Annotated in this window: 19 protein-coding genes (2 of these 19 running past the window's edge); 5 read left to right on the forward strand and 14 right to left on the reverse strand. The window is 72.9% G+C overall.

Features of this window, described 5'->3' with window-relative positions:
* From OG570_RS43895 to OG570_RS43915, 5 genes are all read right to left on the reverse strand, one after another.
* Positions 1-22,139 carry the 5' portion of a type I polyketide synthase gene (locus tag OG570_RS43895; protein WP_326954599.1) on the reverse strand. 25,156 nt of this gene lie to the left of the window's left edge, so 22,139 of the gene's 47,295 nt are visible here — the first part of the coding sequence; the start codon lies at positions 22,137-22,139; its stop codon lies off the left edge, out of view.
* 43 nt (positions 22,140-22,182) lie between these two features.
* Complete coding sequence (locus OG570_RS43900; RefSeq protein ID WP_326954600.1) at positions 22,183-31,164, reverse strand: type I polyketide synthase; 8,982 nt, start codon at positions 31,162-31,164, stop codon at positions 22,183-22,185.
* Positions 31,165-31,201: 37 nt separating this feature from the next.
* Complete coding sequence (locus tag OG570_RS43905; RefSeq protein WP_442788356.1) at positions 31,202-39,289, reverse strand: type I polyketide synthase; 8,088 nt, start codon at positions 39,287-39,289, stop codon at positions 31,202-31,204.
* Positions 39,290-39,573: 284 nt separating this feature from the next.
* The gene (locus OG570_RS43910; protein WP_323331878.1) at positions 39,574-40,230 is read right to left on the reverse strand and encodes a response regulator transcription factor; all 657 of its coding nucleotides are present in this window, start codon (positions 40,228-40,230) and stop codon (positions 39,574-39,576) included.
* Positions 40,194-41,531 carry a sensor histidine kinase gene (locus OG570_RS43915; protein WP_326954602.1) on the reverse strand — a complete coding sequence of 446 codons (1,338 nt, stop codon included), beginning with the start codon at positions 41,529-41,531 and terminating at the stop codon, positions 40,194-40,196. Before OG570_RS43915 ends, OG570_RS43910 begins: the two co-directional genes overlap by 37 nt.
* A 185-nt stretch (positions 41,532-41,716) precedes the next feature.
* Between OG570_RS43915 and OG570_RS43920 the strand changes: the two genes are divergently transcribed.
* Together OG570_RS43920 and OG570_RS43925 are read left to right on the forward strand one after the other, a co-directional pair.
* On the forward strand, positions 41,717-42,388 hold the full coding sequence (locus tag OG570_RS43920) for a VC0807 family protein (RefSeq protein ID WP_326954603.1): 672 nt from the start codon (positions 41,717-41,719) through the stop codon (positions 42,386-42,388).
* A gap of 57 nt (positions 42,389-42,445) precedes the next feature.
* Entirely contained in the window at positions 42,446-43,651 is a 1,206-nt protein-coding gene (locus OG570_RS43925) for a macrolide family glycosyltransferase (RefSeq protein WP_326954604.1), read from the forward strand.
* Between the two features lie 86 nt (positions 43,652-43,737).
* Here the strand turns inward: OG570_RS43925 and OG570_RS43930 are convergent, their stop codons facing one another.
* Both OG570_RS43930 and OG570_RS43935 read right to left on the reverse strand, forming a co-directional pair.
* On the reverse strand, positions 43,738-46,476 hold the full coding sequence (locus OG570_RS43930) for a helix-turn-helix transcriptional regulator (RefSeq protein WP_326954605.1): 2,739 nt from the start codon (positions 46,474-46,476) through the stop codon (positions 43,738-43,740).
* Positions 46,473-46,772: a hypothetical protein gene (locus tag OG570_RS43935; RefSeq protein ID WP_247049330.1), complete on the reverse strand. Its 300-nt coding sequence runs from the start codon at positions 46,770-46,772 to the stop codon at positions 46,473-46,475. Before OG570_RS43935 ends, OG570_RS43930 begins: the two co-directional genes overlap by 4 nt.
* A 352-nt stretch (positions 46,773-47,124) precedes the next feature.
* On the opposite strand from OG570_RS43935, the gene OG570_RS43940 reads away from it, so the two are divergent.
* Positions 47,125-48,102 carry a LuxR C-terminal-related transcriptional regulator gene (locus tag OG570_RS43940; protein ID WP_326947980.1) on the forward strand — a complete coding sequence of 326 codons (978 nt, stop codon included), beginning with the start codon at positions 47,125-47,127 and terminating at the stop codon, positions 48,100-48,102.
* Positions 48,103-48,202: 100 nt separating this feature from the next.
* Positions 48,203-49,006 carry an enoyl-CoA hydratase-related protein gene (locus OG570_RS43945; RefSeq protein ID WP_326954606.1) on the forward strand — a complete coding sequence of 268 codons (804 nt, stop codon included), beginning with the start codon at positions 48,203-48,205 and terminating at the stop codon, positions 49,004-49,006.
* A gap of 22 nt (positions 49,007-49,028) precedes the next feature.
* Here OG570_RS43945 and OG570_RS43950 read toward each other — a convergent pair whose 3' ends face one another.
* Complete coding sequence (locus OG570_RS43950; RefSeq protein ID WP_326954607.1) at positions 49,029-49,976, reverse strand: hypothetical protein; 948 nt, start codon at positions 49,974-49,976, stop codon at positions 49,029-49,031.
* A 462-nt stretch (positions 49,977-50,438) separates the two neighbouring features.
* Complete coding sequence (locus OG570_RS43955; RefSeq protein WP_326954608.1) at positions 50,439-53,120, reverse strand: lectin; 2,682 nt, start codon at positions 53,118-53,120, stop codon at positions 50,439-50,441.
* 264 nt (positions 53,121-53,384) lie between these two features.
* On the opposite strand from OG570_RS43955, the gene OG570_RS43960 reads away from it, so the two are divergent.
* Positions 53,385-53,906: a dihydrofolate reductase family protein gene (locus tag OG570_RS43960; protein WP_326954609.1), complete on the forward strand. Its 522-nt coding sequence runs from the start codon at positions 53,385-53,387 to the stop codon at positions 53,904-53,906.
* A 73-nt stretch (positions 53,907-53,979) separates the two neighbouring features.
* On the opposite strand, the gene OG570_RS43965 is transcribed toward OG570_RS43960, so the two are convergent.
* The 5 genes from OG570_RS43965 to OG570_RS43985 all read right to left on the reverse strand — a co-directional run.
* Positions 53,980-55,527 carry an acyl-CoA carboxylase subunit beta gene (locus tag OG570_RS43965; protein ID WP_326954610.1) on the reverse strand — a complete coding sequence of 516 codons (1,548 nt, stop codon included), beginning with the start codon at positions 55,525-55,527 and terminating at the stop codon, positions 53,980-53,982.
* On the reverse strand, positions 55,524-56,294 hold the full coding sequence (locus OG570_RS43970; protein WP_326954611.1) for an SDR family oxidoreductase: 771 nt from the start codon (positions 56,292-56,294) through the stop codon (positions 55,524-55,526). The genes OG570_RS43965 and OG570_RS43970 overlap by 4 nt, the downstream gene beginning before the upstream one ends.
* Complete coding sequence (locus OG570_RS43975; protein WP_326947974.1) at positions 56,291-57,043, reverse strand: SDR family oxidoreductase; 753 nt, start codon at positions 57,041-57,043, stop codon at positions 56,291-56,293. The genes OG570_RS43970 and OG570_RS43975 overlap by 4 nt, the downstream gene beginning before the upstream one ends.
* Before the next feature lie 110 nt (positions 57,044-57,153).
* Positions 57,154-57,453 (reverse strand): EthD family reductase, encoded by a 300-nt coding sequence (locus OG570_RS43980; protein WP_326947973.1) that lies wholly within the window; start codon positions 57,451-57,453, stop codon positions 57,154-57,156.
* A 138-nt stretch (positions 57,454-57,591) separates the two neighbouring features.
* Positions 57,592-57,671, reverse strand: partial view of a GNAT family N-acetyltransferase gene (locus tag OG570_RS43985; RefSeq protein ID WP_326954612.1) — the 3' portion only. Its footprint extends 511 nt past the window's final position; 80 of the gene's 591 nt are visible here — the last part of the coding sequence; its start codon lies beyond the right edge, outside the window; it ends in the stop codon at positions 57,592-57,594.

The following is a 57,671-nucleotide window of genomic DNA, read 5'->3' on the forward strand; positions in this document are numbered from 1 at the left end:
GCGACCGGCGCGATGACGAAGCCGTCGGCCTCTGATGTCCGCGTGAGGTCTTCCGGCCAGCCGTCCGAGACGACCGTTTCGGGCCTGGGGACGGTGGTCCAGTCGATCTGGAACAGCGAGCTTCGGGCGATCCCGCCGGTGAGCTGACCAGCGGAAACCGGGCGCAGCACCAGGGAGTCGGCCGAGAACACGGGTGCCCCGGCCGGGTCGGCGACGTGCACCGACACCGTCTCGGCGCCGGTCGCGGCGAGGTGGACGCGCAGCGCCCGGGCGCCGGACGCGTGCAGCGAGACGCCGGACCAGACGAACGGCAGGCGCGCGCCGCCCTCGGCCGGGAGCGCGCCGAGGCCGATGCCGTGCAGGGCCGCGTCGAGCAGCGCCGGGTGCAGGCCGAACCCGGACAGTTCGGCGTCCTCGGGCAGGCTGACCTCGGCGAACACCTCCGTGCCGCGGCGCCAGGCCGCGGTCAGGCCCTGGAACAGCGGGCCGTAAGCCAGGCCGGCCGACTGCAGGCCGTCGTACAGCTCGGTGACGTCGACGGCCTCGGCGCCGGCGGGCGGCCACTCAGCCGGGGTTACCGGAATCGGCGCACCGGTCGCGGCGAGCACGCCGCCGGCGTGGCGGACCCACGGCTCGCCGTCCGGTCGCGAGTGGACGGACAGGGTCCGGCGCCCGGACGTGTCGGCCGCGCCGACGGTGATCTGGACGGCGACACCGCCCTGGGCCGGGATGACCAGCGGCGCTTCGAGCGTCAGCTCTTCGAGGCGGTCGCAGCCGACCTCGTCACCCGCGCGGATCGCGAGCTCGACGAAGGCCGTCCCCGGCAGCACGGTGACGCCGTGCACCGCGTGCTCGGCCAGCCACGGGTGCGTCTGCGCGGAGAGCCGTCCGGTGAAGACCAGGCCATCCCCTTCGGCCAGCTCGACCGACGCGCCCAGCAGCGGGTGGTCGGCCTTGCCGAGCCCGAGGCCGGAGGCGTCCGCGGCGGACGCGGCGCTGTGCAGCCAGTAGCGGCGACGGCGGAAGGCGTAGGTCGGGAGGTCGATCGTGCGTGCCCCCGAGCCGGCCCACAGCCGCGTCCAGTCGACGTCGGCGCCGCGGACGTCGGCCTCGGCGAGCGCCGTGAGCAGAGTGTCCGGTTCGGACCGTCCCTTGCGCAGGGCCGGGACGAACGTCGCGGTCGCGGCGATCTCCTGGCCGAGCGCGGACAGCACGCCGTCCGGACCCAGTTCGACGAACGTCGTGACACCACGACTTTCCAGCGTGCGCACCGCGTCGAGGAACCGGACCGCGCCGCGGACCTGGTCCACCCAATAGCTCGGCGCCGTCACGTCGCCATCCACAGTGGACACGATCGGGATGCGCGGCTCGGCGAACGTCAACGTCTCCGCGACCGCGCGGAACTCCTCGAGCATCGGGTCCATCAGCGGCGAGTGGAACGCGTGGCTCACCGCGAGCCGCTTGGTCTTGCGGTCCGCGAACTGCGCCGCGACCGCCAGCACGGCGGTTTCGTCACCGGAGATCACCGTCGACATCGGACCGTTCAGCGCCGCGACGCTCACCAGGTCCGACAGGTGTGGCGTGATCTCGTCCTCGGTCGCCTGGATCGCGACCATCGCACCACCGGTCGGCAGCGCCTGCATGAGACGTCCCCGCGCCGACACCAGCTTGACCGCGTCGGCCAGCGAGAAGACGCCGGCGACGTGTGCCGCGGCCAGCTCGCCGATCGAGTGCCCGGCCAGGAAGCTCGGCCGGACGCCGAAGTGCTCGCAGAGGCGGAACAGCGCCACTTCCAGGGCGAACAGCGCGGCCTGGGTGTGCTGAGTTTGGTGCAGCTCGTCGGTGTCGAGGGCCACGTCGAAGTCGAACGCGGCGCGGATCTCGTCGAACGCGGCCGCGAACACCGGGAACTTTTCGTACAGCTCACGGCCCATGCCGAGCCGCTGGCTGCCCTGTCCGGTGAAGAGGAACGCCACCGAACCCGGCGACACCGCACCCGTCACGACACCACCGGATTCACCGGCGGCCAGCGCGGCCAGGCCGCGCAGCAGCTCGTCACGGTCCACACCGGACACCACCGCACGCAGCGGCATCCGGCTGCGCGTGGTCACCAGGGAGTGGGCGACGTCGAGCGCGTCCTGCTCCGCGGCGACGGCGTGCAGACGCGACGCCTGCTCGCGCAGGGCGTCCGCGTCGCGGGCCGACAGCACGAACGGCGTGGCGATCGCAGGCTTCTCCCCCACGATCGGCTCGGCGAAGTCCGGTGCCTGCTCGATGATCGTGTGCGCGTTGGTGCCGCTGATGCCGAAGGACGACACCGCGGCGCGCCGCGGCCGTCCGGTCTCCGGCCACGGCGTCCGCTCGGTGAGCAGCTCGACCGCGCCCGCTTCCCAGTCGACGTGCCGCGAGGGCTCGTCGACGTGCAGGGTGGCCGGCAGCTCGCCGTGTCGCATGGCCATGACCATCTTGATGATCCCGGCGACCCCCGCGGCGGCCTGGCTGTGGCCGATGTTGGACTTGATCGAGCCGAGGTACAGCGGGTCGCCGGTGCGGCCGGCGCCGTAGGTGGCCAGCAGGGCCTGGGCCTCGATCGGGTCACCCAAGGTGGTGCCGGTACCGTGCGCCTCGATGGCGTCGACGTCCGAAGTGGACAGTCCGGCGGAGGCGAGGGCCTGGCGGATCACGCGTTGCTGCGACGGTCCGTTCGGCGCGGTCAAGCCGTTGGACGCACCGTCCTGGTTGATCGCGCTGCCGCGCACCACCGCGAGGACCTGGTGGCCGTTGCGGCGGGCGTCGGAAAGCCTTTCCAGCAGCAGGAGACCGGCGCCCTCGGACCAGCCGGTGCCGTCCGCCGCCTCGGCGAACGACTTGCACCGGCCGTCCGCGGCGAGGCCGCGCTGGCGGGAGAAGTCGACGAACGTTGTCGGCGTCGACATCACCGTGACACCGCCGGCCAGCGCCATTTCGCACTCGCCGTTGCGCAGGGCCTGCGCGGCGAGGTGCAGCGCCACCAGTGAGGACGAGCACGCGGTGTCGACCGTGACGGCCGGGCCTTCGAGCCCGAAGGTGTAGGCCAGTCGTCCGGAAAGGACACTGCCTGCGTTGCCGGTGCCGAGGTAACCCTCGACCTCTTCCGGGATCTCCGGCAGCCGCGCGGCGTAGTCGTGGTACATCAGGCCGGCGAAGACGCCGGTCCGGCTGCCCCGCACCGCTTCCGGCGCGATGCCGGCGCGTTCGAAGACCTCCCACGACGTCTCCAGCAGCAGGCGCTGCTGCGGGTCCATGGCGAGGGCCTCACGCGGGGAGATGCCGAAGAACTCGGCGTCGAACTCGTCTGCCTCGTGCAGGAACCCGCCCTCGCGGGCGTAGCTCGTGCCGCTGTGGCCGGGCTCGGGGTGGAACAGTTTCTCCAGGTCCCAGCCGCGGTTGACCGGGAACGGCGAGATCGCGTCGGCGCCGGTCGACACCAGCCGCCACAGGTCTTCCGGCCCACGGATGCCGCCGGGGTACCGGCAGCTCATCGCCACGATGGCGATCGGCTCGTCGACGTCGACCGCGCGGACCGGTGCCACCGCGACCGGCTCGGCCGAGCCGAGCAGCTCGGTGCGCAGGTGCGCGGCGAGGGTTGTCGCGTTCGGGTAGTCGAACACCAGGGTGGCCGGCAGTCGCAGACCGGTGGCGGTGTTAAGGCGGTTGCGCAGGTCGACCGAGGTCAGCGAGTCGAACCCGAGCTCCTTGAACGCCTTCCCCGCGTCCACCGCGTCGGCCGAATCGTAGCCGAGCGCGGCCGCGACGGTCTGGCGGACGACGCCGAGCAGGGTGCGCTCGCGCTCCGCCTCATCCATAGTGGACAGTCGGTCGGCCAACGCCGAACCGCTCGCTACGGTGTCGGCCGTCACCACGCGGCGGGTGGTGGTCCGGACCAGACCGCGCAGCACGGCCGGCACCGCGGTGCCCGGGTCGCGCAGGGCGGCGGCGTCCATCCGCATCGGGACCAGCGCGGCCTCGCCGGACGCGAGCGCGGCGTCGAACAGCGCGACGCCCTCGTCCGCGGTCAGCGCGGCGACGCCGGCGCGGTTCATCCGCCGCCGGTCCGCCTCGCCAAGCCCGCCGGCCATACTGCCGCCGTCGGCCCACAGGCCCCAGCCCAGCGACGTCGCCGGCTGCCCGGCGGCGCGACGGCGCGCGGCCAGGGAGTCGAGGAACACGTTGGCGGCCGCGTAGTTCGCCTGGCCGGCGGCGCCGAACACGCCGGAGGCCGAGGAGAACAGCACGAACGCGGACAGGTCCGTGGTGAGTTCGTGCAGGTTGAGCGCCGCGTCGACCTTCGGCCGCAGCACGGTGTCGATCCGCTCGGGAGTGAGCGTGCCGACGACGCCGTCGTCCAGCACCCCGGCGGTGTGCACAACGGCGGTCAGCGGGTGCTCGGCCGGGATCGCCGCGAGGACCGCGGCGAGGGCGTCGCGGTCCGCGGCGTCACAGGCCGCGAATCGGACTTCGGCGCCCAGTTCGGCGAGTTCCGCCGCGAGGGCGTCCGCGCCTTCGGCGGCGCCGCCGCGACGGCTGAGCAGCAGCAGGTGCCGCGCGCCGTGGCGGGTGACGAGGTGGCGGGTGAACAGCGCGCCGAGCGCGCCGGTACCGCCGGTGACCAGCACCGTGCCGTTGACGTCCACAGTGGACTCTTCAGTCACCGGGAGCGCGGCCCGCGCCAGGCGCGGGACGTAGGTCTCCCCCGCGCGCAGAGCGAGCTGCGGTTCGCCGGTCGCCAGGGCGGCGGCGACGGCCTGCTCGTCATCGGTGTCGGTGTCCAGCAGGACCAGGCGATCCGGGTTCTCGGACTGCGCCGACCGGACCAGGCCCCAGACGGTGGCGGCGGCCAGGCCGGGGACGTCGTCCTCCGGCCGGACGGCGACCGCGCCGCGGGTGACCAGCACGAGCTTTGCCTCGTCGGACCCGTCGATCCACTCCTGGACCAGCGCCAACGCCCGGTGCGCGGCTTCGTGCGCTCCGGCCGCCGAGTCCTCGGCGTCCACAGTGGCCAGTACGAACTCGGGCCGGGTGTCGCCGAGCCGGTCGAGGTGGCCGATCTCGGCCGTTCCCGATGGCTGGACCGGCGTCCATTCCAGGCGGAACATCGACTCGGTCCGGGCGGTGTCGAGCGCGTCGGCCGAGACCGGGCGCAGCACGAGGGAGCCGACCGTCGCGACCGGCTGCCCGGCGGCGTCGAACAGTTCCAGCGAGACGCCGCTGCCGGCCGGGGACAGCTTGGCCCGCAGTGCCGACGCGCCCGAGGCGTGCAGCGTGACGTCGGTCCAGGCGAACGGAATCCCCGTGCCCTCACCGGTGAGCCGGCCGCTCAGGCCGATCGCGTGCAGCACCGAGTCGAACAGCCCCGGGTGCAGTCCGAACGTGTCGTCCACTTCGGACTCAAGGGTGACTTCGGCATAGACGTCGTCATCGAGCTGCCACGCGGAACGCAGGCCGCGGAACGCCGGGCCGTAGCCGAAACCGGCTCCGGCGAGGTCGTCGTAGAGCCGCGACGTCTCCAGCGCCGTGGCGCCGGCGGGCGGCCATTCGGCTAGCTCGGCGGGCGGTGTCGCGGCGACGGTGCCGAGCAGACCGGTGGCGTGGGTCGTCCACGGGTGGCCGAACGTGGTGCCTTCCGGTCGCGAGTGGACGGTCACCTCTCGGCGGCCGTCTCCGTCCGGTTCGCCCACGGTGACCTGCAGCTGGACGCCGCCGTCGGCGGGCAGCACCAGCGGTGCCTGCAAGGTGAGTTCTTCGAGGTGGTCACAACCCACCTGGTCCCCGGCGCGGACGGCCAGTTCGACCAGGCCGGTGCCGGGTACGAGCACGGTGCCGTGCACGGCGTGGTCGGCCAGCCACGGGTGGGTCAGCGTCGACAGCCTGCTGGTGAACAGCACGCCGTCGCCGCCGGCCAGCGAGACGGCCGCGCCGAGCATCGGGTGCCCGGCCGCGTCCAGGCCCAGCCCGGCGGCGGCGCCCCGGCTCGACGCGGTGGGCGTCGGCCAGAAGCGGCTCCGCTGGAAGGCGTAGGTGGGCAGGGTGATCCGGCGCGCGCCAGGGGTCAGCGCGGCCCAGTCGACGTCCGCACCGTGGGTGTAAGCCGTGGCGAGGGCGGTGAGCAGGGTCCGGCGTTCCGGCCGGTCGCCGCGCAGGACGGCGGTGAACCCGGCGGGCTCGTCCAGGCAGTCCTGGCCGAGTGCGGACAGCACGCCGTCCGGGCCCAGCTCGACGAACCTGGTCACACCCTGAGCGGAGAGGGTCCGCATGCCGTCGACGAACCGGACGGCCTCACGCACATGCCGCACCCAGTAGTCCGCGTCGAACTCGGTCACCAGCTCACCGGTGACGTTGGAGACGATCGGTATAACCGTCTTACCGTAAGACAGAGACGCCGCTATACCGCGGAACTCCGCCAGCATCGGATCCATCAGCGGCGAGTGGAACGCATGGCTGACGACCAGCCGCTTGGTCTTGCGGCCCAGCTCGGCGAACTGCGCGGCAACTGCCAACACGGCGTCCTCGTCGCCGGAGATCACGGTCGAGGTCGGGCCGTTCAACGCCGCAATGGTCACACGGTCAGACAGATATACCGAAACCTCCGCCTCGGTCGCCTGCACAGCCACCATCGCGCCGCCAGTAGGCAGCGCCTGCATCAGGCGACCCCGGGCAGCGACCAGCGTGACCGCGTCCGTCAGCGAGAGGGCACCGGCGACGTGCGCCGCCGCCAGCTCGCCGATCGAGTGGCCGAGCAGGAAGTCCGGCCGGACGCCCAGGCTCTCCAGCAGCCGGAACAGCGCCACCTCGACCGCGAACAGCGCGGCCTGGGTGTAGGCGGTCTGGTCGAGCAGGGCGGAGTCCTCGAAGACGACCGTCCGGAGTGGACGGTCCAGGTGCGTGTCGAACTCGGCGCACACCGCGTCCAGGGCGTCCGCGAACACCGGGAACGCCGCGTACAGCTCGCGGCCCATCCCGGCCCGCTGGCTGCCCTGGCCGGTGAACAGGAACGCGGTCGAGCCGTCGGCGACGACGTCCCGCACCAGCTGCGCGGCAGGTTCACCACGGCCGAGCGCGCCGAGGGCGGCGAGCAGTTCGGCCCGGTCCCCGGTCAGCACCGCGCGGTGCTCGTGCCGGGCGCGGGACGTGGCGAGCGAGAAGGCGACGTCGGCCGGCTCCCAGTCCACGCCGTCGAGCTGCGCGTGGAGGCGGATCGCCTGGTCACGCAGGGCGTCGGCGTCGCGGGCGGAGAGCACCCACGGTGCCGGTTCCCCAGCGGGCACCCGCTCGGGCTCGACGGCCTCGGGCGCCTGCTCGAGAACGACGTGGGCGTTCGTGCCGCTCATGCCGAACGACGACACCGCGGCGCGTCGCGGCCGGTCCACCGCCGGCCATGCGCGCGAATCGGTCAGCAGCTCGACCGCTCCCGACGCCCAGTCCACCTTGGACGACGGCTCGTCGACGTGCAGCGTCTGCGGCAGCAACCCGTGCAGCATCGCCTGGACCATCTTGATGATCCCGCCAACGCCCGCCGCAGCCTGGGTGTGTCCGATGTTGGACTTGAGCGAGCCCAAAAGCAACGGCGTCTCGCGGTCCTGGCCGTAGGTGGCCAGCAACGCCTGTGCCTCGATCGGGTCGCCCAGTGTTGTGCCGGTGCCGTGGCCTTCGACTGCGTCGACGTCCGAAGTGGACAGACCGGCACTGGTCAACGCCTGACGGATCACGCGCTGCTGCGCGGGCCCGTTCGGCGCGGTGAGGCCGTTGGACGCACCGTCCTGGTTGATCGCGCTGCCGCGCACGATCGCCAGGACCGGGTGACCGTTGCGCTGGGCGTCGGACAGCCGCTCCAGCAGGAGCATGCCGACGCCTTCACCCCAGCCGGTGCCGTCGGCGGCCTCGGCGAACGGCTTGCACCGGCCGTCCTCGGCCAGCCCGCGCTGGCGGGAGAACTCGATGAACGCGTTCGGTGTCGACATGACGACCACGCCGCCCGCCAGGGCGAGCGAGCACTCGCCCGCCCGCAGGGCCTGCGCCGCGAGGTGCAGCGCGACCAGCGACGACGAGCACGCCGTGTCGACGGTGACCGCCGGGCCTTCGAGCCCGAAGGTGTAGGACAGCCGGCCGGACACGACCGCGGCGGCGTTGCCGGTGGCCAGGTGCCCTTCGAGTCCGGGCTGCCCGGTCAGCAGCGTGCCGTAGTCCTGCAGGTTCGTCCCGGCGAAGACGCCGGTCCGGCTGCCGCGGACCGCGTGCGGGTCGATGCCGGCCCGTTCGAAGGCCTCCCAGGTCGTCTCGAGCAGCAGCCGCTGCTGCGGGTCCATGGCGAGCGCTTCACGCGGGCTGATCCCGAAGAACGCCGCGTCGAAGCGGTCGACGCCGTCGAGGAAGCCACCGGTGCGGGCGTAGCTGGTGCCGGTGTTGTCCGGGTCCGGGTCGAACAGCGCGCCCAGGTCCCAGCCGCGGTCGGCCGGGAAGTCCGCGATCGCGTCGACGCCGTCGGCGACGAGGCGCCACAGCTCCTCCGGCGACCGGACGCCGCCGGGATAACGGCAGCTCATGGCCACGATGACGATCGGGTCGTCGGCCACAGTGCGCTTATCGGACACGACGTCCGCGCCGGCGGTTTCCCGGCCACCGGTGAGTTCGGTGCGCAAGTGGCCGGCCAGGACGGTCGCGTTCGGGTAGTCGAACACCAGCGTCGCGGGCAGCCGGATGCCGGTCGCCGCGGTGAGCCGGTTGCGCAGCTCGACGGCGGTCAGCGAGTCGAACCCGAGTTCCTTGAACGCGCGGCCGGGCACGACCGCGTCGGTGCCGGTGTGGCCGAGCACCGCGGCGGCTTCGATCCGGACCAGGTCGACGAGCAGGCGGTCCTGCTCGGCCTCGCCGAGTCCGGCCAGCCGGCCGGCCAGCTCGGAGACGTCGGCGGACGCCGTGTCCACAGTGGATTCCGCGAGCACACGGCGCACCTCGGGCACGCCGTCCAGCAGCGGCCGCGGCCGGGCCGCGGTGAACGCCGGGGCGAACTTCGCCCAGTCGACATCGGCGACCACGACCGCGGTCTCGTCCGCACCAACCGCACGGCCGAGGGCGGCGATCGCCGCGGCCGGCGCGAGGGGCTCGAGGCCGCGGCGGCGCAGCTGGTCGATCGCGTCACCACGGGCGGCCATGCCGCCCCCGGCCCACGGGCCCCACGCCACGGCGGTGGCGGCGAGCCCGCGTGCCTGCCGGGCCTCGGCGAGGGCGTCGAGGTAGGCGTTCGCCGCCGCGTAGGCGGCCTGCCCACCCGAGCCCCAGATGCCCGAGATCGACGAGAAGAGCACAAAAGCGTCCAGTTCGGACGTTCCGAGCACGGCGTCCAGGTTGGCGGCGCCGGTCACCTTGGCGGACAGCACCTCGGCGAACCCGGCGACGTCCACAGTGTCCAGTGGTGTCGCCCATTCGACGCCGGCCGCGTGCACGACGGCGTCGACCGGGTACTCGGCGACGAGCGCGGTCAGGGCGTCACGATCGGTGACGTCCAGCGCGGCGACCACGACGTCCACACCGGACTCGGCGAGTTCGTCGCGCAGTGCCTCGGCACCGGGTGCGGCGAGTCCGGCGCGGCTGGTCAGCACCAGCCGTTCCGCACCACCCGCAGCCGCCCAGCGGGCGACCTCGGCACCCAGCGCGCCGGTTCCTCCGGTGATCAGCACGGTGCCGCGCGGAGTCCACGACGTGACGCCGGCCGGCAGCGGCGCGGGCACGAGCCGGCGCACGTAGACGCCGGAGCCGCGGACCGCGACCTGGTCTTCGGTGCCGGCCAGCGCGCCGGCGACCCGGGCGAGCGCCCGGTCGTCCAGTTCGGCGGGCAGGTCGAGCAGGCCGCCCCAGCGGTGCGGCAGCTCCAGGCCGGCGACCTGGCCGATGCCCCAGACCAGCGCCTGGGACGCCGAGCCGAGGACGTCGGCGCGACCGGTCGAGACCGCGCCGCATGTCACCATCCACAAGGGAGCGTCGATCCCGGCCTCGCCGAGCGCGCGGACCAGCGTCAGGTTCGCGGCGGCGCCGATCGTGACGCCGGGGTGTTCGGGGTGCGGCTCGTCGTTGGTGCCGAGCAGCGAGACAACACCGTCGAAAGCGGTTTCCTCGGGGATCTCGCCGTCGGTGACGACGACGTCGGCCCCGGCGCGGGTGAGCGCGCCGCACAGCGGGTGTTCGGCGTCGCCGACGACCAGCCAGGTGCCGCGCAGTACGGGCGCCGCGAGGTCGGTCACCGGCTGCCAAGTGACGCGGTAGCGCCAGCCGTCCACAACGGACTCGACGCGCTGTTGCCGGTGCCACGCGGAGAGCGCGGGCAGGACGGCGCTGAGCGGCTGGTCACCGTCGAGAGCGAGAGTGCCGGTGACGGTGGCGAAGTCGGCGTTCTCGACCGCCGTCCAGAACTCGGCCTCGGCCGGGCTCGCCGACGTCGTCGTGACGACGGCGGCCGGCTGCTCCGGCCAGTAGCGCCGTCGCTGGAAGGCATACGTCGGCAGCGCGACGCGCCGTGTCGGGACGCCAGCGAACACCGATGCCCAGTCGACGTCGGCGCCGTGGATGTGGACCTCGGTCAGCGCGGTCAGCACCGACGCGGTCTCGGCGCGGCCGCCGCGCAGCGCGGCAGTGAAGTCGCCGGTCACGCAGTCCTGGCCCGCTGCGGTCAGCACGCCCTCGGGGCCGAGTTCCAGGAACGTCGTCACGCCGCGGGTGGCGAGCGTGCGCATCGCGTCGAGGAACCGGACCGTGCCGCGGACCTGGTCCACCCAGTAACCCGGGTCGGTCAGGCCGGTCGCCAGCTCACCGGACACAGTGGACACAACGGGAATGCGCGGCGAATGGAAAGTCAGAGTTTCCGCCACCGCGCGGAAGTCGTCGAGCATGGCGTCCATACGCGACGAATGGAACGCGTGGCTCACCGTGAGCCGCTTGGTCTTGCGGCCTTCGAACCGCGCCACGAGGGCCAGGACGGCGTCCTCGTCACCGGAAACGACCGTCGACTCGGGACCGTTCAGGGCCGCGATGCTGACCGCGTCCGACAGGAACGGCGTGACCTCGTCCTCGCTCGCCTGGATCGCGACCATGGCCCCGCCGGTCGGCAGCGCCTGCATGAGACGGCCGCGAGCCGAGACCAGCTTGACCGCGTCGGCCAGCGAGAGCACGCCCGCGACGTGCGCGGCGGCCAGCTCGCCGATCGAGTGCCCGGCGAGGAAGTCCGGCCGCACGCCCCAGGACTCGAAGAGCCGGAACAACGCCACTTCCAGCGTGAACAGGTTCGCCTGGGCGTACTGCGTCTGGTCGAGGTCGCCGCCGTCGAGGTCGAAGTCGAACGCGGTGCGGATCTCGTCGAACGCCGCCGCGAACACCGGGTAGGTCTCGTGCAGCTCCCGGCCCATGCCGAGTCGCTGGCTGCCCTGTCCGGTGAACAGGAACGCGAGGCCACCGCCGGTCGCGGTGCCGTGGGCGCCCTCGCCCCGGGCGACGGCGGCGAGCCCGGCCAGCAGGTCCTCCCGGCTCGTCGCCAGGAATCCGGCGCGGTGCTCCAGCGCGGAACGGGTGACGGCGAGCGCGGCGGCGGCTTCGGCCGGCTCGAATTCGTCGAGGTATGCGGCCAAACGACGCGCTTGGGCGCGAAGACCGTCTTCGTCCGCACCGGACACCACCACCGGCACGAGCGCGGGCAGCGTTTCCGGCGTGACGATGGCTTCCGAAGGCGGCGCCTGCTCGATGATCGTGTGCGCGTTGGTGCCGCTGAACCCGAACGACGAGACCCCGGCACGGCGCGGGCGGCCGGTCTCCGGCCAGGCCGTGGCCTCGGTGAGCAGCCGGACGGTGCCGGCCGACCAGTCGACGTGTGGCGTCGGCTCGTCGACGTGCAAGGTCGCGGGCAGGACGCCGTGGCGCATCGCCTCGACCATCTTGATGATCCCGCCGACACCGGCGGCCGCCTGCGTGTGGCCGATGTTCGACTTGACCGAGCCGAGCCACAGCGGCGTCTCGCGGTCGGTGCCGTAGGTGGCGATCAACGCCTGGGCTTCGATCGGGTCGCCCAGGGTCGTGCCGGTGCCGTGCGCCTCGACGGCGTCGACGTCCGAAGTGGACAGTCCGGCGTTGGCGAGGGCCTGGCGGATGACACGCTGCTGGGCCGGACCGCTGGGGGCGGTGATGCCGTTGGACGCGCCGTCCTGGTTGATCGCGCTGCCGCGCACCACGGCCAGTACCTGGTGACCATGGCGCTGGGCGTCGGAAAGCCTTTCCAGCAGGAGCATGCCGGCGCCTTCGCCCCAGCCCGTGCCGTCGGCCGCGGCGGCGAACGCCTTGACCCGGCCGTCCTCGGCGAGGCCGCGCTGACGCGAGAACTCGACGAACGTGGTGGGCGTCGACATCACCGCGACACCACCGGCGAGCGCCAGCGAGCACTCGCCCGAACGCAGCGACTGCGCGGCGAGGTGCAGTGCCACCAGCGAAGACGAGCACGCGGTGTCCACAGTGACCGCCGGGCCGGTGAAGCCGAAGGTGTAGGACAGCCGGCCGGAGACCACGCTGCCCGCGTTGCCGGTGGCCAGATAGCCCTCGACGTCCTCGCCGGAGCTTTGCAGCAGCGTGGCGTAGTCCTGGCTGTTGGTCCCGGCGAACACGCCGATTTCCTGGCCGCGCACCGACTTCGGGTCGATGCCGGCGCGCTCGAAGGCCTCCCACGACGTCTCCAGCAGCAGCCGCTGCTGCGGGTCCATGCCCAGCGCCTCGCGCGGCGAGATGCCGAAGAACCCGGCGTCGAAGTCGGCGACGTCGTAGAGGAACGCGCCGTGCCGCGCGGCGGACGCGCCCAGGCCGTCGCCGAACAGCGCGTCGAAATCCCAGCCGCGGTCGCCGGGCAGTTCCGAAACGGCGTCGCGGCCGTCGACGATCATCCGCCACAGGTCCTCGGGCGAGTGGATGCCGCCGGGGTACCGGCAGCTCATCGCGACGATGGCGATCGGGTCGTCGTCCTCGGCCGCGTGCGCCCGGACGAGCGCCCCGGCGGTCTCGCCGGCCAGCTCGGCACACAGGTGCTCGGCCAGCGCGGCGGGGGTCGGGTGGTCGTAGACGAGGGTCGAGGGCAGGGTCAGGCCGGTGGCCGCGGTGAGGCGGTTGCGCAGCTCGACCGCGGTGAGCGAGTCGAAACCGAGCTCGGTGAACGCCTTGTTCTCCGGCACGTCGGCGATCCCGGCGTGGCCGAGCACCGCCGCGACGCCGCCGCGGACGAAGTCGACGACCAGCAGCCGCCGCTCGGTTTCGGGCAGCCCGGCGATCCGCTCGGTGAGCGACTCGGGCCGAGTGTCGTCCATTGTGGACTTGAGCGCGCGGACCTCCGGGAGGTCGCCGATGAGCGGGCTCGGCCGGGCGGCGGTGAAGCCGGGCACGAACTTCGCCCAGTCGACGTCGACGACGCAGACCGTCGCCGCGTCCGAGGTGACCGCACGGTCCAAAGCGGACAGTGCCAGCTCCGGATCCATCTGTGGCACACCGGTGCGCCGCAGGCGTTCGGCGACGCCGTCGTCGGTGGCCATGCCACTGCCCGCCCAGGCACCCCAGGCGATGGACGTCGCGGGCAGGCCGTCGGCGCGGCGGCGTTCGGCGAGGGCGTCGAGCCCGGCGTTGGCCGCGGCGTAGTTGCCCTGGCCGGGCGCGCCGAACACGCCTGCGGTCGAGGAGAACAGCACGAACGCGGTGACGGGCAGGTCGCGGGTGAGCGCGTCGAGGTGCCCGGCGGCGGTGACCTTGGCGCGCGCGACCGTGGCGAACCGATCGGCGTCGAGCGAGTCGACGACGCCGTCGTCGAGCACGCCGGCGGTGTGGACCACGGTGGTGAGCGGGTGCTCGGCCGGGATGGCGGCGACGACCTCGGCGAGGGCGTCGCGGTCGGCCGCGTCGCAGGCGCCGATGGTGACGGAGACGCCGAGCGCGGTCAGTTCGTCGCGCAGGCCGGCGGCGCCGGGCGCGTCGAGGCCGCGACGGCTGGTCAAGACGAGGTGGTCGATGCCGCGGCCGGCCAGGTGGCGGGCCACGCGGGCGCCGAGCGCGCCGGTGCCGCCGGTGATCAGCGCGGTGCCGGTGGGCTGCCAGTCTGCGGCCGGTGCGCCGGACGCGCGGACGATCCGGTGGCCGAAGACGCCGTGTTCGCGGACCGCGAGCTGGTCTTCGTCGTGCCCGCCGGCGAGTACTGCGGCCAGCCGGGTGCCGGTCCGCACGTCGAGCCGTTCGGGCAGGTCGAGCAGGCCGGCCCAGCGCTGCGGCTGTTCCAGCGCGGCGACCCGGCCGAGGCCCCAGACCTGGGCCTGATCGGCGCTGCGCAGGGCTTCGCCGCAGGTGACGGCCCCGGACGTGACGGTCCAGAGCCGCAGGTCGGTGCCCGCCTCGGCGAGGGCCCGGAGCGCGACAACCGTGTCCGGCAGACCGGCGTCGCCCAGGGGCAGCAGGGAAAGCACGCCCGCGGCCGGTGCTTCGGCGAGCGCGACGCGGATCTGTGTGGCCAGGGTGTCGCGGTCGGTCACCACGATCTTACGCACGGACGCGCCGTTCGTGGTCAGCGCGGTCGAGACGTCGTCGACCAGGTCGAGCGCGGTTTCGGGGGTGAGCAGCAGCCAGTCGCCGGTGAGGTGGCCGTCGAGGTTCAGCGGGGCCCAGTCGGTGCCGTACCGCCAGTTGTCCACTGTGGACGCGGCGAGGCGGCGGCGGCGCCAGCCGGCCAGCGACGGGACGAGGTCGGTCAGGGCGTCGGCAGGCAGGTCCAGGGTGTCCGAGACGGTGTCGAGGTCGCCCGATTCGATGGCGGCCCAGAAGCCGGCCTCGATCGGGTCGACGGCCGGTTCGACCGCGCGCTCGCGCGGCCAGAAGCGCCGGTGCTGGAACGGGTAAGTGGGCAGCTCGACGCGGGTGCCGGCGCCGCCGAGGACAGCGTCCCAGCTCACCGGTACGCCGCGGACGTACGCCCGGGCCAGCGCCGCGACGGCGGCCTGCGGCTCGGGGCGTCCCCGGCGGGTGGCCGCGGCGAAGACGCCGCCGGTCACGCAGTCCTGGGCCATCGCCGACAGCACGCCGTCCGGGCCCAGCTCGATGTAGGTCGTGACCCCGGCGGCTTCGAGGGTCCGCATCCCGTCGAGGAAGCGGACCGCGCCGCGGACGTGGGTGACCCAGTACTCGGCGTCGAACGCCGTGATCGGCTCACCGGTGACGTTCGAGACGATCGGTATGACCGGCTGACTGTATGACAGAGACTCCGCTATACCGCGGAACTCCGCCAGCATCGGGTCCATCAGCGGCGAGTGGAACGCGTGACTGACGGTGAGCTGCTTCGTCTTGCGGCCCAGCTCGGCGAAGTGCGCCGCGACGGCCAGGACGGCGGCCTCGTCGCCCGAGATGACCGTCGAGTTCGGGCCGTTCAACGCCGCAACGGTCACACGGCCAGACAGATATACCGAAACCTCCGCTTCGGTGGCCTGGATGGCGACCATCGCGCCGCCGGTCGGCAGCGCCTGCATGAGGCGGCCGCGCGCCGCGACCAGCTTGACGGCGTCGGCGAGCGACAGCACCTCCGCGACGTGCGCGGCCGCCAGCTCGCCGATGGAGTGACCGACCAGGTGATCGGGCGTCACGCCCCAGTGCTCGAAGAGCCGGTACAGCGCGACTTCCAGCGCGAACAGCGCGGCCTGGGTGTAGCTCGTCTGGTCAAGCAGGGCCGCATCGGGCGAACCGGCGTCGGCGAACATGACCATCCGCAGTGGGCGGTCCAGGTGCGCCTCGAACCCGGCGCAGATCTCGTCCAAGGCGTCGGCGAACACGCCGAACGCGTCGTACAGCTCACGTCCCATCCCGGCGCGCTGGCTGCCCTGTCCGCTGAACAGGAACGCCGACCCGCCGGTCGCGGCCGTGCCCGACACTCCGGATCCGGCGGCGAGCGCGGCCAGGCCTTCCAGGAGTTCGTCCCGGTTGGCACCGGCTACGACACCGCGGTGGTCGAACCGCGCCCGTGTGGTCAGGGACGCGGCGACGTCCGCCGGTGCGACGTCCGGGTGTTCGGTCAGGTGCGTGTGCAGGCGTCCGGCCAGCGCGTGCAGCGCGTCCTCGGTCTTGGCCGAGAGCGTGAGCGGCACGATCGTCGGCGCCGTGGCGTCCTCGGCGGGCTTCGGTTCGTCGGCCTGCTCGAGGATGACGTGCGCGTTCGTCCCGCTGATGCCGAACGACGACACACCCGCGCGGCGCGGCCGGCCGGTGTCCGGCCACGGCGTGGCCTCGGTGAGCAGCGCGACCGTGCCGTCGCTCCAGTCGATGTGCGGTGACGGCTCGTCGGCGTGCAGGGTCTGCGGGAGCAGGCCGTGACGCATCGCCAGGACCATCTTGATCACGCCGGCGACGCCCGCGGCGGCCTGCGTGTGCCCGATGTTGGACTTGATCGAGCCGAGCCACAGCGGGTCGCCCGCGCGGTCGGCACCGTAGGTCGCGATCAGCGCCTGCGCCTCGATCGGGTCGCCGAGCGAGGTGCCCGTGCCGTGCGCCTCGACGGCGTCGACGTCCGAAGTGGACAGTCCGGCCGAGGTCAGCGCCTGGCGGATGACCCGCTGCTGCGAGGGGCCGTTGGGAGCGGTGAGGCCGTTCGACGCGCCGTCCTGGTTGACCGCGCTGCCGCGGACCACGGCGAGCACCGGGTGACCGTGGCGGCGGGCGTCCGACAGCCGCTCCAGCACGAGCATGCCGATGCCCTCGCCGGAACCGAACCCGTCGGCGGCCGCGCCGAACGCCTTGCAGCGGCCGTCGGCGGCCAGGCCGCGCTGCCGGCTGAACTCGACCAGCATCTCCGGCGTCGACATCACCACGACGCCGCCGGTGAGCGCCATTTCGCACTCGCCGTTGCGCAGCGCCTGAGCGGCGAGGTGCAGGGCGACCAAAGAGGACGAACAGGCCGTGTCCACAGTGACCGCGGGGCCTTCGAGCCCCAGTGTGTAAGAGATCCGGCCCGACGCGACGCTCGCGGTGTTGCCGGTGCCGAAGTAACCCTCGACGTCCTCATCGGACGCGTGCAGCCGGGTGCCGTAGTCGTGGTAGGTCAGGCCGACGAACACGCCGGACCGGCTGCCCCGCAGCGTCGCGGGGTCGATGCCCGCGCGTTCGACCGCTTCCCAGGACGTCTCCAGCAGCAGCCGCTGCTGGGGGTCCATCGCCATGGCCTCACGCGGGCTGATCCCGAAGAACGCGGGGTCGAAGTCGGCGGCGCCGTCGAGGAAACCGCCTTCGCGGACGTAGCTGGTGCCGGCCGCGTCCGGGTCGGCGTCGTACAGGGCAGCCAGGTCCCAGCCGCGGTCGGTGGGGAACGGCCCGATGGCGTCGCCGCCACCGGAGACCAGGTTCCACAGGTCGTCGGGATTCCGGACGCCGCCGGGGAACCGGCAGCTCATCGCCACGATGGCGATCGGATCGTCTGTCGTGGTGGCCACGGCCACTTCGGTCGTCGGCGCGGGTGCGGTCCCGGCTAGTTCGCCGCGGATGTGACGGGCCAGCACGTCGGCCGTCGGGTAGTCGAACACCAGCGTGGCGGGCAGCTTCAGCCCGGTGGCCGCGGTCATCCGGTTGCGGAAGTCGACCGCGGTCAGCGAGTCGAACCCGAGGTCGCGGAAGGCCAGCCCGGCGTCGATCGCGTCGGCGGACGCGTGCCCGAGCACCCCGGCCGCCTGGCCGAGCACGATTTCGAGCACGGCCGCGTACTGGTCCTTTTCGGACAGTCCGGCGATGCGCGCGGCCAGTCCGGTCGGCGCTTCGGCCGCGACGACCGGCTTCGCGGCCATGATCGCGGCCGCTTCCGGGATCTCGCTGATCAGTGGGCGAGCGCGGCCGGCGCTGAACGCGGGCACGAACTTGTCCCAGTCGATGTTCGCGATCGCCAGGAACGTGTCGTCGTGGTCCAGCGCCTGCTGGACCGCGCCGATCGCGACGTCCGGCGCCATGTCGGCGCTGCCGCGGCGGCGTAGTACCTCTTCGACGACGCCTTCGGCCATGCCGCCGCCGGACCAGTGGCCCCAGGCCAGCGACGTCGCGGGCAGCCCGAGTGCGCGCCGCCGTTCGGCGAGCGCGTCGAGGAAAGCGTTTCCCGGCGCGTAGTTGCCCTGCCCGGCCAGGCCGAACGTGCCGGCGAAGGAGGAGAACAGGACGAACGCGGACAGGTCGAGGTCGCGGGTCAGCTCGTCGAGGTTGACCGCGGCGGTGACCTTGACGCGCAGGGTGCGCTCGTACTGCTCGACGGTCAGCTCGTCGAGGATGTTGTCGTCGAGCACGGCCGCGGTGTGCACGATCGCGGAGAGGTCTGGCACGGATCCGATCAGTGCGGCCAGCGCGTCGCGGTCGGCGACGTCGCAGGCTGCGGTGGTGACGCGGGCGCCGAGCGCGACGAGCTCGGCCTGCAGCTCGGGTGCGCCCGGGGCGTCGATGCCCCGGCGGCTGGTCAGCAGGATGTGCTCGGCACCGGCCCGGGCGAGCCAGCGGGCGACGTGCCCGCCGAGCGCCCCGGTCCCGCCGGTGACCAGCACCGTTCCTTCGGGACGCCACTGCCGCGCGGCCGGCGGCCGGGCGTGGCTCGGGTCGCGGACGAGCCGGCGCGCGAACGCTCCGGCCGCGCGCAACGCGACCTGGTCCTCGCCGTCGCTCGCGGCGAGCACCCCGGCGAGGCCGCGCAGGTCGGTGGCGCCGGCCAGATCGGCGAGGCCACCCCAGCGCTGGGGGTGCTCTTGGGCGACCACCCGGCCGAGGCCCCACAGCAGCGCCTGGTGCGGGTGCGTCAGCGTGTCCGCCGGGTCGACCGAGACCGCGCCGCTCGTGGTGATCCACAGTGGAGCGTCGATCCCGGCGTCGCCGAGGGCCTGGACGAGGGTCAGCGTGCCGGCCACGAACGCGGGCACGGCGGGGTACTCGGGGTGCGGCCGGTCGTCGGCCGCGAGGAAGGAGACGACACCGGACGGCACGGCGTCCGGGCAGGCGTCGCGCAGCAGGTCGGCCAGCGTGGCGCGGTCGATCGTGGCGGCGTCGACGACGACCGGCACGACCGTGACGCCTTCGAGCGCGGGGGTTCCGCCGGTGGCCGGGACGACGGCGATCCAGATCCCGTCCGGCGTGATTCTGCTTTCCGGCAACGGCTTCCAGGTGACACGGTAGCGCCACGAGTCCAGTTCGGACCGCTCCTGCTCCTGGCGCCGCCAGGACGACAGTGCGGGCAGCAGCGCGCCGAGCGACTCGGCGGCACCCGCGTCCACGGCGAGGGTTCGCGCGAGCCCGTCGATGTCACCGGAGTCCACTGCGGACCAGAACCGGGCCTCCGGTTCGGAAACGGTGACCGACGCGACGGCGTCCGGGTCCTCCTCCAGCCAGAACCGCTCACGCTGGAACGGGTAGGTGGGCAAGTCGTGTTCCGGCGCGGGCACCACGCCGAACGTCTGCGCCCAGTCGGGCGTTGCGCCGTGCATGTGCGCTTGGGTCAGCGCGCCGAGGAACTGGTCCGCGCCGCCTTCGTTGCGGCGCAATGTGCCAACGGCCGTCGCGTCCGCGCCGGAGTCGTCCACAGTGTCCTGGACGCCGACGGTGAGCACCGGGTGCGGGCTGCACTCGACGAACACGGAGTGGCCGCGCGCGAGGAGTTCGCGGGTGACCGGTTCGAACCGGACGGTGTTGCGGAGGTTCTCGTACCAGTACCGGGCGTCGAGGCGGGTGGTGTCGATCGGCTCGCCGGTCACCGTCGAGTAGAACGGCACGTCGGCCTGGCGCGGCCGGATCGGCGCGAGCAGGTCGAGGAGTTCGGTCTCCAGGGACTCGACGTGCGCGGAGTGTGACGCGTAGTCGACCGGAATCTTCTTGGCCCGGATGTCCTGCTCCGCGCAGTGCGCGACCAGTTCGTCCACCGCGTCGGCGTCGCCGGAGACGACGGTGGAGCGCGGGCCGTTGACTGCGGCCACCGACAGGCGCCCGTCCCAGGCCGCGACCAGCTCGACGACGGCGTCGTGGCCGAGCGGCACCGACACCATGCCGCCGCGGCCGGCCAGCGCGAGGATCGCCTTGCTGCGCAACGCGACGACCAGCGCACCGTCCTCAAGCGACAGTCCACCCGAGACGACCGCGGCCGCGATCTCGCCCTGCGAGTGCCCGACCACGGCGGACGGCTCGACGCCGTGCGCGCGCCAGAGCGCGGCCAGCGACACCATCACCGCCCACAACACCGGCTGGACGACGTCCACCCGGTCGAACCCCGGCGCGCCCTCGGCGCCGCGCAGGACGTCGAGCAGCGACCAGTCCACATGGGACGCCAGTGCCGCCGCGCACTCCTCGATCCGTGCCGCGAACGCCGGCGACGCGGCGATCAGCTCGACGGCCATGCCGACCCACTGCGAACCCTGGCCGGGGAAGACGAAGACGGACTTGACGTCACCGCGCGCGGTCCCGGTACTCAGTTCGCCGCGAGCCAGCGCGTCGAGGGCGGTAAGCGCTTCCTGGTGATCGGCCGCCAGGAACGCGGACCGGTGTTCCAGAGCGGCCCGCGAGACGGCGAGCGCCCGGCCCACCGACGTCAGGTCGGCGTCCGGGTAGCGGGTCAGGTAGGTGCGCAGCTGCGCGGCCTGCTCGGCCAGCGCGGCGGGCGTGCGGCCGGACAGCACCAGCGGCACGACGCCGCCGACCAGGCCCGGCTCACCCGGCACCGACTCGGCGTCCGGCGCCTGCTCCAGGATGATGTGCGCGTTCGTGCCGCTGACACCGAACGCGGAGACGGCGCCGCGCCGGGCCCGCCCGGTCTCCGGCCACGGCGTCCGCTCGGTGAGCAGCGACACCGCGCCCGCGTTCCAGTCCACATGGGACGACGGCCGGTCGACGTGCAGCGTCTGCGGGAGCACGCCGTGTTCGAGGGCCTTGACCATCTTGATCACGCCGGCCACGCCGGCGGCGGCCTGGGTGTGGCCGATGTTCGACTTCACCGAGCCGAGCCACAGCGGGTCGCCCGGCCGGTCCTGGCCGTAGGTGGCCAGCAGCGCCTGCGCTTCGATCGGGTCGCCGAGCACTGTGCCGGTGCCGTGCGCCTCGACCGTGTCCACATCGGACGGACGGAGCTTCGCGTTGCCCAGCGCCTGGCGGATCACGCGCTGCTGCGACGGGCCGTTGGGCGCGGTCAAGCCGTTGGAAGCGCCGTCCTGGTTGATCGCACTGCCGCGGATCACCGCGAGCACGGGGTGACCGAGCCGCTGGGCGTCGGAAAGCCGCTCGACGAGCAGCATGCCGACACCCTCGCCCCAGCCGGTACCGTCGGCGCCCTCGGCGAACGCCTTGCAGCGGCCGTCCGGGGAAAGGCCGCGCTGGCGGGAGAACTCGACGAACGCCCGCGGCGTCGACATCACCGTGACACCACCGGCCAGCGCCAGCGAGCACTCACCGGTGCGCAGCGCCTGGACCGCGAGGTGCAGCGCCACCAGCGACGCCGAGCACGCGGTGTCGATCGTCATCGCCGGGCCCTCGAGCCCGAAGCTGTAGGCGAGCCGGCCGGAAACCACCGCGGCCGAGTTGCCGGTGGCCAGGTACCCCTCGATCTCGTCGGCGACGCTGTCCACGACGCCCGCGTAGTCCTGGCCATTGGTGCCCACGAAGACCCCGGCCCGGCTGCCGCGCACGCTGTCCGGATCGACGCCGGCGCGCTCGAACGCTTCCCACGAAAGCTCGAGCAGCAGCCGTTGCTGCGGGTCCATCGCGACCGCTTCCCGCGGCGACACCCCGAAGAACCCGGCGTCGAAGCGGTCCGCGCCGGAGATGAACCCGCCCTCGCGGACGTAGCAGGTGCCCGCGTGGTCGGGGTCCGGGTGGTAGAGCCCAGGCAGGTCCCAGCCGCGGTCGGCCGGGAAGCCGCCGATCGCGTCGCCGCCGGCGGCCAGCAGCTCCCACAGGTCCTCGGGGCTGCGGACGCCGCCGGGGAACCGGCAGCTCATCCCGACGATCGCGATCGGCTCCCTGGCCTTCTCGTCGGCCTGCCGCAAGCGGTCCTGCGCCTCTTGCAGGTCACGGGTGACCCGCTTGAGGTATTCGCGCAGCTTCTGCTCGTTCGCCATGTTCAGTCCTGTCGCAGTTCGTGGGTACGCCGGGCCGCCTCGGTCACGAGGTGCCGAACTTCTTGTCGATCAGCGCGAAGATCTCGTCGTCGGTCGCGTCGTCCAGCTCGTCGCCGATGGCGGCGGGGACGTCCGCGGCCTGGTGCCAGGCCGTGCCCAGGTCCTTGAGCCGGGTGCCGATCCGGGCCCGGGCCTCGTCGTCGGGGGCCAGGTCGGTCAGCTCGTCCGGGCCGAGCGCGGCGAGCGCCGCCTCCAGCCGGTCCAGTTCGTCCAAAAGGGACACCGGGCCGGGGCCCTGTGCCGGCATCAGCTCGGCCCGCAGGTGCGCGGCCAGGGCCCGCGGGGTCGGGTGGTCGAACACGAGCGTCGCGGGCAGGGACAGCCCGGTCGCCGCGTCGAGCCGGTTGCGCAGCTCCACTGCGGACAGTGAGGTGAAGCCGAGTTCCTTGAAGGGCCGGGCGGGCTCGATCGCACCGGTGTGCCCGAGCACCAGCCCGGCGGTCTCGCGGACGAGGTCCTCCAGCAGCCGGGTGCGTTCGGCGTCCGGCACGGCGGCCAGCCGCTCGGCGAACCCGCGTTCGTCCACTGTGGATACTTCCGGTTGCGGTGCGAGGTCGGCCAGCAGCGGGCTGGGCCGCGACGCGGTGAACCCGGGCGCGAAGACCGGCCAGTCGACGTCCGCGACGGCGACGAACGCGGACGGCTCGGCGACCCCCAGCGCGGTGACGGCGACCCGGGGATCCATGGCGGCGAACCCGGCGCGGCCGAGCCGGTCGCCGACCGCGCCGGCGGCCATGCCGTCACCGGCCCACGCACCCCAGGCGATCGACGTAGCGGGCAGGCCGTCCGCGCGACGCTGCTCGGCGAGCGCGTCGAGGTAAGCGTTTGCCGCGGCGTAGGACGCCTGGCCGGCGTTGCCGACCGTCCCGGCGAACGCGCTGAACAGCACGAACGCGCTCAGGTCGCCGGTCAGCTCGTGCAGGTTCGCGGCCGCGGTCGCCTTCGCCGCCAGGACGTCGGTGAAGCGGTCGGCGGTCAGGGCGTCGAGGACGCCGTCGTCGAGGACCCCGGCGGTGTGCACCACGGCGCCGACGGGGTGGTCGGCGAGGAACGCGGCCAGCTGCGCGCGGTCTCCGGCGTCGCACGCGGCGATGGTGACGTCGGCGCCGAGTGCGGTCAGCTCGGTTTCGAGGGCGGCCGCGCCGGGGGCGGCGGGGCCGCGGCGGCTGATCAGCAGGAGGCGTTCGGCACCCCGGCCGGCCAGGTAGCGGGCGACGGCCGAGCCGAGCGCGCCGGTGCCGCCGGTGACCAGCACCGGGCCGGCGGCGGCCCAGTCGACGTCGCCGCGTCCCGGGCGGGCCGGGGTCAGGCGGCGGGCGAACAGGCCGTTGGTGCGGAGTGCGAGCTGGTCTTCGCCGGTGCTGCCGGTCAGGACGCCGGTGAGCCGGGCGGCTGCTCGGTCGTCGAAGTGTGCGGGCAGGTCGATCAGGCCGCCCCAGCGGCGTGGGTGTTCGAGGGCGGCGGTGCGGCCGAGGCCCCAGAGCATGGCCTGGTCGGGCTGGTCCACGCGGTCGGCCGGGTGGGTGGCGACCGCGCCGCGGGTGGCGACCCAGAGCGGGGCGTCGATACCCGCGTCGCCGAGTGACTGCAGGAGGGTCGTGGTCACCTGCGGGCCGAGGCCGCCCAGGGCGAGCACGCCGTCGACGTCGTCGAGCGAGGCCAGGCGGATGGTCAGGGTTTCGCGGTCGGTGTCGTCGGTTTCGAGGATGGTGACCGCTGCGGCCTTGGTGAGTGCGTCGATGGCCGGGTCGTTCGCTTCTCCCGGCGGGACTACGACGAGCCATGAGGCGAGGTTGCCTGGGGCCGGGTCGTCCGTTGGCCGCCAGGTGATGGCGTAGCGCCAAGTGTCCACTGTGGACGGCTTGGCGGGCTGTCGTGCGGTGGTTTCGAGCCAGAACCGCTCGCCTTGGAACGGGTAGGTGGGCAGGTCTCGTAGCGCGCGTTTTCCTCCGAAGACCGCGGCCCAGTCCGGCTTGACCCCCGCGACGAACAGCGTTGCCAGGGCGGTCCGCAGTGCGAACGGTTCTTCGCGGTCACGGCGTTGTGCGGCGACGAACACCGCGGGTTCGGCCAGGCAGTCCTGGGCCATGCCGGTGAGCACGCCGTCCGGGCCCAGCTCGACGTAGGTGTCCACGCCGGAGGCTTCCAGCGCGCGGACGCCGTCGAGGAACCTCACTGCCTCGCCGACGTGCCGCACCCAGTAGTCCGCGTTGAACTCGGTGATCGGCTCGCCGGTGACGTTTGAGACTATCGGTATAGCCGTCTTACCGTATGACAGAGACTCCGCTATATCACGGAACTCTTCCAGCATCGGGTCCATGAGGGGCGAATGGAACGCGTGGCTCACGGTGAGCTGCTTGGTCTTGCGGTCCGCGAAGTGCTCCGCCACGGCTTTTACCGCAGCCTCGTCGCCGGAGATGACCGTCGAGTCCGGGCCGTTCAGCGCGGCGATGGTCACACGGTCTGACAGATATACCGAAACCTCGGCTTCGGTGGCCTGGATCGCCACCATCGCACCGCCGGTGGGGAGCGCCTGCATGAGACGACCGCGCGCGGCCACCAGCGTTGCGGCGTCGGCCAGCGTCAGGACGCCCGCGACGTGGGCCGCGGCCAGCTCGCCGATCGAGTGGCCGAGCAGCTGGTGTGGGGTGATGCCCCAGTGTTCGAGCAGGCGGAACTGGGCCACCTCTAGGGCGAACAGTGCGGCTTGGGTGTAGGCGGTCTGGTCGAGCAGCGCGGCGGCCTCGGAGCCAGCCTCGATGCTGGCAGTGATCTCGGTGCCGGGTTCGGCGAACATGACCTCCTTCAGCGGGCGGTCCAGGTGGGCGTCCAGGTGGGCGCAGACCTTGTCCAGGGCGTCGGCGAATACCGGGAACTCTCGGTACAGCTCGCGGCCCATTCCTGGACGTTGGCTGCCCTGGCCGGTGAACAAGAACGCGATCCGCCGCCCTTCGGAGGCCTCGCCGGTGGGTACAGAAGCCGCTCCCTCGGCTAGAGCGGTCAGGCCCACCAGTAGCTCGGTTCGGTCGGCCGCGACCAGTGCGGCGCGGTGGCGGTGTGCGGTCCGGGTGGTGCTCAGGGCGTGACCCAGCTCGGCCGGGGTCAGGTCCGGCGATGCGGTGACGTGTGCGGCCAGGCGGGCGGACAGAGCCCGTAGGGCCGGCGCTGAACGGGCGGACAGGACGAGGGGGCCGTTCTCCAGGGGCTCGTCGACGGACTCGTCAGAAGGGGCCGCTTCCAGGACTACGTGGGCGTTCGTGCCGCCGATGCCGAATGATGAGACTCCGGCTCGGCGGGGGCGGTCGGTGTCGGGCCACGGGGTTGCCTCGGTCAGGAGCGCTACCGTGCCCGCGCTCCAGTCGACCTCGGGGGTCGGCTCGTCGATGTGCAAAGACTTCGGTAGGAGTCCGTGGTGCATGGCCAGGATCATTTTGATGACGCCGGCCACGCCCGCCGCGGATTGTGTGTGGCCTAGGTTGGACTTCACCGAGCCCAGCCACAGTGGCGCGTCGGCGCGGTCTCGGCCGTATGTTGCGATCAAGGCCTGCGCTTCGATCGGGTCGCCCAGTGAAGTGCCGGTGCCGTGCGCTTCGACGGCGTCCACATCGGACGGTGTCAGGCCCGCGTCGGCCAGGGCTTGGCGGATTACCCGTTGCTGTGACGGGCCGTTCGGGGCGGTGAGGCCGTTCGACGCGCCGTCGGAGTTCACCGCGCTGCCGCGCAGCAGGGCGAGGACGCGGTGGCCGTTGCGTCGGGCGTCGGACAGTCGTTCCAGCAGGATCAGGCCGACGCCCTCGCCCCAGCCGGTACCGTCCGCGCCGGCGGCGAAGGCCTTGCAACGACCGTCGGCGGACAGGCCGCGCTGGCGGGAGAACTCGACGAACGCGCCCGGCTTGGACATCACCGTCGCGCCGCCGGCCAAGGCCAGCGAGCACTCGCCGTTGCGCAGCGCCCGCGTCGCGAGGTGCAGGGCCACCAGCGACGCCGAACAGGCCGTGTCCACCGTGACCGCGGGGCCCTCGAGCCCGAAGGTGTAGGCGACGCGGCCGCAGACGACCGAGGCCGCGTTGCCGGTGAGCAGGTAGCCCTCGACGCCTTCCGGCGACTCGTGCAGGCCCGGTGCGTAGTCCTGGCCGTTGGTGCCGATGTACACGCCGGTTTCGCTGCCCCGCAAAGAATCCGGGTCGATGCCGGCGCGCTCGAACAGCTCCCACGACGTCTCCAGCAGCAGCCGTTGCTGCGGGTCCATCGCCAGCGCTTCGCGGGGCGAGATGCCGAAGAAACCGGCGTCGAACTTGTCGGCGTCGTAGAGGAACCCGCCTTCGCGGGCGTAGCAGGTGCCCTTGTGGTCGGGGTCCGGGTCGTAGAGCGCGTCGAGGTCCCAGCCGCGGTTCGCCGGGAACGGCGCCATCGCGTCACGGCCCGCGGCCAGCAGCTCCCACAGGTCCTCGGGACTGCCGACGCCGCCGGGGTAGCGGCAGGTCATCGCGACGACGGCGATCGGGTCGTCGGCCACGGCGTCAACGACCGCGCCGACCGGGGCGACGTCGCGCTCCCCCGCCTCGCCGCCGAGCAGCGTGGCCAGGTCCAGCGGCGTGGGGTGGTCGAACGCGACGGTCGCGGGCAGCTTCAGCCCGGTCGCGGCGCTGAGCCGGTTGCGCAGCTCGACCGAGGTCAGCGAGTCGAAACCCAGCTCGCGGAACGCGCGGCGCGGTTCGATCGCGCTCGGGGAGCCGTGCCCGAGCACGCCCGCGACGTGGGCCCGCACCAGGTCGAGCAGGAACCGGTCACGGTCGGTGCCGGTCAGCGCGGCCAGTTGCCCAGCGAACCCGGCGGGGGCCGGAGTGTCCGCTGTGGACGGTGTGAAGCCGCCGAGCAGCGGGCTCGGCCGGGACGCGGTGAACACCGGCACGAACCGGTCCCAGTCGACGTCCGCGACGACCGAGACGGTGTCGCCCTGTTCGATCGCCCGTGCGATGCCGGTGACGGCGAGCGCGGGGTCCATCGCGACCAGGCCGTCGCGGCGGAGGCGGTCGCCGCGCAGGGTGTCGTCGGCCAGGCCGCCGCCCGCCCAGTGACCCCAGCCGATGGCGGTGGCCGGGAGCCCGTCGGCCGCGCGCTGCTCGGCCAAGGCCTCCAGGAACGCGTTGGCGGCGGCGTAGTTGGCCTGGCCCGCGTGGCCGACCGTGCCCGCGAAGGAGGAGAACAGCACGAACGCGTCGAGGTCGCCGGTCAGCTCGTGCAGTGCGAGGGCCGCGTCGAGCTTGGGGCGCAGGACGTCGTCGAAGCGGTCGTCGGTCAGGGCGGAGATGACGCCGTCGTCGAGGACGCCGGCGGTGTGCACGACGGCCGTCAGGTCGAGACCGTCGAGCAACGCCGCGAGGGCGTCGCGGTCGGCGACGTCGCACGCGGCGATCGTCACCTCGACCCCGAGCGCGGTCAGCTTCGCGCGCAGCTCTTCGGCGCCTGGTGCGGTCGCACCGCTGCGGCTGGTGAGGACGAGGTGCTCGGCGCCGTTCGCGGCGAGCCACTCGGCGACCTGGCCGCCGAGCGCGCCGGTGCCGCCGGTGACCAGCACGGTTCCGCGCGGCTGCCAGCCGTCGGCGGCCGGACGCGGCTGGGCCCGGACGAGCCGGCGGGCGAACACGCCGGAGTCGCGCACGGCGACCTGGTCTTCTCCGGTCCCGGCCAGGACCGCGGCGAGCCGGGCCGCGGCCCGGTCGTCGAGGGTCTCCGGCAGGTCGAGCAGGCCGCCCCAGCGGTCCGGCTGCTCCAGCGCGGCGACCCGGCCGAACCCCCAGGCCAGGGCCTGATCGGGGTGCCGGACGCGATCGCCGCGGCCGGTGGTGACCGCGCCGGAGGTGATCGTCCACACGGGAGCGTCCAGTTCGGACTGCAGCAGCTTCGTCGTGGCGGTGAGCGCTTCCCGGCCGTCGCCGACCAGGGAGACGATCCCGGCCAGGGGTTCGTCCGTCGGCTCGCGGCGGACGTCGGCGCCGTGCGCGGCCAGGGCGTCGGCGACGCCGAGGTCGTCCTCCCCCAGCACCAGCCAGACGCCGGACAGCTTCACGCGCTCGACGTCGACCGGCTCCCAGGTGACGCGGTACCGCCAGCCGTCCACAGTGGATGAGTCCAGGTGACGCCGTCGCCACGCGGCGAGCGCGGGCAGCACGTCGCGGAGGGTGTCCTCGGGCAGGCCGAGGTCGAGGTCCGCGCGGTCGACGGCGGCCCAGAACCCGCCGTCCGAGCCGCCGGCGGCGGGCGCGGGGGCGTCGAGCCAGTACCGGTCGCGCTTGAACGCGTAGGTGGGCAGGTCGACGACGCGGCCGCCGCCGAACACCTTCGCCCAGTCCGGCGAGACGCCGTGGACGTGGGCGTCGGCCAGCGCGGTCAGGAACCGGAGGAGGCCGCCTTCGTCCCGGCGGAGGGTGCCCAGCGCGACGCCGAAATCGTCCACAGTGTCCTGCAGGCCGATCGTCAGCACCGGGTGCGGGCTGCATTCGACGAACACCGAGTGGCCGCGGGCGAGCAGCGCGCGGGTGGCGTCCTCGAAGCGGACGGTGTTGCGGAGGTTGTCGTACCAGTAGCGGGCGCCGACGATCGTGGTGTCGATCGGCTCGCCGGTGACCGTGGAGTAGAACGGGATCTCGGACGTGCGGGGCCGGATCGGGCCGAGCACGTCGAGGAGTTCGGCTTCCAGGGACTCGACGTGCGCCGAGTGCGACGCGTAGTCCACCGGGACCCTCTTGGCACGGATCTCGCTTTCCGCGCAGCGGTCCATCAGCTCGTCGAGGGCGCCCGCGTCACCGGAGACGACGGTCGAGCGCGGGCCGTTGACCGCCGCGACCGAGATCCGGTCGTCGATCAGCTCGGTGACTTCGGTGTGCGGTAGCGGGATCGAGACCATGCCGCCACGTCCGGCCAGCGCCAGGATGGCCTTGCTGCGGAGGGCGACCACGCGGGCACCGTCCTCGAGGGACAGCGCACCGGCGACGACCGCGGCCGCGATCTCGCCCTGCGAGTGGCCGACCACGGCCGACGGCTCGACGCCGTACGACCGCCACAGCGTCGCCAGCGAAACCATCACCGCCCACAGCACCGGCTGCACGACGTCGACCCGGTCGAACCCGGGTGCGCCTTCGCCGCCCCGCAGGACGTCCGTCAGCGACCAGTCCACAAAGGACGACAGCGCCGTTTCACATGAGGCCATCCGAGTCGCGAAGACCGGAGACTCGTCGAGCAGCCCGACGGCCATGCCGGCCCACTGGGAGCCCTGGCCGGGGAAGACGAAAACGGACTTCGCGCCGCCACGGGCCGAGCCGCGCACCGCGGCCGGGACGACGTCGCCGCGCCCCAAGCCGGACAGGACGTCGAAGGCCTCTTCGCGAGAGGCGGCCGCGAACGCGACCCGCTCCGGCAGCGCCGCGCGCGTCGTCGCCAGCGACCAGGCGAAATCGGGCAGTCCGAGGTCCGGGTCGACCAGCCGTTCGGCGAGCCGGGCGGCCTGTTCGATAAGCGCTTCCGCGGATCGGGCCGACAGGACGACCGGAACCACACCGGACACAGCAGACGGCAACGTCTCAACAGCGGGCGCCTGCTCCAGCACCGCGTGCGCATTCGTCCCGCTGACGCCGAAGGACGACACCGCCGCGCGGCGCGGCCGGTCGGCCTCGGGCCACGGCTGAGCCTCGGTGAGCAGTTCGACGGCCCCGGTGGACCAGTCGACGTGCGGGGTCGGCGCGTCGACGTGCAGGGTCCGCGGCAGTGCGCCGTGGCGCATCGCCATGACCATCTTGATCACGCCGCCGACCCCCGCGGCGGCCTGGCTGTGCCCGATGTTGGACTTCAGCGACCCGAGCCACAGCGGCGTCTCGCGGTCGCGGCCGTAGGTGGCGATCAGGGCCTGCGCCTCGATCGGGTCGCCCAGGGTCGTGCCGGTGCCGTGCGCCTCGACGGCGTCCACTTCGGACGGTGTGAGCCGCGCGTTGGCCAGCGCCTGCCGGATCACCCGCTGCTGCGCGGGGCCGCTCGGCGCGGTCAGGCCGTTGGACGCGCCGTCCGAGTTCACCGCGCTGCCGCGGACGACGGCGAGCACGCGGTGCCCGTTGCGCTGTGCGTCGGACAGCTTTTCCAGGACGAGCATGCCGGCGCCCTCGGCCCAGCCGGTGCCGTCCGCGGCGGCGGCGAACGGCTTGCAGCGGCCGTCGGCGGAGAGCCCGCGCTGGCGCGAGAACTCGATGAACGTCGCGGTCGTCGACATCACGGCGACGCCGCCGGCGAGCGCGAGCGTGCACTCGCCGGACCGCAGCGCCTGCCCGGCGAGGTGCAGCGCGACCAGCGACGACGAACACGCCGTGTCGACGCTGACGGCGGGCCCTTCGAGGCCGAGGGTGAAGGCGACCCGGCCGGAGGCGACGCTGCCCGCGCTGCCGTTGCCCAGGTAGGCCTCGACGTCGGCGGGTGCGTGCGGCAGCCGGGAGCCGTAGTCGTGGTACATCACGCCGGCGAACACGCCGGCGCGGGTGCCGCGCACCGACTCCGGCCGGATGCCCGCGCGTTCCAGGGCCTCCCAAGAGATCTCCAGCAGCAGGCGCTGCTGCGGGTCCATCGCCAGCGCCTCGCGCGGCGAGATGCCGAAGAACTCGGCGTCGAACTCGTCGGCGTCGTGCAGGAAACCGCCTTCACGGGCGTAGAACGTGCCCGCGTGGTCGGGGTCCGGGTGGTAGAGCGCGCCGAGGTCCCAGCCGCGGCGCTCGGGGAACCCGGCGACCGCGTCCCGGCCCTCGTCGACCAGCTCCCAGAGGTCCTCGGGCGAGCGGACGCCGCCGGGATAGCGGCAGCTCATCCCGACGATGGCGATCGGTTCGGCGTCGCGCTCCCGCTCCTCGCGCAGCTCCCGCCGGACCTGCCGCAGGTCCGTGGTCACCCGCTTGAGATAGTCCCGCAGCTTGTCCTCAGTGGACATTCAGCTCACCCCAGCCCGTCGGCATGTCGCCCATCCCTCACACAGTCCCGAGTTCGCTGTCGATCAGCGCGAACATCGCATCGTCGTCGGCGGTGTCGATCTCGACGTCGTCCGCCGGGTGCTCGTCGTCGGTCCATTCGGCCAGCAGGGCCCGCAGCCGCGCGGTGATCCGCACGCGGTCCGGGTCGCCGGAGTCCACTGTGGACAGTGCGCCGCGCAGGTGGTCCAGCTGCGCCAGCACTGGCAGGTCCGACACCGCCGGTGCGGCCGGCGCCAGCTCGGTCAGCACGTAACCGGCCAGCGCGCGCGGTGTCGGGTGGTCGAAGATCAGCGTCACCGGCAGGCGCAGGCCGAGGGCCGCGGTGAGCCGGTTGCGGAGTTCGACCGCGGTCAGCGAGTCGAAGCCGATCTCCTTGAACGCCTGGTCGCCGTCGATCGTCGCGGCCGAGGCGAAGCCGAGCACGGTCGCGGTCTCGGCCAGCACGGCGTCCAGCGCCAGCTGCGGCCGGTCCGTGTCCGGGGCCGCCGCCAAGCGGCCGGCCAGGGAGGCGGTGCTCGCCGGCTCGTCGGCCCGGCGGGAGCGGGTCCGGATCAGCTCCCGCAGCAGCGGCGGGACGTCTCCACCGGCGCGCGCCCGGAGCGTGGCCAGGTCCAGCCGGGCCGGGACGAGCGTGGCGTCGGCCTGGCGCAGTGCGACGTCGAACAGTGCGAGCCCTTCGACGCTGGGCAGCGCGCCCACGCCGGACCGGGTCATGCGGCTCAGGTCGGCGGCGGCGAGGTGCCCGGTCATGCCGCTGCGTTCGGCCCAGAACCCCCAGGCCAGTGCGGTGCCGGGCCGTCCTTGGGCGCGGCGCCGCGCGGCGAGCGCGTCCAGGAACGCGTTGGCCGCGGCGTAGTTGCCCTGCCCGGCGGTGCCGAGCGTCGCGGCCACCGAGGAGAACAGCACGAACGCCGTGAGCGGCCGGTCCGCGGTCAGCTCGTCCAGGTGGACGGCCGCGTCGACCTTCGGCCGCAGGACGGCGGCCAGCCGCTCGGGGGTCAGCGAGGCGAGGACGCCGTCGTCGAGCACCCCGGCCGCGTGGACCACGCCGGTGAGGTCGGGCAGCCCGTCGAGCAGACCGGCCAGAGCCGTGCGGTCGGCGGCGTCGCAAGCGGCGATCGTGACCTCGGCGCCGAGTCCGCGCAGCCGCTCGGCCAGCTCCGGCGCGCCCGGCGCGTCCGGGCCCTTCCGGCTGGTCAGGACCAGGTCGCGGACGCCGTGCCCGGTGATCAGGTGCTCGGCGAGCAGGGCGCCGAGGGTGCCGGTGCCGCCGGTGACGAGGACCGTGCCGTCGAACACCGGCAGGTCGCCATCGGCCGGCTTGACCCGGCGCAGCCGCGGCACGTACGTCGTACCGGCCTGCACCGCGAGCTGCGGCTCCCCCGACGCGAGCGCCCGCGGCAGGAGGTCTTCCTCGCCCGGGGCGACGTCGGCGAGGACGAACCGGCCGGGGTGCTCGGACTGGGCCGCGCGGATCAGGCCCCAGACCGCCGCCCCCGCCGGGTCGTCCGCCCGGGCGCCCGAGGTCAGCAGGACCAGCTTGGCCGCCGCGAAGCGCTCGTCGGACGTCCACCGCCGGGCCAGGTCCAGCGCGCGGGCGGCGGCCGCGTGGGCCCGTTCGGCCAGGTCCGCCGCCTCGGGCGCGACCCGGACGACGATGAAACCTTCCGGTGCCGCCAGCTCGTCGAGGTCGTCACACCGAAGGACAGTGGAGTCTGCTTCGGACGGTTCGAGTTCGGTCCAGTCCACCCGGAACAGTGAGTCGGGTGCGGCGCCGGTCAGGGTCCTGGTCAACGGCCGCAGCAACAGGGAGTCCACTGTGGCCACCGGGGCTCCGGTCTCGTCGGCCACGGCGAGCGCGAGTTCACCCTCCCCCACGGTCAGCCGGACGCGCACCGCGGTCGCGCCGGTGCGGTGCAGCGTGACGCCGCGCCAGGAGAACGGGATGCTGCTCGTGCTGTCGGCGCCGATCAGGACGTCGCGGCCGGCGGCGTGGAGTGCGGCGTCGAGCAGGGCCGGGTGCAGCCCGAACCGGGCGGCGTCCTCGGTCGGCAGGACCACCTCGGCGTAGACGTCCCGGCCGGAGCGCCAGGCCGCGCGCAAGCCCTGGAACACCGGGCCGTAGCCGAACCCGGCGTCCGCGAGGTCCTGGTAGAGCGCGTCGACGTCGATCGGCTCGGCCGCCGGCGGCCACGCGGTCAGCGCGGTCCCGGCCGCCGACGACGTGCCGAGCGCCCCGGTCGCGTGCCGGGTCCAGTCGCCCTGGTCGTCCTGGCGGGAGTGGAAGGTGATCGCGCTGCGGCCGTCGTCGTCGGCCGGCGCGACCGCGACCTGGACGGTGACCGCGCCGCGTTCCGGCAGGAGCAGCGGGCCTTCCAGGGTCAGCTCTTCGAGCGTGTCGCAGCCGGTGTCCTCGGCCGCGCGCAGTGCCAGCTCGACGAACGCGGTCCCGGGCAGCAGCACGGTGTCGAACACCGCGTGGTCGGTCAGCCAGGGGTGGGTCCGCCGGGCCAGCCGTCCGGTGTAGAGCAGGCCGCCGGTGCCGGCGAGCCGGACGGCGGCGCCGAGCAGCGGGTGCCCGGCCGCGCCGAGGCCGGCCGAGGACAGTTCGCCCGCGCCGGCCGCGGCTTCGAGCCAGAACCGCTGCCGCTGGAAGGGATACGTCGGCAGGTCTTCGATGACGCGGCCGCCGGACAGGACCGTGCGCCAGTCCGGGGTGGCGCCGCAGACGTGGGCCTGCGCCAGCGCGTTGAGGAACCGGGCCGGGCCGCCGTCGTCGCGTCGCAGGGTGCCGACGGCGACGGCGTCCGCGCCCAGTTCGTCCACGGTGTCCTGGACGCCGATGGTGAGGACGGGGTGCGGGCTGCACTCGACGAACACCGAGTGGCCGCGCTCGGCGAGCAGGCGCACGACCGCTTCGAACCGGACCGTGTTGCGGAGGTTCTCGTACCAGTACCGGGCGTCCATCACCGTCGTGTCGAGCGGCTCGCCGGTGACCGTCGAGTAGAACGGCACGTCCGCGGCGCGCGGCCGGATCGGGGCCAGGACGTCCAGGAGTTCAGCTTCCAGGGAGGCCACGTGCGCCGAGTGGGACGCGTAGTCCACCGGGATCCGCTTGGCGCGGATTTCCCGGGCCTCGCAGCGGTTCACCAGCTCGTCGAGCGCGTCGGCGTCCCCCGAGACCACGGTGGATCGCGGGCCGTTGACCGCCGCGACCGAGATCCGGTCGTCGATCAGCGCGGCCACTTCGTCGTGCGGCAGGGGGATCGAGACCATCCCGCCGCGTCCGGCCAGTGCAAGGATCGCCTTGCTGCGCAACGCGACGACCAGCGCGCCGTCCTCAAGGGACAGTGCGCCCGCGACGACCGCCGCCGCGATCTCCCCCTGCGAGTGCCCGACGACGGCCGACGGCTCGACGCCGTGCGCGCGCCACAACGCGGCCAGCGACACCATCACCGCCCACAACACCGGCTGGACGACGTCGACGCGGTCGAACCCCGGCGCGCCCTCGACGCCGCGCAGGACGTCGAGCAGCGACCAGTCCACATGGGACGCCAGCGCGTCCGCGCACTCGTCGAGTCGCGCCGCGAACGCGGGCGAGGACCCGGCCAGCTCGACCGCCATCCCGGCCCACTGCGAGCCCTGGCCCGGGAAGACGAACGCCGTCCTCCCGGAACCGCGCACCGAACCCGTGACGACGTCCGGCGAGCTGCCGCCGTCGGCCAGGGTGCGCAGCTGGTCCCGGAGATCGGTGCCGAGCAGTACGGCGCGCTGCGGGAACCGTGCCCGCGTCGACGTCAGCGTGTGCGCGACGTCCACTTCGGACACCGCCGTGTCCGCCAGGTAGTCCAGGAGGTTCTTTGCCTGGTCCCGCAGTTCGCCCTCGGTTCGCGCGGACAGCACGACCGGCACCGGGCCGGAAGCGCTCTCCGGCGCGTCGGTCGCGGGGGCCTGTTCGAGGACGGCGTGGGCGTTGGTGCCGCTGACGCCGAAGGACGAGACCGCGGCCCGGCGTGGCCGGTCGGTCTCCGGCCACGGCCGCGTCTCGGTGAGCAGGGCGACGGTTCCGGCGGACCAGTCGACGTGCGGGGTCGGTTCGTCCACGTGCAGCGTGCGCGGGAGGACGCCGTGGCGCAGGGCCTGGACCATCTTGATCACGCCGCCGATGCCCGCGGCCGCCTGTGTGTGCCCGATGTTGGACTTCAGCGACCCCAGCCACAGCGGCGTCTCGCGGTCCCGGCCGTAGGTCGCGATCAGCGCGTCGGCCTCGATCGGGTCACCCAGGGTCGTCCCGGTTCCGTGCGCTTCGACGGCGTCGACGTCCGAAGCAGCCAGTCCGGCGGTGGCGAGCGCGCGGCGGATGACGCGTTGCTGCGACGGGCCGTTGGGTGCGGTGAGACCGTTGGACGCGCCGTCGGAGTTGACCGCCGAGCCGCGCAGCACGGCCAGGACCTGGTGGCCGTGGCGCTGGGCGTCGGAAAGCCGTTCCAGCACCAGGACTCCGGCGCCCTCGGCCCAGCCGGTGCCGTCCGCCGAGGCGGAGAACGCCTTGCAGCGGCCGTCGGCGGACAATCCGCGCTGGCGGGAGAACTCGATGAACATGCCCGGCTGCGACATCACGGCGACGCCGGCGGCCAGGGCCAGCGAGCACTCGCCGCCGCGCAGGGCCTGCGCCGCCCAGTGCAGGGCGACCAGCGACGACGAACAGGCCGTGTCGACGGTGACCGCGGGTCCTTCGAGGCCGAACGTGTACGCCAGCCGGCCGGAGACGACACTGCCGGTGGTGCCGGTGAGCAGGTAGCCGTCGGCGCCGCCGGCCGCTTCGTGCAGGCGCGGGCCGTAGTCGGTCGCCATGGCGCCGACGAAGACCCCGGTCGACGTGCCGCGCAGCCCGGCCGGGTCGAGACCGCCGCGTTCGAGCGCCTCCCAGGTCAGTTCCAGCAGGACGCGCTGCTGCGGGTCCATCGCGACGGCTTCCCGCGGCGAAATGCCGAAGAACGCGGGATCGAAGTCCGCGACGCCGTCGAGGAACCCGCCACCGCGGGCGTAGGTCGTGCCGGCGTGTTCCGGGTCCGGGTCGTAGAGCCCGTCGAGGTCCCAGCCGCGGTCGGCCGGGAAGCCGCCGATCGCGTCGACGCCCTCGGCGACCAGGTGCCACAGGTCTTCGGGGGTCCGGACGCCGCCGGGGTAACGGCAGCTCATCGCCACGATGGCGATCGGCTCGTCGCTGACGGCCACGGTCTCCGCGGTGGCCTGCGGAGCGTCGGACAGCTCGGTTTCCAGGTGCCGGGCGAGCGCCGCCGGCGTCGGGTGGTCGAACAGCACGCCGCTGCCGAGCCGCAGGCCGGTCACCTGGCCGAGGTGGTCCCGCAGCTCGACCGCGGTGAGCGAGTCGATGCCCAGCTCTTTGAACGTCCGCTCCGGGTCGACGTCGGTCGCGCCGGCGTAGTCGAGCACCACCGCGACACCCGCGCGGACGACGTCGCCGAGGCGGCGGTCGCGCTCGGCGGCGGGCAGGTCCGCGACCCGCTGCGCCCACGACCGCTCGACGGCCGGGGCCGGCGGGCGCGCGGGGCCGTCGAACCAGTGACGGCTGCGCTGGAACGGGTAGGTCGGCAGGTCGACGCGGTTGCCGCGGTCGCCGTAGACCGCGGCCCAGTCGACGTCGGCGCCGTGGACGTGCAGCTGTGCCAGGGCGGTGTGAAAGGTGGCCGTCTCGTTGCGGTCCCGGCGCAGGACGGCGGCGAAGGTGCCGGAGACGCACTCGCGGGCCATCGCGCACAGCACGCCGTCCGGGCCCAGCTCGACGAACACGGCGTCGCCGACTGCGCTTACGGCGTCAGCGAAACGGACCGATTCACGCACGTGCCGCGTCCAGTAGCCCGGGTCGGCGAGTTCCTCGGCGGTGGCGAGACGGCCGGTGAGGGTGGAGACGATCGGGATCCGCGGCGGCGCGAAGGTCAGCCGCGCGGCGACCGCGTGGAAGTCGTCGAGCATCGTGTCCATGTGCGGCGAGTGGAACGCGTGGCTGACCGTCAGCCGCTTGGTCTTGCGCCCCAGCGCGGTGAAATGGTCCGCCAGCGCGGTGACGGCGTCCGCGTCTCCGGACAGCACGACCGCCTGCGGCCCGTTGACCGCGGCGATCGACACCGCGGGAGTCAGTGCGGAAAGCGCTTCCGCCTCGGTGGCCTCGACGGCGAGCATCGCGCCGCCGCCCGGCAGCGCGTCCATCAGCCGGCCGCGGGCGGCCACCAGCTCGGCCGCAGCGTCGAGCGAAAGCACGCCGGAGACGTGGGCCGCGGCCAGCTCGCCAATCGAGTGTCCCAGGAGGACGGACGGGCGTGCACCGCGGCTTTCCAGCAGCCGGAACAGGGCCACTTCGAGGGCGAACAACGCGGGTTGCGTGTACCGCGTCCGGTCGAGGAGTTCCGTGGACTCGAACAGGACGTCGCGCAGCGGGACGTCGAGGTGGCGGTCGAAGCGGGCGCAGACGTCGTCGAGCGCGGCCGCGAAGACCGGCTGGGTCACGTAAAGCCTTTGTCCCGCGCCGGTTCGCTGGCTGCCCTGACCGGAGAACAGGAAGGCGACCGGGCGCGCGTCGCGCGTGGTCCCGCGGACCACCGACCGCGACGAACCGCCGGCGGCGAGGACGTCGAGTGCCCCCGCGAGATCGCCGTCCGGCACGACCACGGCGCGGTGGTCGAGGGACGCGCGCGTCGTCGCCAGGGAGTACCCGACGTCGACCGGGTCGTGCGCGGCCAGCCGGTCCCACAGCGATTTCGCTTGCACGGCCAGCGCTTCCGGCGACCGGGCGGACAGCACGAGCGGCAGCGGGTCGCCGCCGCTCGTCCGATGTACCGGAGCCGGGGCCGCGGCGAGCACGACGTGGCAGTTGGTACCGCCCATGCCGAACGAGCTGACGCCGGCCAGCCGGTTCGGCCCGGTCCACGGTGTGGCCTCGGTCGTCACGCGCAGGTTCAGCGTGTCGAGGGGGATGTCCGGGTTCGGCGCGGTGAAGTTGAGGCTCGGCGCGATCTCGCCGTGCCACAGGCACAGCACCGCCTTCAGCAGCCCGGTGATGCCGGCGGCGCCTTCCAGGTGGCCGACGTTGGTCTTGGCCGACCCGACGAGCAGCGGGGCGCCGTCCGCGCGGGCCGTGCCGATCACCGCGCCGAGCGCGGCGGCCTCGATCGGGTCACCGACGCGTGTGCCGGTGCCGTGCAGCTCGACGTACTCGACGTCGCCCGGCTCGGTGCCGGCCCGCTCGTGCGCCAGCCGCAGCACCTCGCGCTGGGCGGTTTCACTCGGTGTGGTCAGGGTTTCCGCGGTTCCGCCGTTGTTCACGGCCGTGCCGCGGATGACGCCGTAGACGCGGTCGCCGTCGGCGAGGGCGTCGGCGAGCGGGCGCAGCACGACCAGGCCGCCGCCTTCGCCGCGCACGTAACCGTTGGCGCGGGCGTCGAAGGTGAAGCAGCGGCCGTCCGGCGACAGCCCGCCGAAGCGGGACGCGCCGACCGCGCTGGCGGCGATCAGGTTCAGGTTGACCCCGCCCGCGAGTGCCACCGCGGATTCGCCGCGACGCAGGCTTTCGCAGGCCAGGTGCACCGCGACCAGCGACGACGACTGTCCACAGTCGACGACCAGGCTCGGCCCGCGCAGCCCGAGGGTGTAGGAGACGCGGTTGGCGATGACGCCGCGGTGCCCGCCGGTCAGCGAGTGCTGGGTGCTGACGCCGTGTTCGGTGAGCAGGTGCGCGTAGTCGTCCCAGATGGCCCCGAAGAACACGCCCGCGTTGTCGCCGTCGAGGCGGGCCGGCGGCAGGCCGGCGTCCTCCAGGGCCTCCCAGCTCAGCTCCAGCATCAGCCGCTGCTGCGGGTCCATCACCGCGGCTTCGCGCGGGGAGACACCGAAGAAGGCGGCGTCGAAGCCCGCTACGTCGTCGAGGAAGGCGCCGTACCCGGTCCCGGGCGCGTCATCCGGTCCGGTCCAGCGTTCGGGCGGGGTTTCGGTGATCGCGTGCCGGCCACGGCGCAGCAGGTCCCAGTACGCCCCCGGCCCCGGCGCGGCGGGCAGCCGGCAGGCCATGCCGACGATCGCGATGCCGAACTCAAGCTTGGACAAGGCGAGTCCTCCACAGATCGCGGACGGGCAGGAGCAGCCGCGACGAAGCCCGTCACGCGGCGCGCGAACGCCCGACGTTCGTCGTGAGCAGGCAAAACGCTACTGAGCCCGGAGCGGGCCAGAAACCCCTAACGGGGCCCCTAGGCACCCTGCACGTCACCCGGCGGGACAAGGGAAAACGCCCTGAAGGTGCCCCTCAGGGACTTCCGGTCCCTGAGGGTGCCCTTCAGGGCGTTGAAGCCCGAGGGTCAGACGGCCTTGCCGCGGTTGAGGTAGGTCAGCACCGCGAGCACCCGCCGGTTGTCGTCATTGGACGGTGGCAGGTTCAGCTTGGTGAAGATGTTCGAGATGTGCTTGCCGACCGTGCCGTCGCTGAAGTTGAGGCTCTGCGCGATGCCGGCGTTCGACCGGCCCTCGGCCATCATCTCCAGCACTTCGCGCTCGCGCGGGCTGAGCGTCTCGAAGGGCTCGTTGCGTGCTTGGCGCGCCAGCAGCTTCGCGATCACCGTCGCGTCCATCGCGGTGCCGCCGGCCGCGACCCGCCGCACCGCCTCGACGAACTCCTCGGCGTCGCCGACGCGGTCCTTCAGCAGGTAGCCGACGCCGCCGGCGCCGTCCTGCAGGAGTTCGTTGGCGTACAACTGTTCCACGTGCTGGGACAACACGAGCACGGGCAGCCCGGGCACCTGCTTGCGCGCGGCCAGCGCGGCCTGCAGGCCTTCGTCGGTGAAGCTCGGCGGCAGCCGGACGTCGACCACGGCGACGTCGGGGCGGTGCTCCAGCAGCGCCTTCAGCAGTTCGGGCCCGGTTTCCACCGCGGCGACGATGTCGAAACCGTGCGACTGCAGCAGCAGTGTCAAGCCGTCCCTCAGGAGAGCGAGGTCTTCGGCGAGCACAACGCGCACGGGATCTCCAAACTCACGCGGGTCGGTCCGCCGGGCCGGCTGACGACGCCCAGACTACCGTCGAACGCTTCCAGCCTTTGGGCGATCCCGCGCAACCCGGACCCGGCGGCGAGATCGGCCCCGCCGCGGCCTTCGTCCACCACCGCGCCGGCCAGCAGCCCGTCGTCGAACCGCAGCCGCACGGTGACGTCCCGGGTCTGCGCGTGCTTGACGACGTTGGCCAGCGCTTCGCACACGCTGAAGTAGACCGCCGCCTCCACCGCCGGCTCGAACCGGCCGGGCAGCTCGATGTCGACGTTCGCGTCCAGCGGCAGGTCGAGCACGAACGCCCGCAGCGCGTCCCGCAGCCCGCGCTCGGCGAGCACCGGCGGGTGGATGCCGTGCACCAGGTCCCGCAGTTCCTGCAGGGCCTTGCTCGAGGAGTCCCGCAGCTCGAGCACCAGCTCCTTGGCCCGGTCCGGGTCGCGGTCGATGAACTGCGACAGCGCGGCCAGCTTCATCCGCATCGCGACCAGCCGCGCCTGGGCGCCGTCGTGCAGGTCGCGCTCGATCCGGCGCAGCTCGGCGGCCTGCGTGGCCAGCGCGTCCGCGCGGGTGCGGGTCAGCTGCCGGACGCGGTCGTTGAGCTTCCCCCGCCGTCCCGGCTTCAGCAGCAGCGACGTCCATTCGCCGTGCAGCCGCAGCAGCGGGCCGGCGAACGCGGCCCCGGCCGCGACGCACGCGAGCCCGACGGCGATCTGCAGCGGCACCTCCGTGCCGCCCAGCCACGAAAGCTCGCCGACGACCCCGGCCGCCTGTCCCACCGCCAGCAGCACGCCGGTCAGCCCGGTCAGCACCAGCAGCACCGGGAACGCCGCGAGCGCGCCGCCGACCACCGGGTCGGCCAGCAGCCAGGCCAGGTCGCGCCAGGTCGCGGGGTCGCCCCAGATCCAGCGGACCCGCAGCGACACCGCCGCGAACCAGCGGCGCTTGTGGTAGTCCTTCCCGCTCCAGTACCAGCCGTGCTCGGTGCGTTCGAGCCGCGGCCGCGGCCGGTACGGCACCGCCACCGGCACCCCGGACCACTTCCCGGCCAGCTCGCGCGCGGTGTTCGCGATCCGCCGGATCACCACCGTGATCAGCAGGAACAGCGGGAACATCCCGAGCCCGAACCACAGCACCAGCGACAGCAGGGTGCCGACCGCGAGCGCCGCTTCGCCCAGGCTGAGCAGGCCGAGCGCGGCGCCGCGCGCGAGGTCACGCGGCGCGCGCCGCAGCCGGGTGGCCACGGGTGCGCCGACGGCGACCGCCGTGTCACTCATGTCGGTTCCTCCTCCGGGCGAGCCCACCCGGTCAGTCTGACTCACGGAGCGTGGCCGGGCGGAGACGGATACCACCCCTGCCCGCATAAAGAAAACTCCACCCCGGTCGGGGTAGAAGAGGGGTTCTGACGAGATCCACTCCCTTCTACGTTGGAAACACACCACCGACGACCTGGGAGAACCCGATGACCACCACCGCTCCGAAGACCAGCGCAGTCGGCGCGATCGTGACCAACCTGGTCGTCGACCTCGTCGCCCCGATCGCCCTCTACTACGGCCTCCGCGCCGCCGGCGTCGACCAGCTGCTCGCCCTGCTCGCCGGCGGGGCCGCGCCCCTGGTCCACGTGATCTGGCAGGTCGTGCGGACCCGCAAGGTCGGCGGCCTGGCGCTGTTCACCCTGACCATCCTGCTGCTGAGCGTCGCCGCGTCCTTCCTCACCGGCAGCGAGCGGTTCCTGCTGGCCAAGGACGGCTGGCTGACCGCCGTCGCCGGCCTGTGGCTGCTCGGCACGCTCCGCACGAACCGCCCGTTCATCTACGAGGCCGCGCGGCCGATCGCCGACGCCAAGGCGAAGACGCCGGAGGACACCTGGACGCACCGGTTCGCCACGTCCGAGAGCTTCCGCCACGGCATGCGCGTGGTCACCGCCGCCTGGGGCATCGCGCTCGTGCTCGACGCCGTCGTCCGCGGGGTCATGGCCTACACCCTGCCGGTCGACCTGGTCCCGGGCCTCGGTGGCGCGCAGTACGCCGTGCTCTTCATCGGCCTGCAGATCTTCGGCCAGGTCTACGGCCAGCGCACCGGACTGATCGGCGACAAGAAGAAGAGCGCCACCGCCGGCGCCGTCACCGCCTGAACCACCTCGCCCCGCCCGCCGGTGATCCGGACGAAACCTCCGAAAAGGAAGCAGACCATGTCCCGCCATTTCGCGTTCGTCACCATCCCCGCCCACGGGCACGTCAACCCCACCATCGCGGTCGTGGCCGAGCTCGTCGGCCGCGGCCACCGGGTCACCTACGCCGCCACCGCCGAGTTCGCCCCCGCGCTGCGGGCCGCCGGCGCGGACGTCCTCGTCGTCGACACCACGCTCGCCTCGGCCCACCCCGGCAAGGAGGTCACCGCCGACGACGTCGCCTGGCTGCCGCTGATCCTGCTGCGGGAGAGCGCGCAGCTGGCCCCGGCGCTGCTGGCGCACTTCGACGGCGACCTGCCGGACGTCATCGCCTACGACGTCACGATGTACCCGCTCGCCCGGATGCTCGGGCGCCGCTGGGACCGGCCGACGCTGGAGCTGTTCCCGACCTTCGCCGCGAACACCGAGTACTCCGTGGCCGAGGAGGCCGAGCGCATCGCCGGCGTCGCCGCCGAGCACCCGGCCACCGCCGCGTTCCACGCCGAGTTCACCGAGTTCCTGTCCCGCAACGGGTTCGCGGACGTCACCCCCGAGGACATCACGCGCGGCGAGCCGGACGAGCCGCGGCTGGTCTTCCTGACCCGCGAGTTCCAGTACGCCGGCGACACCTTCGACGAGCGCTTCGGCTTCGTCGGGCCGTGCCTGTCCGAACGCGGGTTCCAGGGTGACTGGACACCGCCGGTGACCGGCCTGCCGGTCGTCTACGTCTCGCTCGGCACGGCGCACAACCTGCGCCCCGAGTTCTTCCGCGCCTGCGTGGCCGCCTTCGCCGGCCGGCCGGTGCACGTCGTGATGGCCATCGGGGACCGCGTGCCGGTCTCGGCGCTCGGCGAGCTGCCGCCGAACGTCGAGGTGCACGCCCGGGTCCCGCAGCTTTCCGTGCTGCGCCACGCGTCCGCGTTCGTCTGCCACGCCGGGATGGGCAGCACGATGGAGTCGCTCTACTTCGGCACGCCGCTGGTCGCGGTGCCGCAGATGCCCGAGCAGGACGTCGTCGCCCGGCGGATCGCCGAGCTGGGCCTCGGCCGGGCCCTGGACCGCGACGAGGTCAGCCCGGAGAGCCTGCGCGAGGCCGTCGAAGCCGTGCTCGCCGACGACGCGCTGCGGGCCCGCCTCCGTGCGGAGAGCCGCCGCGTCCGCGAAGCCGGCGGCACCCGGACCGCCGCGGACAAGCTGGAGAACTACGCCGAGACGGCGGCTCGCTGACCCGGGCGCGGAACGCCGGAATGCCCGGTCACGCTGGGGAGTCGTGACCGGGCATCGGGGCGACCGTGGCCGGGAGGGGGCCACGGTCAAGCCGTACCGGCGACGGTCGGCTCGAGCCCGGCGGGCAGGTCGGCGCGGTTGCCGACCTTGAGTTTCCGGTAGGTGCGGGTCAGGTGCTGCTCCACGGTGGACACCGTGATGAACAGCTTCCGGGCGATCTCGCGGTTGGTGTAGCCGTGCCGCGCCAGCGCGGCGGTGCGGTACTCGGCCGAGGTGAGCAGCGCGAGCCGGTCCGTTTCGCCGGGTACGCCCGCCGGCTTGAGGTCCTCGGCGGACATGTGCGGCTGCAGCTCCCGGCACACCGCGTCGGCCCGGCAGTCCTGCGCCACGTGCCAGGCCCGGCGGACCACCATCCGGGCGCGGCTGGTCTCGTTCAGCTCGTGGTGCGTGCGCCCCAGGTCCGCCAGCACCTTCGCCAGCTCCAGCCGGTCCCCGCCGGCCTGGATCTCGTCGACGGCCTTCTTGAGCATCGGCGGCCGGTCGGCCAGCTCGTGCGTGTTCGCCAGCACCCGCAACGTCGCCCCGAGCGCGGCGGAGTTGCTCTCGCTGACCAGGTTGAGCTGGGCGTCCACCAGTTCGGCCGCCTTGGCCCGGTCGCCGATCCGCTGGTAGGCCTCGGCGCAGCCGGCCCGCCACGGCACCAGTGCCGGCAGGTCGATCCCCCACGCCGTCATCAGCTCGCCCGCCGCCATGAAGTCCCGCAGCGCCGCGTACACCTGGTCCGTGGCCAGGTGGTGCCGGCCGCGGGCGTAGAGGTAGGGCAGCGCGTGCACGGTCCGCATCATCGCGGCCGGCACCGGCTGGGCGATCAGCGCTTCGGCCTCCTCGTGCGCCCCCATCTCGGTGCGCGCCCGGATCATGCTCGCCAACGGTGACCCGATCGCCACGCCCCAGCTCGACGCCGAGATCAGGGCGAGGGCCTTCGCGCCGTGCTCCAGCGCGGCCGGGAGACCGCCCTGCCGCACGGCGATCTCCGCCCGCAGCGCGCTGAACACCGCCTGCCAGGCCGGGGCCCGGCGCTTGGCCGACTCTTCCAGCAGCCGTTCGCACCAGGGCAGGGCCCGGTCGGTGCTGCCCGCGTACATCAACGCGCGCAACGCGAAGGTCAGCGGCTGGACCGTGGCGTCGGCCAGCCGGGTGCTCTGCAGGATCTGCTCGACGGCGACGACGACGTTGTCCCCGTAACGGCCCCGCAGGACCGCCTTGAGGATCCGGGCGGCGCGCCACTGCGTGTCGACGACCGTGCCGCTGGGCACCGGCCGGGTGCCCGCGGCCCGGGCCGGGACCGGCAGCCGGGCGGCGAGTGCCGGGTGGGTGCACGCCACGGCCAGGCACAGGGCCTCGGCGTCGAGCGACATCCCGGTGTTCTCGATCTGTTTGCCGAACCCCTCGACCGCTTCCTCGGCTTCGCCGTGCCACAACAGGTGGCGCAGCGGCCCGGGGCCGTTCGCGACGCCGCCGATGTCGGCGGCCAGCGCGCGGATCCGCCGTTCGGCCGCGACCGGGGAGACCCGCCATTCGGCGTCGGCGAGCAGGGTGGTGACGGCGACCCGCTGGGCGTCGTCACCCAGCCGGCTCATCGGTTCGAGGTAGCGGACGACCTTTTCGACGTCGTCCTCGGCCAGCGCGAGCTCCGCGGCGCTGCGGAGCACGGTGGCGACCCAGGGCTCGTCGAGGTCTTCGGAGGCGACCAGCATTTCCGCGACGCTGCGGCTCTCGGCGCCCGCTTCGTACAGCAGCCGGGCGGCCCGGCGACGCAGCCGGGCCCGCCGGCCCGGTTCGATGGCCTCCAGCACCGCGGCCGCGCCGGCCGGGTGCCGGAAGCGGCCGCCGGCCAGGATCCCGGCGGCTTCGAGGTCCCCGAGCACCCGGACCGCTTCGTCCGCGCCGGCTCCGGCCAGGTCGGCCGCCCGGTCGGCGTCGGCCGCGCCGGCCAGCACGGCGACCGCCGCGGCGAGGTCCAGCGCGAGCGGGCCGCTGCTGCGCAGGCAGCTCAGGACCGCGTTGCGGAAGGCGAACCCCGGCGACGGCTCGGCCGGGCCGCCCGCCGTCCGGTGGTCTTCGAACAGGGCGTGCACCAGCAGCAGGTTGCCGCCGGTGAGCTCGTGGTAGGCGGGGGCGAGCAGCCGGGCGGCGTCCGCGCCGAGCTCGCCGGTGACCAGCTCGACCACGCCGTCCGCGGGCAGCGTCGTCAGCCGGATGCGGCGGCAGTGCGGCAGCCGCACCAGCTCGGCGTCGAACGCCGGGCCGACCGACCGGTCGCTGGTGCGCTCCCCCAGCGCGACCAGGATCCGGGCGGAGCGGATCCGCACCATCAGGAAGAGCAGGCAGTGCAGCGAATCCTCGTCGGCGTGGTGCAGGTCGTCGACGACCAGCACCACCGGCGCCGTGCGGGAGAGCTTGAGCAGGGCGGCGGCCACCGCCCGGGAGATGTGCTGCCGCGCCGCCCCCGGGTCCCCCGCGAGGGTGGTTGCGCCGGCTTCGAGCAGCGCGGCGAACTCGTCGGCCGCCCCGGCCGGCACGGCCGGGCTCTGCACCAGCTGCCCGAGCACGCCGAACGGCAGGTCCCGCTCGGAGTCCGACGCGATGGCCTGCAGGACGACGGCCCCGGACTCCAGGGCCGTGTCGGCCAGCCTGCCGAGCAAGCTGGTCTTCCCGCTGGCGACCGGGCCGCCGATGAGCGCGACCCGGCCCCGGCCCTGCCGGACACCTTCGTACATTTCCCCTAAAATGGACATTTCCGCACGATGATGGACATACTTCATTGCTGACCAGGCCCCTCATTCCCCGCGATCGGCACGACGATCCAGCCGCGCAATTGCGGCGCGGATGACACGGCGGTTTCGCAGAGATGAATTCCGGTGATCGCGACCGAATGCGCGTCCGGCGCGGTGGAGAAGAAAACGACTTCTATGCGACCCGGGCCGGTGGCGACACGCATGTGTTCGATTCCCAGCCCCGGCTCGGCGAGGGCCCAGAGCAGGTCCACCAGTACGTGCGGGTCCAGCTCGCGGTGGGTGGCCTCGCCCGATGCGGCAAGTGTGACGCTTGCCATGTACACGGGCAGTCTCCGTACTAGGGGCGGCCGAAGCCCAGCCCGCTGATGATGTTCTTGATGGTGTCCCAGTCGAAACCGTCGGGAGTCTCGGCCTGCTGTGCGATTTCTTGAACGTTCATGATGCTGTCCCCAGTGTGTTGTTCGGCTTTCGCTGGACACAGCTTGGCTCGCCGGGCGGGCCTCCCGGAAGGGCCCGGGGGTGGCACCAAATGCCTCCGCACCTTGGTGCCAGAGCCCACCCGAACGGCCTCCGACCACCGGGTACGTCTCTGGTCGGGGTGTTAACCACGGTGTACGCTCCGGCGTGGAGGGGGTACTTGGCCAGGAAGCAACAGACTGGGGGTCGCTGCTTTTCATGCTGAAGCCACTGGGGGTGGATGCAACCGGCGAATTGGTCTACCGGACGATGGTCGCGCACCGTGATTGGGGCGTGGCCGATCTTGTGACTTCGCTAGGTTTGTCCGAAGAGGAAGTACGTACGACACTCGATCGCCTGGCCGATCTCGCACTGGTCCGGCCCTCCCGGGAAGACCCCGACGCCCTGCGGGCCGTCGATCCCGAGTTCGGCCTGCTTTCCCTGGTGCAAATGCGACAGGCACAACTGCAGCGCAGCCAGCTGGAACTGGCCGAGAGCCACGCGGCGGTGTCCGATTTGATCGCCGATCTCCAGGAGGCCGCGCCCTCCCTGAGCCCGGACGAATTGGTCGGGATCGACGAGATCCAGCGGCGTATCGAGGTATTGGCGAGCCGGGCCAGCAAGGAATGCCTTTCCTTCATGCCGGGCGGCGCCCAGTCCGAGGCGAGCATCAATGCCGGAATGCCACTCAACCAAGCCGCGTTGTCCCGCGGCGTGGCGATCCGGACCGTTTATCTGGACAGCGCCCGCAACGACGCGCGCACGCAGAAGTACGTCGACTGGCTCGTCGAACGCGGCGGTGAGGTCCGCACCCAGCCGACCCTGCCCGCCCGGCTGCTCCTGGTCGACCGCGAGACCGCGTTGGTCCCGCTCGACGCGGAGAACACGCGCCAGGGCGCCATCCAGATCACCACGCCCGGCATCGTCTCGCTGATGCGGGCCTACTTCGAGCAGCTCTGGTACAGCGCGTCGCCGTTCGGCGCCGGCCGCACCCGGGACGACGAAGGCCTGACCGGCCAGGAGCGCGCCCTGCTCTCCTTGCTCTCCCACGGCATGACCGACGAGGTGGCCGCCCGCCGCCTCGGGCTGTCCCTGCGGACGGTCCGCCGGATGATGGCCGACCTGATGGACCGGCTGAGCGCCAAGAGCCGGTTCGAGGCGGGCATGCGCGCGGCGCAGCGCGGCTGGCTGGCCTGATCCCCGCCGGGAGGTGAACGCCGGCGTTCACCTCCCGGCGGGGTTCGCGTGCTCCTCGGCCGCGCTATGCTCGGCGGCCTCTGACCCCGAGGAGGCGGCCATGCCCGAGTCCATTGTGGACGGCGTCCGGTACGGACGGGACGGCGCGGTCGCCACCGTCACCTTCGACAAGCCCGAGCGCAGCAACGCGATGGACGTCCCGATGCAGGCCCGCTACGGCGCGGCGCTGCGGGAGGCGGACGCGGACCCCGAGGTCCGCGCGGTCGTCGTCACCGGAGCCGGAAAGTCGTTCTGCCCGGGCGCCGACCTGGGCCTGCTGGACGGCATCGTCGCAGCGCCCCCGGCGGGCGGCGGCGGCCACGAGAACTTCCGCGACGTCCTCGCGGCGGCCACGGTGGGCGTCCCGGTGGTGGCGGCGATCAACGGCGGCTGCGCCGGCCTGGGCTTCGTGATCGCGTGCGCGGCGGACGTCCGCTTCGCGGCCGCGGGCGCCAAGTTCACGACGGCGTTCGCCCGCCGGGGCCTGATCGCCGAGTACGGCATCGCGAAGCTCCTCCCCGAGCTGATCGGCCAGGGCCGGGCCCGCGACCTGCTGCTGTCGGGCCGCACGTTCACCGCCGAGCAGGCGCTGGAGTACGGCCTGGTCCAGGAGGTCGTCCCACCCGGCGAGCTGACGCTGCGGGTCCAGGCGTACGCGACGGAACTGGCGACGTACAGCGCCCCGCGGTCGATGGCGGTGATGAAGCAGCAGTTCACCAGGGAAGCGGCGCTGTCGCTACCGGAGTCGGCCCGCGAGGCGACGGCGTTGATGGTGGAGTCGTTTGGCCACCCGGAGCTGGCCGAAGGACTGGCGAGCTGGAACGAGCGGCGCGCCCCGGAGTTCCCGCCCTATCCGGCGGGCTGAACCGACACGAAGCCGCCCGGTATCAAGACGAACGGGCGAAGAGCCGATGCCACCATCGACTCGAACTGACGTGCGGCAGGTCGCACACCGTCGGCGGAGGCTGCGGTGCAGGCGGCGCGGCCTCCCGTTCCGACTGTGCGGGGCCCTGGTACATCGCCAGAATGCGCTGGAGTTCGGACACGCGCAGCTGCGCGTTCTCGAGGCGCCCGGCCAGATCCTCGCGACGACGCCGCTCGTACTCGGCGCGTTCGAAGTGCAGCTCCAGGAGATCGACGACTCGGCTCGTCTGCTGGGAGTCGGTCGACTCGGCCGCGACCAGCTCCATCTGCTCTTCCGCACGCTGTCGGGCCCGGTTGATCAGGACGAGTTCGGTCCGCATGTTCTCGATGTGTTCGCGCTCGCGCTCGTGCAGGGCCTGCAGTTCACTCTCCCGTTGCGCCTCATCCGGCGAGCTCTCTTCGCCGGCGGGTGAGCGGAGTGCGCGCATGCGCTCGAGATCGGCTTCCAGCTGCCGGCACTTGATCTCTTCCTTGGCCAGCCTCGCCGCGAGGTCCTGCTCACGCTGCCGCAGGTCGGAAACCTCCTGGCGGGCCTCGGTGAGACGATCGCGGAGATCGCGGGAGAAGTCGTCGAAGTCGCTGCGCACGATGACCAGGTCGTGCTCGCGAGGCGGCGCTTCGAGGCGCGCGCGAGCTTGCTTCCAAGGTTCCAGGGCCTCGGACCCGAGACCGCACGCCAGCAGGATCGCGACCATGTGGCCGTCCCGCGGCAGCCTCTGTCCCTTGAGCAAGTCCGACAGCGTCGACTTGGCCAAGGTGGTGCCGTGCTCAGTGGCCCAACGACAGACCTCGTCGTAAGTCTTGCCCGACCGCGACCGGACCTGTTGCAGCAAGTCGGCGAACTCGACGACGGTCGTCGCCCGGCCCGGGGCAAGATCGTCGAAGAGATGGGGCGACGAGGCTACTTCCACAACCAACTCGGTCGTTTCGGTCTCGCCGAGCGTTACTCCCCGTTCGATCCTGTTCTCCCCCGTTCGGCCCTGTTCGAGTCCGGCCCGATCTCGTTCGAAGTCCTGTGAAACAGCCCCTGACCAGGGCTTCCTGGGGACATGACGAAACCAGGAAGATCAAGCGAAGACCGCAGGCCGATCCCGTGGGAGGACCTGCTCGGACTCGTCCGGTGGACGGCCGGCTCACGAGAACGGTCACGAAACCTGCGCGGGTTGTTGTGCGTCCTGGGTGGGTTCGCCGCAGTGATCGTGGGCGAGCTTGCTGCCTCGGGCATCGCTTCCGCGGTGAGCATGCTGCTGGCGGTCGGCATCGGCTGTGGCTCACGGAGAAGGCGACGATGACCGAACGTTCCTGACGCTGGGCCGATGACAGGTGGTCATCGGCCCAGCGTCAGGTCGTCACCTCGGTGACCGCGACCAGGGTCAGCCGCGGGTCCAGCTCTGGGCCGCGCTCTGGTTGCAGTCGTAGATCTGCAGCTGTGTTCCGTCCACCGTGGTGCTGTTCGGGTCGTCCAGGCAGCGGCCCGACTGCGGGTTCACCAACGCTCCCGCCGTGCCCGCCTGCCACTTCTGGGCGCCCGAGCCGTTGCACTGCCACAGCTGGACCTTCGTGGCGTTCGCCGTTCCGCTGTTGCTGACGTCCAGGCAGCCGCCCTGGGCCTGCAGGGAGCCGTCCGCTCCGGAGAACCACTTCTGCGCGCCGCTCGAGTTGCACGTGTACAGCTGAGCGTGCGTCCCGTTCGCCGTGCCGCTCGTGGCGACGTCCAGGCACTTGCCCGCGACGCCCGAGGACACCGGGCCGATGTGCGGGAGCGTGCCGCCGTACGACGGCGGCGGGTTCGACGCCGCCCACGACGTGTTCGCCGACGTCCCGAGGGTGAAGGCCAGCGTGCCGCCCGAGGTGATCGCCGACGTCGGGGCGTACGCGTTGTTCCACGCCCCGCCGTTCCACGTCGCGCTCTGGACGTACGGCGCGTTGTCCGCCGCCGCCGGGGCGTTGATCGTCAGCGTGTTGCCGCTCGGCAGGCTGACCACCGACTGGGTGAACAGCGGGCTGCCCAGCGCGAGGTCGGGCGTCCCCGGCGTCATCGGGTAGAAGCCCAGCGCGGAGAAGACGTACCACGCGCTCATCGCGCCCAGGTCGTCGTTGCCGGCCAAGCCACCCGGCGCGTCCGTCCAGATCTGGTCCTGGACCTGGCGCACGACCTTCTGCGTCTTGTACGGCTGCCCGACGTAGTCGTACTCCCACGGCAGTTCGAGGCTCGGCTCGTTGCCCAGGTCGGCCTGGCTGCCGCCGCTGCCGTGGAACCCGGCCAGCACGCTGTCGAGGTAGCTGATCAGCGACGCGTTGCCGCCGCGCGCCGCGGCCAGCCCGGCGACGTTGAACGGCACCATGCCGGTGTACTGCCACGACGTGCCCTCGACGAAGTTCGACCCGCTCGCCGGGTTGAAGCCGGCGGTCCAGCCGCCGCCCGCGTCCTTGGGCTGCATGAACCCGGTGGCCGGGTTGAAGGTGTTCTTCCAGTTCTGCGCGCGGCCGGCGTAGACGGCCTGGTTCGCGGTGTCCCCCAGCGCCCCGGCGAACGCCGAGAGCGCGAAGTCCGCCGTGTTGTACTCCAGCTGCGTCGAGACCGGGCCGTAGAAGTTGCAGCACTGGTAGGTGCCGTTGGCCGGCAGGTACCCCGGCGCGTTGAGCGCGTTCAGCCCGGGCCGGACGTTGTTCGCCGCGCTCGCTTCGTGCAGCATCGCCTGCAGCGCCGCCGACGTGTCGAAGTTCTTCGCGCCGAAGGCGTAGTAGCTCGCGAGGATCGCCGTGCCCGGATCGCCGACCATCACGTACGTCTCGCCGTTGTTCTGCGCCCACTTGGGCAGCCCGCCGCCCTGGGCGTAGTCGGCGATCATCGACTGCGCGATGTCACTGGTCTGCGTTGGTGCCACCAAGGCGGTCAACTGCGCTTGGGTCCGGTAGATGTCCCAGCCGGAGAAGTTGGCGTACTGCGCCGAATGTCCGCTCGCGACGGTGTGGACCTGGTTGTCGAAGCCGATGTACTGCCCGTTGCTGTCGGAGAAGACGTTGGGGTGCAGCAACGAGTGGTACAGCGCGGTGTAGAACACGCGCTGCTGCGCCGTGGTCCCGCCGGCGACCTGGATCCGGCCGAGCATCGAGTTCCACGCGTTGTGCGCGGCCGTGTGGGTCGCGGTGAAGTCGAACGCGGGGATGTCCCCCGTCCGGTTCGCGACGGCGTTGGCCACCGAGACGTACGAGACGCCGACCTTGGCCTGCACGGTCCGGTTGGTCGTCGTGTCGAACCGGACGTACGCGCTGCCCGGGCCCGCGGCCGGAGCGGCGGGAGCGGCGGGAGCGGCGGCGGCCGCGGCCTTCGGCTCCGCGCCGTGCAGCTTGTCCGTCGACGCCTTGGGCGTCACGGCGGGCGCGGCGGCCGTACCGCTGGCGCTGAACGGGCGGTCGAAGACCAGGTCGAAGTAGAGCGTGTAGGTGAACCCGGCGCCGCAGAAGTGACCGGACGTGACCGATCCGGACACCTCGGTCGGGCTGACCACGGTCCACGTCTGGTTCGACGTCCCGTTCTGGCTGCCGTTGAGCTTGAAGAGCAGGTTCGCCTGCGACGTCGACGGGAACGTGAAGCGACCGAACCCGGACCGCAGCGCGGCGGTCAGCTCGGTCTTGACACCGTTGTCGAGACCCACGGAGTAGTACCCCGCGTCGGCGGTTTCGTTCGCGTGGGAAAAGGAGTCCGTCGCGCCGGTGTTGACCGCGCCGACCGTCGGCAGAATGGGGACGTCACCGTCGGCACCACAGCCCGGACCGGACAAATGCGTCAAACTGAAACCGGTGATCGAGGAATCCTTGTATTCGTAGCCGCCGCCGTCCGGGCGGCTGGGCGTGTCGGGACTCCACTGCACCATGCCGAACGGCACGTCGGCGCCGGGAAAGTCGTCGGCGGCGTTGGACGTGCCGATGAAGGGGTTCACGACGGACGCGGGATCGGCGACCAGCGTCGCCGCGGAAGCGGAAATGGGAATCAGGCCGGCCACGGCCAGCACGGAAGCGGCCGATAGCCGCATGAGGGAACGCAAGACCATGTCACTTGTCCTTCGCCGTTGAGCACAAGCACCAATCCGTCTTCCGGGGTCCGGGTGGCGGAGCCCCCGGCTCGGGGCGGAGCCCCGGAATTGCACAGCCGCGGTTTCGAGAACGGTCCTCGCGCGCTGACACCGTTGTCAACGGTCCGTGGTGATCCTGTCGCGTTCCGGACACGGCCGGGTGAAGCCGATGACTTTTCCGGCCGCGGGCCGTCAGTACTGAAGTCCGCGAAACGCCTCAAGGAGACACCTCCAGGAGACAGCATGGCGAAACTGCTCTACGGCTTCAGCATGTCGCTCGACGGCTTCCTCGCCGGTCCCGGCGGCGACATGTCCTGGCTGACCCCGTACCTGCGCCCCGATCCGGTGGTCGACGCCCTGATCCCGCGGATCGGCTCGCTGCTGGTCGGCCGGCGGACGTTCGGCGGCGACGACCCCCACCGCGGCGACGCGGAGCGCGAGGGCAAGGCCTTCGGTGGCGGCTGGGAGGGTCCGCAGTTCGTGCTCACCCACCGGCCGGCCGCGCCGGTCCCGGACGTCACCTTCGTCGGCGACCTGCACGAGGCCGTCGACGCGGCGAAAGCGGCCGCGGGCGACAAGTACGTCAACGTCCTCGGCGCCGACGTCGCGCGCCAGTGCCTCGAAGCCGGGCTCTTGGACGAGATCCTCGCGATGCCCGTGCCGGTCCTGCTCGGCGACGGCGTCCGGATCTTCGACCACCCCGGCGGCACGACCGTCCCGCTCGAAGTGGTGGCGCCGAACTGGTACCGGGTCGTGAGTGTTTAGGGCGGTTAGAACCGCCCTAAACACTCACGACAAGCTGCGGCAGACCATCCACCGCGGCGTACCGGGTGATCCGCTAGGGCCGCATCCCGAACGACGGGCGGCCCACCAGCTTCGGCAGCACGGCGTAGGCGTCCGGCACCCAGTCGCACAGCCGCGCCCGGGTCTCGCGCGGGTCGATGACGTCCTCCACCGAGAACCGCTCGGCCGTGCGGAACGGCGAGCGGACGGCGTCGAGGCGGGCGCGGATCTCCTCGATCCGCGCGTCCCGATCGTCGGTCGCGTCGAGTTCGGCGCGGTAGGCGGCCTCGATGCCGCCCTCGACGGGCAGCGAACCCCAGTCGCCCGAGGGCCACGCCCAGCGCCGGACCAGCCGGTGCCGGTTGGTCTGGCCCGCGCCGCCGACGCCGAACACGCGCCGCACGATCACCTCGGCCATCGGCACCCGCGCCTGGTAGACCGCGGTCACCGCGCGGGCGCCGTGGCGGATCGCGCCCGCGCGTTCGGCCGCCGCGCCGATCACCATGCCGGCCTGGTCCGTCAGCGACACCAGTGGCAGGTGGAACGTCTCGCAGAGGTCGACCAGGCGCGTCATGACGTCGGCGCCCTCGGGCGTCAGCGTCGCGCCGCGGTACGGGTCGGTGGCGAGCACGCCGACCGGATGACCGTTGAGCCGCGCCAATCCCGCGTACGCCGAGCCGCCCGAGACGGCGTAGTCGAACACCGAGCCTTCGTCGAAGACGCCGTCCAGCAACGGCCGCAGCCGGTACGGCTGACGCCGGTTGCGCGGGACGAGCGAGAGCAGCGCCTCGTCGCGGCGGTCGACCGGGTCCTCAGTGGACCCGACCGGCGGCAGCGAATCCACAGAGGACGGCAGGTACGACAGGAACTGCTTCAGCACGGCGAAAGCTTCGGCTTCGGAGGCGACGATCCGGTCCACCGCGCCGCTGCGCCGGTGGACGTCGGCCCCGCCCAGTTCCTCTTTGGACAGATCCTCCCCCGTCGCGTGCTTCACGACCGGCGGCCCGGCGACGAACAGCTGCGCGACGTCCTCGACGAGCACGCACAGGTGCGACATCACGGCCCGCGCGGCGCCCAGCCCGGCCACCGGGCCGAGGCACGCCGCGACGACCGGCACCGTGGACAGGTTGTCCACCACCAGATCCCAGGCCGGGTTCACCGGGACGTAGGTGAACCCGTGCTGCTCCAGCATCTTCACGCTGCCGCCACCGCCGGTGCCCTCGATCAGACGCACCATCGGCATCCCCAGCTCGTTCGCGAGCCGCTCGGCGTAGACCTGCTTCTCCATGATCGCCGCGTCGGCCGCGCCGCCGCGCACGGTGAAGTCGTCACCGCCGATCGCGACGCGGCGGCCGTCGAGCTTGGCCGTGCCGATGACGAAGTTGGCCGGCGTGAACGACTCCAGCGAGCCGTCCACATAGGACGCCGTCCCGGCCAGCGCGCCGATCTCGTCGAAGGTGCCGGGGTCGGCGAGCGCCGTGATGCGTTCGCGGACCGTCGAGCGCCCGGCCGCGTGCTGGCGGGCCACCTTCTCCGGCCCGCCCATCCACTCGGCCAGCTCGCGCCGGCGGGCGATCTCACCGACCTCCGGCTCCCAGGTCATGCGTCGCCGAGCGCCTGCTCGACCTTGCGCTGCAGCTTGTTCATCCCGCCGAGCCACCGGTCGGTCTCGGTGGCGCGCGCCGCGTAGTACCCGGCGACCTCGGGGTGCGGCAGAACGAGAAAGCGCTTCTCCTCGATCGCCTTGAACAGCGCGTCCGCGACCTGCTCCGGCTCGATCGCCGACGCGCCCATGAGCAGCTGCCCGGCGGTGCCGGTGCTCTCCAGCATCGCCGTGCGCACCCCCTGCGGGCAGATCGCCTGCACGGTGAGGCCGCGGTGGCGGTAGGTCGCCGACAGGTACTCGGCGAAGGCCAGCGCGCCGTGCTTGGTCACCGAGTACGGCGCCGAGCCGAGGCTGGTGAGCAGCCCGGCGGCGGAGACCGTCGCGATGAAGTGGCCCTTGCCGCGCTCGAGCCACGCGGGCAGCAGCAGGTTGGCCGCGCGGACGTGCGCCATCACGTTGACGTCCCAGGTGCGCGCCCAGACCTCCTCGGGGCTTTCCGCGCCGCCGAAGGGCGCGATCCCGGCGTTGGCGCAGAAGACGTCGATCTCGCCCAGGGTCTCCCGGGCGCTCTCGACCAGCTTCGCGACGCCGTCGACGCTCGCGACGTCACCGACGAACGCCGTCGCGCCGATCTCGGCCGCGACCTCGCGGACCTTGTCGCCGTCGAGGTCCGCGACGACGACCCGGGCGCCGTCCGCGACGAACCGGCGGGCCAGCGTCGCCCCGATACCGCCGCCACCACCGGTGACGACGACGCCGGTCACAGGCCACCGCCCAGGGTCACGCCGCCGTCGAGGACGACGGTCTGGCCGGTGATCCAGCTCGCGTCGTCGGACAGCAGGAACGCCACCGCGCCCGCGATGTCGGACGGCAGGCCGAGGCGCTTCATCGGGTACGCCGAGGCGACCTCCTCCTCGCGGCCTTCGTACAGGGCGGTCGCGAACTTCGTCTTGACCACGGCCGGCGCGACGGCGTTGACCCGGATCTTCGGGCCCAGCTCGGCGCCGAGCTCGACGGTCAGCCGGATCAGCGCGGCCTTGCTGACGCCGTACATCCCGATGCCGGGCGACGCGCCGAGGCCGGCGACGGAGGCGACGTTGACGACCGCGCCGCCGTGCTCGCCCATCCACGCGTCGCGGGCGCGCTTGGTCCAGCCGAGCGGCGCGAGCACGTTGACGCCGAGGATCTTGGCCGCCGCGCCCGGGTCGATGTCGAGCGTCGAGCCGTAGACCGGGTTGATGCCGGTGTTGTTGACCAGGTAGTCGAGCCGGCCGAAGGTCTCGATCGTCTTCGCGACGGTCTCGTCCTGGTGGTCGGTGTCGTCGGACTTGCCGGGCACGAACATGGCGACGTCCGGGCCGCCGAGGGAGCTGACCGCCTCTTCCAGGGCTTCGGGCTTGCGCGCGGTGATGCAGACCTTGGCGCCGCGCTCGACGAGCGTCTTGGCGATGCCGAGGCCGATGCCCCGGCTGGCCCCGGTGACGATCGCGACGCGATCCTTGAACGAGTTCACGGCAGGGTGTCTCCTTCGACGTTGCCCGGAACATACTAAGCGGTCGGTTGTTGGTGCCATTATGCGCGATCCGCCCGCGGCCTCAAGACCGCGCGCGTCACACGCCGCGCTCAGCTCAGCTCGTAGTGCACCAGCTGCGCGCCACCGGTCGCGTAGTTGGCGACGTCTGCGGAGACCGCCTTGCCCTCGTCGGACCCCAGCGCGGCGGCCATCGCCTCGGCCGACTCGAAGTCGCCGTGGAAGACCGCGAAGTACGGGCTGGCCCCACCCAGACCCTCGACGTCGAAGGCGTGCTGCATCCGGACGAGGCCGGGAAGCTTCGCCGCCAGCGGCAGGTGGACGCGGGTGTAGTGGTCACGGAAGTGCGCGGGATCGACGGGCGGCGGGTAGAGGACGGTGAGCCGGTGCACGGGCAGTCCTTTCGGCGACGGGAGGGCGGTCCACCGAGCGGGACCCGCGAACGGACAGTAGCGGAGGACCGGCCCCCGAGCCCGCCGGTTCCCCGGCGGCTCACGCAGGTGCGACGTCGGCGCCGAACCCGGCGAGCGTCATGACGACGGCGAGCCGAGGTCGAGCCGCATGAGCCAGCGCACCCGGCGGTCGGCCCGCGCCTGAGTGGGCCGTACCC

It is taken from the genome of Amycolatopsis sp. NBC_01286 (genome assembly GCF_035982555.1).
GTDB lineage: Bacteria > Actinomycetota > Actinomycetes > Mycobacteriales > Pseudonocardiaceae > Amycolatopsis.

Excerpts from the sequence above, each read along its gene's own strand:
- OG570_RS43960 (WP_326954609.1), top strand. The coding sequence starts at position 53,385 with ATGGCGAAACTGCTCTACGGCTTCAGCATGTCGCTCGACGGCTTCCTC.
- OG570_RS43925 (WP_326954604.1), top strand. The coding sequence starts at position 42,446 with ATGTCCCGCCATTTCGCGTTCGTCACCATCCCCGCCCACGGGCACGTC.
- OG570_RS43930 (WP_326954605.1), bottom strand. The coding sequence starts at position 46,476 with ATGAAGTATGTCCATCATCGTGCGGAAATGTCCATTTTAGGGGAAATG.
- OG570_RS43900 (WP_326954600.1), bottom strand. The coding sequence starts at position 31,164 with ATGTCCACTGAGGACAAGCTGCGGGACTATCTCAAGCGGGTGACCACG.
- OG570_RS43965 (WP_326954610.1), bottom strand. The coding sequence starts at position 55,527 with ATGACCTGGGAGCCGGAGGTCGGTGAGATCGCCCGCCGGCGCGAGCTG.
- OG570_RS43955 (WP_326954608.1), bottom strand. The coding sequence starts at position 53,120 with ATGGTCTTGCGTTCCCTCATGCGGCTATCGGCCGCTTCCGTGCTGGCC.
- OG570_RS43915 (WP_326954602.1), bottom strand. The coding sequence starts at position 41,531 with ATGAGTGACACGGCGGTCGCCGTCGGCGCACCCGTGGCCACCCGGCTG.
- OG570_RS43940 (WP_326947980.1), top strand. The coding sequence starts at position 47,125 with ATGCTGAAGCCACTGGGGGTGGATGCAACCGGCGAATTGGTCTACCGG.
- OG570_RS43920 (WP_326954603.1), top strand. The coding sequence starts at position 41,717 with ATGACCACCACCGCTCCGAAGACCAGCGCAGTCGGCGCGATCGTGACC.
- OG570_RS43945 (WP_326954606.1), top strand. The coding sequence starts at position 48,203 with ATGCCCGAGTCCATTGTGGACGGCGTCCGGTACGGACGGGACGGCGCG.
- OG570_RS43905 (WP_442788356.1), bottom strand. The coding sequence starts at position 39,289 with ATGGCCTGCCGGCTGCCCGCCGCGCCGGGGCCGGGGGCGTACTGGGAC.